This window comes from Bradyrhizobium guangdongense (assembly GCF_004114975.1).
Lineage (GTDB): Bacteria > Pseudomonadota > Alphaproteobacteria > Rhizobiales > Xanthobacteraceae > Bradyrhizobium > Bradyrhizobium guangdongense.
In genome coordinates, this window is the sequence record NZ_CP030052.1 from 920,091 (window position 1) to 977,761 (window position 57,671).

Here is a 57,671-nt window from a genome sequence, read left to right on the forward strand (position 1 = left end):
TCAACCACACCACGAGGCTGCACACGTTGAAGAACATTCTAATTGTTGGTGTTTTCATCTCCTTGAGCGCGGTTAGGGCGCTCGGCGCCACTCTAGAGCTGCCATCCACGCCTTATACTTACACAGTTCTGGATCAGGATCTCGCGGCCGCACTGCAGGAGTTCGGCAACAATTTGAATATTCGAATCAATGTCAGCACCCATGTAAAGGGGCGGATTCGCGGGCGCATGCCGGATCTCGCGCCGCGAGATTTCCTCGAACGCGTGACCACTCTTTATAATCTTCAGTGGTACTATGACGGGCTGGTGCTGTACGTATCCGACGCGCACGAGGCGGAAAGTCGCCTGCTTGTCTTAAACCCGGTCACTTTCGATGCATTCAAGGCGGCACTCGATGCACTCAAAATTTCCGATGAACGCTACGTCGTGAGAGCCGCACCGGAAGATGGACTGGTCTTCGCTTCTGGTCCGCCTCGCTTCATCGCGCTCGTCGACCAAATGCTCAACGGCCTAGTGGCGGAGGCCCAGGCGCGACGAACTCTTACGACAACCGCAAAGCCGGCGCCCGCGTCGGTCTTGATGTTGTTTCGGGGCTCCTCAAGTACGGTTATTCGTGATGGACGACCGGAGGGACCTGTTTTGCCCGAGGCGACGCATCAAGATAACGTGGCTCACGCGCCCGGCCCAAGCCAGAGATGAATTGGACAGCAAAAGTCGCTTACAACGGCGCTCAATGCGGTCGCGGCTTTCTTTGTGAGCATGTTGAAAGCTGATGCTGTCGGCATGAGAGCCCGAGACCTAGACGGTGATGCCTTCAACTGGAAAGGTGGGCAGCATCATTCTTGCGCTGGCTACGGCTTTAGCTCCACTCAACGATCGACGATCTCAACCGTTTGAGTACATTTGCCGGCAAACGGTGACTGATCCCATAATGCTTCATGGCGCTGACGGAGCAGACGCTAACCCTCTCGTAACGGGCCGTAAGCGCGCCCACTCGCCATCGCCAGACGACGCGGCAGTATCATTTAATTTTGTTGCACGAACCCGCGCCGATCTTCCGCGGATTGCAGGCCCGAGTTCCCATTTTTGCCATCTGCCGCGTGAGGACGCGACGGAGTGGCAGACACTTTTGGGGGGATGCGGGTATTGCGCAACACCGCATTCATGTCCGTTCGCGCATTCCGCTGAGCGCCGTCAGCTTCTCGAAAGCTAACTCCCGCTACTATAAAAGGGGGTGAATATCTAGCAGGCAATGAGCCTGTTGATCGGGACCTGAGCACTGGACGCTCACTCAGCCGCCGGGAGCAGCCGCCAGGAGTTGTTGGATCTGCCCATCAACACTTGGTGTTCGTCGCGAACTCGGGCTGCACGGTGTGACAGGACGGTGGCGCAATCTCACAGCACAGGATGTATAATGTCAGTCAACAACCTATCCCTCGCCGCCAACTCGAACGTGGCTTTGTCCGGGCTTGCCCCCGGGCTCACTCCGGCGCAAGAGCTGTCAAGTTTCGAGGCGGTGCTTGCGAGCTACGCCTTAAATGACACGACCGGCGATCATTCCGCACCACAGGATTCGGCCTCGGAGTCGACTAAGAACCTGACGGAGGAGCTCATACAGCTGACGGGGAATATCGTGCCACCCGACGTTAGGGCTGCATTGGACGCAGAAGCGTATAGCCAGCCCCCGCAGTCAACCTCTGCTGCGGCCTCCACTGCGATTGCAGCGGCGCCAGTACCCAGCTCACGGATTACATGGAACAGTGGCACTCTGACTGACACCGAGTTGCAGATTGTGTCGGTGCTGAACCGTCATAAAGATAAATGCCCCCTAGATTGGAAGTCGCTCGTAGATTTGGCGACGGACCCCTCCACACCGCCGGATCTGAAGACGGCGATCGAAGCATTGCAGCAGGATCCGGAGCTCTTCTATGCGATAGGCTCACAAGGCGATGGCCGCTGCGGGGGGACAATCAAGGCAGGAGATCTCTCCGGCTTCTCCGATCATCACTCACAAGTGGCTGCATTCCAGGAGCAGCAGGCGCGGCGCTACGAGCATAACTACGTTCCGTCGGACGGCACCGGAAACGGCCAGCCCTGCGTTATGACCCAGACCGACGCACTGCGTGAGCTCTATCGCTATTCTGATAATTTGCCCAAGAACCTGAGCCTCGCGGATTTCAGGCAGATCGTTGATGGCGAGGCTAAAACGGGTAAATGCCCACCTCAGGTTCTCGCAGCCGCGAGATACTTCCTCAATCATCCAGAGGAATGGAAACAGTTGTATGGCGGCTCGGTAGATAAGGTCCACAAAGAGGACTTCTTGCAGATGGCTTCGTCATCGATGAACCTCACGCATGCCGAGTTGGATACGCTAGGTACGATCAATAAGAACCAAGCGGCTTTTTTCGGGAAGGGTGACCTGACCCGGGAGACGCTCACTAGTATGGTCGATGACAAGAGTCTCGCCCCGGACGTGCGAAAGGCGGCCTCCCAGCTGTTGTCGGATCCTCTCTTGTTCGGATTGCTGAACAACTCGATCACAGGCTACAAGACCCACCACAAGTTCTTCGACTTCGGCGGCGGCCATACGGTCGATTCCGGCAACATCAGCAGTAACGATTTCACCCATTTCTTCAGCAACATGTCCGGCGCGAACCGCACCGCTCACCAATTGAAGCAGCACGCTGTTCAGCCGGCTGCCGACCAGGCGGCCGTCAAGGACATGATGACGGGCGTGGCGGACCAGCCGGACGTCAAGTCACCCAAGAAAAACGGAGGTGCCTTCATGCACGCCTTTGATGAAGTGCTCAAGGTGGGCTCCAACGTGCTTGACTGGGCTGCGACGGCAGTTGGTGTACTCGGCTTCATTCCAGGTTTGGGGGAATTGACCGATCTCGCGTCAATGATACTCGAGAGCGAGGCGCAAGCAGCAAATCTTCTGCACACAGCCATCACAGGCGGCAACATAAAGCAGGCGCTGGAAGAAGCGGGACTCAATCTTGCGGCACAGGCGGTGGGTTGTATCGGCGGCCCGGAGGTCAAACTAGCCATGCGCGAAGGCTTGACGAAGCAGGCAATTCAAGAAGCCGCGACGGCCGGCGTCAACCTTCCGGTCTCGATGGCACAATCTTACGCGGAGGACTATTTGAACTCCCTAAAGGAGCGGATTGAGTCCGCGGACATGCAAGCTGCAGGCGTTTACAGCTAGTCAGAGTGACTTGGGGCTCTCGGCTCACAACTGCGTGGCTAGACGAGCTTGCGCAGCCCTCGTGCGGTTGGGTCTCCACTCCAAACCGGTAGGGGCTCGCAAGCTTTGCCAGCATGTTCGAGCTCCTTACCCACATCCGACGACTTTGCTTCGCCGGTTTTCACCATGGCCCGCTTTATGTTTGGCTGGACTCGACCGGTGCTTCGAGAGCAGCCCCAAATGCGGCACGTCGTCGCAACAGTTCGATAGGCGGCCGTCCGGTTCCAACAGCCGACGCTGAACTTGTCGACTTTCTTAACACCGGGACAGAACGAGATGATGTCGACGAGAAGGCACACGCCGCACTGAGATGCGCAATAGGGCAGAACGAATGAGACCAAGGGCGACCGCTCGAGGCTTGCCCTTTGCCCGCTCAGCGGGAAAGTGCTCGATGACGCTGAGGGCTTAGCAGACTTGGCGGATTTGCCTTGACGCTCTAATCGCTTCAGCACGCTTAACATTCCAGGTCGTGTTTGATCCGATCTAGGCACATCGCCGCCTGCGCTTGGCAGGGAGAAATGTCTTAATGCCTTACCTGATGGAGATGCCGCCGGCGACGGCGAGCGGGACGTTATAGCATCTCGGCCTCAAAGCCTGATGATCAACGAGACCGCCCGATCAACCGGCTTCATAACATGATCGTCTTTCTTGGTGCCAACTGTCTGATCTCCACACGTGGCCGATGCACCAATCACGTCGAATTCGTTAATCCGCCAAAACCGGTTGAATTTCTGAGATCCGTCAGCTTGTCGAAAGCTAATGCTCGCACAGTGAGGAAAGCCACGACGGCATGACCACCTTGACATAGGAGACGCCTTTAATGCGCATTCCGAGTTCAAGCGCCACTGCGCGCGTTGCTCCTGACTTCCATGCTGCTCGTGGTGACAAGAACGGCTCCCGCACACCCGACGACAATGACAATCATGGTCAATCGCCTGGTACAAGCAGCGCTGGAAATGGCACGTCAACTCCGGACAGTAGCTCGCAAGAGGCCGCGTTGCGCCAAGCATTCAACGCCGCTCTCGGAGCCGCGGCTGTCCAAATGGCAAGTAATGCAATGGCTCGTTTCCATGAGGCCATTAGCGAGGAGGATTCCTGACGCCGGATGTTGCGGCGTCGGGAAATAGGAGCCGCCAGGAGCGGCGACACCCGAACACACAGGAGAACAATATGCCTTCTAAAATTGGTGCGACTACTGCCTCGGTCGCAGGGGGGGCCGCTGGCACCGCTACGGCCGCAGTTGGTGCTGCAGCTGCTGAAGTCACCGGAGACGCCGCTTGGCACGCCCAAATCGCCGCTCTGACTGCTGAAACCACCAAAGCGACTGAGAGGGATGTGCAACTTCGCATCGTTTCAACAGAGCTCACGACGATCAAGAAGGTCGCCGACGAGCGGGTGCAGTAACGGAGGAGGTGGGACGACGTCGTCGTTCCACCTTTCTTCGCCTGCGTAAGCTGCAAAGCTCGCAACGAGCCGTACGGCTCTCTCGCTGTTCAGGAGACCGTCGACCGTGAATGAACCACACTCCCTGCATTTCGAGGTGCTGTCGGGGCTTTACTCCGGGCTGACCGGCAAATTGGGCTTTGGATCGAGCCTGATTGGTAGCGACCTGGATGCTGACTTGGTTTTCATCGAACAAGGGCTCGAACGTCATCACTTTCGTATCACCCCCCATCACAATTCGATTGAAATCGAGCCTCTTGCGCCGCAAGTAAGGATAGAGGGACAACGGGCACTTCTCCCGAACGAGCGCGTTGCTGTTTCTCTTCCCGCCGTCATCCATGCGGGCGAGATGTCCATCCGTTGTTCCATAGAGGATTCCAAACAAGCTGGCTCCATCAGCCGCTGGCTCGGATCGACCGCGGTACTCGCCTCTGTCCTGATCAGTTCCGTCGCGGTCGGCGCCGTCTCAACGAGTTTCGTCGAGACGGACAGCGCTGTTGACGTGAACGCCGACTTGCACCGTAACGTCGACGTTGCACCTAAGCTGGCGCCCAACGCTCCTGATGCTCCGACCGCCGAAGCAGCTGCCACACGGCTGCAAGAGGAAGTTGATCGAGCGGGCCTTTTTGATATCAAAGTCCGATCTGAGCCGGGTGTTGTCGCTGCTGACGGTACCGTAACGCGCGCTTCTCTCCCAAAGTGGCGGGAAGTTCAAGAATGGTTCGATCGCGATCGAAAGGACGCATATGTTCTCGTCAATGCAGTCGCCATCAGGGAGGAGAAGACGCCGTCCTCGATTTCCGTCGAAGCCGTTTGGCGAGGAAGTGAGCCATATCTGGTCATCGCTGGTCAAAAGTATTTCGTGGGCGCGCTGTTGAATAACGGATGGACCGTCAATGGGATTGAGGAACGACGTCTGCTGCTGAGCAGGAACGGCCGGCTTGTTGCCCTCCCCTATTAGAGTTTCAGCCCGCGAATAAGGAGGAAAGACTCATGACTAGGCTGTCTGAGCATTCGCTTGAGCCCGGCGCCTCTTTTGAGGAGCTCAAGGTCGACGACAACCCACCTGCTATTACGCCGGCGACTGCTAGAGCCACGGAATCCGCAATCGAGAGAACTCATGCAAATGGTGGCAAGAGCTTCGCGATTTTCCAGGATGATCCCCCGCAAGATCTGCCTGTTGTCTCCGCGATCGTAACCGCACTGGACCTTACCTCTATTGATCCCGTTTCGCGCGTCAATGTCAACGAGGCGCGCGGCGAGATTGGTGAGATCAAGCCAGGCTCAGAACTTGCTTGGCTTAATGGTCCCAGTCTCGCGGACAACCTGCTCTCCTTTGTCACGCCGCGCCTATTTCATTCGCATGTTTTGCGCCCAGAGAAGCAGGGCATTCTTCTCGAGCGTTTGGCCGATACGCTCTCGGCCGCGCCAGAGAGTTCGGTGTCTCGTGAAGACCTCGCGATTGTGCAGTTGGAGCTGCGACGGTTAATTCTGCTCCGGCAGAATGACAACGGTTTAATCAAAGGCTAGCAATGGCCGCGCCTGACGGAGAGCAACACCTCACACCTGCTCCGCCGCCACACTTATCACGTGCCGGTGAGGTTTTGCACATCACAAGAAGGGAGCGTGATTTGCTCTGCGCGCTTTCGTATGTCCATCTTGCCTGCGGTCAGAGCGCACAGAGCCTGGCTCTGTTGCAAATCGTAGCTCACGAACATTCTTACGACGTCGAGCTGCTCCGCATTCTGGTCTACGCTCTGATCTCGGAGGGCCACGGTGACGACGCATTGGCGGCACTGGACAGGTTAGACAAGCTTGACGACGACCCGTCTTCGCGCCTGCCTTTGATGGTCTTGCGCAGTCATGCGCTTCGTCAGGCCGGCCGCATGGCCGAGGCACGCGCACTCTTCAAGAGCTATGTTTCATTGCGGAGCGCTGCTCCAATCAAACAATAACAGGCTTCTCATGGCCAATACCCTGCATAGTCTCATCGTGCGCGCACCAGCTAACCCAGATTTGATGGTCGCGTTGATGCTTCTTCTGGCGATCGGAATGATGATCATGCCGATCCCGATCGTATTGATCGACATGCTGATCGGCTTCAACCTCGGCTTTGCCATACTGCTGCTGATGGTGGCCCTGTATCTCAAGACGCCGCTTGACTTTTCGTCCTTGCCAGGCGTCATCCTGATCTCGACCGTCTTTCGCCTAGCGCTTACCGTCGCGACGACGCGGTTGATTCTTGCGGAGGGGGATGCCGGCAGCATCATACATACATTCGGCGATTTCGTTATATCCGGCAATATCGCTGTTGGCATCGTCATATTCCTCATTGTGACCATGGTGCAATTCATGGTTCTCGCCAAAGGCGCAGAACGGGTCGCAGAAGTGTCGGCGCGTTTCACGCTCGACGCGCTTCCGGGCAAGCAGATGGCAATCGACGCGGAACTGCGCAACGGGCACATCGATCAGAACGAATCTCGCCGTCGGCGAGCGGCGCTGGAGCAAGAGAGCCAACTTCACGGCGCTATGGATGGCGCTATGAAATTTGTGAAGGGCGACGCCATCGCCGGGCTCATAGTTATCTGCATTAACATGCTGGGCGGCATCACAATCGGCTTGCTCTCCAAGGGCATGCCCCTGGAGGAGACGCTGCATCAATATACGATCCTCACCATAGGTGATGCGCTAATTTCGCAGATCCCGGCTCTGCTGCTGTCAATTACGGCTGCAACCATTGTCACTCGTGTCAATGGTCCTTTGCAGCTCAATCTGGGTGGCGATATTGTCAGCCAACTGACGGCCAGCACGCAAGCGCTGCGGTTGGCCGCCGGCGTCCTGATTGTGATGGGGCTCGTACCGGGTTTCCCTTTGCCTCCGTTCATCATGCTGGCCGTACTCTTCGGCGCGGCGAGCTTTGTCAATGTTGGCGTGCAGCGCGCCAAGAACGCCGCCAAGACGGAGGTCAGTAGCGCCGGTACGCCTCAAGCTCCATCGCAGGGTCAGAAACAGACCTTGCCTGCAGAGGCCCTTCCAATCGCGCTGTTCCTCGCACCAAACCTTGCAGGTGCAATCGACAAAGAGGAACTCGAGCAGGCAATCGTGCGAATATCGACACTGGTCTCATCTGATCTTGGTATCACAATTCCGCGCATACCAACCAAGATAGACCAGCTTTTACCTGAATCGCAATTCAGGGTAGACGTTGAGGGAGTGCCCGTTGGGCGAGATTTTGTGGATCCGACGCAACTCATGCTCAACGACGACGTAGCGAATATTGAATTGAGCGGTATCCCCTTTCGGCAAGACGTAGAGACAAATCGGATTTGGATCGAACAACTTCATGCGCCGGCTCTCAAAGCAGCCGGGATAGGGTATCACCGTCCGAGCGAAGTCGTCGCCTTGCGCGTCCAGTCGACATTGATGCGCTATGCACAGCGCCTGGTGGGCATTCAGGAGACCCGACAATTGCTGGGCCGAATGGAGCAGGAATATGCCGATCTGGTGAAGGAGGTGCTGCGCACGATGCCGGTTCCCCGGATCGCCGATGTCCTGCGCCGCTTACTGGACGAGGGCATCCCAATTCGCAACACTCGCTTGGTCCTGGAGGTGTTGGCAGAATGGAGTGAGCGCGAACAAAATGTTGTGTTGCTTACCGAATATGTTCGCTCCGGTCTGAAACGGCAGATCTGTCATCGCTATGCCAACGCCCACCGTGTCGTGGCAGCCTTTATCGTAGAGCGCCACACCGAGGATATCGTGCGCGGTGCGGTGCGCGACACCGCCGTGGGTCCTTATCTCGTTTTGGACGATTGCGATAGCGAGATGCTGCTTTCGCAGTTTCGCAAGATCCATTCGAGCATCGCACGCGGTCAGAGCCAACCCGTCATTCTGGGTTCGATGGATATCCGGCGTTTCGTCCGGGGTTTTCTCACCCGCAACGGGATCGACCTTCCTGTTCTTTCGTATCAGGATCTCGCTGCGGATTTTACGGTTCAGCCGATTGGATCCGTCAAGCTAGAGGCTTCACAACATAAGACTTCCCCAGGAGAGCGTCGTGACCCGATCGCCGCAACCAGCTAACAAAGGCACAGCAGTGGTCGTGAGATAGCAGTTGAATTTATGTAAAATGAATGTCTGGCGGCGGTTGTTCTCACTTGATCCGAAGTTATACTCAGCCATCCTCGCTCCGCTTGCCATTCTGCTACTCGGAGGCTGCGCGAGCTCGCCTAAGCCCAGTCCTTCATCGCAGCAAGAGACCGCTCCAGAACGCTAGGCGACAAGGATATCGATCCTGCTATGCGCGACCGCATTGCCTACGCTCTCCAAGCGGACGCTGACGAGGAGACTTTTCGCGAAACGTTGAAACAACAACCGGGCAAGGTCAATGCGGCGATTCCTCTGGCGCGTGCCCTGCTGGTGCGCAAGCGCCCGGATGAGGCGCTTGATGTCCTCGACAAGGTCTTGCTCGCGGTCCCTGCAGACCTGCGCGCCCTGAATTGCGAAGGGAGTTGTGCTTGACAGTGAAGGACGTCACCGTGAAGCACAAGCGCTATATCGGCAAGCTCTCGCAACGACCCTCGATAATCCGATGCTGCGCAACAACTTAAAGCTGTCGCTCGTACTTAATGAGAAGGCCAAAACAGGAAGCGCGAGCCTACAGCAGTTTTAGCCGCCCATCAGGGGGCGCAATCTCGCTAGCGCCGTTGCTCGCTAACGATACATTTCCTGCAGGGTTTGGTAGGTTGAGCACGGCTCAGCCTGCATCCGCTGGGGTCCTTTTTCGGCTAACGGGTTAGTCGCGAGTCAATGTGCAGATGCTCTCTTATCCCCGAGGCTTGGGATTGCGTGTGCTGGTTCTGACACTCATGTCTGTCTTCCAGCGACCTAGTGTATGCGATGGAGAGAGCATTTGCTGGTTTTTCTCTACAGCAACGCCGAAGAAACATTACGCACGACGCAAGCAATTCGCATTGCTTGTCGCACCGGCCGCCGACGAACAACTTGATGGTATGCTCAGCACGAGGTGGCTCGACATCTCTCCAGATTTGGCGTCTTCGATCGAAACGGCCGAAGACACACCATCAGATTCGCTCCTCAAACGGAAATCACTTTGGACCGTTCTGATGGTGGACATTGGCGCACACCGCGACTGGGCTGGAAACCGGCACGATGACGCGTGGCCCCCATGGCGTCAATCCGCGAATGATTCCTCCTCTCCGGATGCAAATGGAAAGCCCCGGCTCGAAGCCGGGGCTTTTGTTGAGCTATCATCGCCGCGCAACTCTCATAGACCACGGTGCGGTTGTTACCAGGGATCTCATCCGGTCAAAGCGGTCGGCTTCGACCCGCCGAGGACTCAACGTAAGCCGACAATGTCGACTTACGTTGCTCCACCGCCCGCCGCGACACGAACGCTTGCAGATCCGCGCTACATAAAGTCACCGTCCTCGTCGGAATCTGCTGCAGCTTCAGTATCACTGTCCGCTTTGGAGAGATAGCGCCGAGAACTAGTTGCACGTTGCCATTCACCATCGCTGTTTAGCTCCCACTTTCCGGACTGGGTGGGATCGAGCACCATGTCGTCCTCATCCACTTCAACGAACCCCATTGCTTGCGCGCGGGCTTTCGCTTCTGGATTAGCAGGACGCCAATTCACCAACGGTCGTTCGCCGTCTTGCCGAAGTTGGTGCTCGAGCAGAATATCGCCAGCATTCGTGACAAGCGGATGAGCCACCTGAAAGTCGACAACTGAGGTGACTTCACTTCTTCCGGGGAACTGGTCTCGCCACCTACCGCTTTCGAACTCAGTCATGCTGAATCCGCGTTCAGTCCTTTGCAGGCCGACGCTCATATTTCCTAACTGGTAGCTGTAGTATCGGGCGTCCTCGGAATCTCTTCTGACGGCGTACTTCTCGGCAACCTCTACCGTGCGCCTTGCTCTTTCAGATACAAGCTCAGAGTATTCGTGAGGATTGTTGGCGATTCGATTGATAGCTTCCCCATGATAGTTCCGCGCCTCTCTCCTGAATGTCGCTTGATCGATCTCAACCACGGGTGGCCTTGCAAGGAGGGCATATTGCGGATGCGAAGATGAGCTGCCGGCCGAATCTTGCAACTGCATTCTAGCGAACGCGTCCGCGAAGTCTTGGCTTTCGCAATTCGAATGCTCCGCATCTTGCCGATAATAAGTTTCGTTCTCGGAAAAATTGTTGATTCGACCGTACATGATGAGCACTCTCCTATGGTTCACATGTCTTGCATTGTGTCGGGCCGCTGACCAACCCACTCGTAGACCCCTAAGCTGTCCATACTCTGACACCAGCCTATAAATGGAAGGGACCTGCTGCTGCGCGGTGCTGGTCAGCGAGTACAGTTTCGGCGCCATGCCTCGGAACCGGTTGATGAGCGCCGTAACGAACAGGCCTCGCCTCCGCTAGGGCGAGGACCTTCCGAATAGAGTTGCATCATCCAAGCTCGCTCCTCCTCAGCATAGGATTAAATCAGACAATTCCCCTCTGACGATGTCGATTCGGGAGAAACAACAGGCTCTAGATCGAGATCTTACTTGGCCTGTTTGGATCGTGGTCGAGTAGCTCAGCCATTTGGCTTTCGCCCTCACAGATCCGGGCAGGCGGCTTTCCCGCACCCGGCTCTTCCCGAGAGTAACCCGCGTCATATCCGCGCCTGCGCCCAAGTGCGAGTGATGCCCGGACCGGGCAGACGGAAGTGTGTCGTCAGGGTCTCGAACTCCGACCAGCCCATGCGCCGACTTTTCTGGCTACGCCGTCTCAGACAGCGCATCCACGTCCGACGCACTTCGCGGTAGAAGCCGTTGAGCGCTGGATAATTGTGCGGCCTGCCGTAGTAGCCGTAGTGTCCACGCAGAACAGCGGCGAACCACTGGTGCTGCGTGGCCAGTGACTCGTGCATGAGCCGCCAGGCGTCCTGGCGCAACGCCGTCAGCTTGCGCGTCAGGCGTTTCCCGTCCGTCTTGTGCTTCACCATGAACCGGCCGTCCCGGGTCCGCCCGCAGTAGTGGGTGAAGCCGAGGAAGGCGAAGGTCTCGGGCCGCCGCTCGCCGCGCCGCTGACGCGAGAGGGCCTCAAACCGGCCAAACTCGATCAGCCGCGTCTTGCCCTCATGAAGCATCAGGCCAAAGCTGGCCAGCCGCACCTTGAGGGCCAAGAGCATCTCCTGCGCATCCGCCTTACTCTCGAAGCCCATGACGAAGTCGTCGGGCATAGCGCACGGTGCGACCGCGTGCATGGCGACGGCGCCATTGGTGGGCCCAGAGATCGAGGACGTAGTGCAGGAAGACGTTGGCGAGGAGCGGGCTGATGCCCGCCCCTTGCGGAGTACCCCTGTCCGTTTCTTGCTTCTCGCTGCTCTCCAGAACACCGGCCCGCAGCCACAGCCCAATGAGCCGTAGAATGCGAGGATCGGCGATCCTGTGCGCCAGCATCCGCAACAGCCACTCGTGGTCGACCGAGTCGAAGGAAGCGGCCACACACTACCCATCGCCATGATATCCCAGCTTCGGTGACGATCACGCGCAAGCGTCACGCATTCGAAGGTCAGGCGTTGGCCGTGATCGGCACCATTAGGCGGCGCGGCGTCCGCTATCTCCTCACAGTTCTGCCAGATGGCAGTCGGTCGTTGATTCCGGCGAGTTGGACCGATTGGAAGGTTGAGCCGCTTGGAGGCACGCCGCCGACCGATGACGCTGTCCACGATCTCGGCAGGCTCGGTGATTTGCTCCACTTGCGCAAGCTCGTCGACGCTCTTTGCATCGGGGGTGCCGAGTCGGCGCCGTGCAAGGAGAGTCGCCATGCAATTGAACCTGGAGTTTTTCGATCAGCCCGATGTTCCACCAAGCGCGCCAGCAGCGTGGGACCAAATCGACGAAGCCGCCCGCATGGCGGCAATCGAGATTCTGGCGCGCCTCATTGCACGCCTGCTCCCGGACGACCTGGCGATGGAGGCAAGCGATGAGTGAGCGCGTCAAGATTACGTCAAGTCATCTCTCTCGACAGGCTTTCGTCTATCTGCGCCAATCCAGCGCCGCACAGGTCGAGCACAACCGCGAATCAACCGACCGGCAATATGCGCTTGCCGGCAAAGCGCGTGACCTCGGCTGGCCCGATGAACGCATCATCGTTATCGACGAGGATCTTGGCCTCTCCGGTTTGGGCTCGGTGGCGCGTTCGGGCTTTGCCCGCCTCACCGCCGAAGTGGCGCTCGCGCGCGTGGGCCTGGTGCTCGGTCTCGAAGTCTCGCGGCTCGCGCGCAATAACGCCGAATGGTACCGCCTGATTGATCTGGCCGGATTTACCGACACGCTGATCGGCGATGCCGACGGCATCTATCATTCGGCCGTCTTCAACGATCGCCTCTTGTTGAGGCTCAAAGGCACGATGAGCGAAGCCGAACTGCACGTGCTGCGGGCTCGCCTCAACGGCGAATCCGCAACAAGGCGGCGCGGGGTGAACTGCGCCGCGGGCTGCCGGTCGGCTTCGTCTGGGGCGAGGCTGATGGCGAGGTCCGCTTCCATCCTGACGAAGCTGTCGTCATCGCCATTCGCAGTGTTTTTGCACGCTTTGCCGAGATGGGATCGGCGCGTCGCGTTTGGCTCTGGTTTCGTTCCGAGGGGCTCACGTTCCCGCTGCAGCTGCACGCCCGTGCCCAGATCCGTTGGGTCGAGGCAAGCTACACCGCCATCCACCAGGTCTTGACCAATCCCGTCTATGTCGGCGCCTATATCTATGGCAAAACGCGTCAAGAGACGATTCTCTTTAGCACTGGTGCCCGCAAGAGGCGGATTCGATTCTTGCCGCGTTCCCAATGGCAGGTTCTCATCCCCGAGCATCATCCAGGGTTCATCGACTGGCAGACCTATGAAGCAAATCAGCAACGTCTCGCCGCGAACACGCGACCCCAGCCGCACAAGGGCGGCGGCGCCGTGAGAGAGGGCAACGCCCTCCTGCAAGGTCTTGTCAGTTGCGGCCATTGCGGCCGCCGCCTGCACACCCACTATCGCGGACGCAATTCTTCGCCAGGTTATCACTGTGCTGGCAAAGTGCTGGTCGAGAACCGAGGCGTTTACTGCCTCAATATCGGCGGCGTTCAGGTCGATGACGCCATCACCCGGGCGTTCATTGCCGCGTTGGAGCCCGCCAAACTGACCGCGACACTCACCGCCGAGAGGGAGGCGACGGGAAGTCTAGTGTAGTGAACACCTAACTTTCGTGCGCTAGTGTCGGGGGCCGCGTGAGCTGTCGTTGTGTGAGTGAGCAAACTGCTCGTAGATCGAGCTAATCAGCTCAACGGGGATGATATCGAAGCGGTATGGAAATAGCGAATGCTGCCCAGTCTCCGGGTCAATGGCTTCGAGAAAGTCCGCAACCGAACAAAGTGCTTATGGCGCAAGCGGCTCATTGGCATGGAGGCTGGAAACATGTCTCCGTTGAACGTGGCGCGAAGCCATGCAAATAACGCGTGCGAAGACGTCGTATTGCGTAAAGCGTCAGGCAACGTGTCTTCGCCGCAATGTTTTTTGAGCTTGCGCTTATCTACGATACCGCGGTCGACGAGATACTGGGTAAATATTACTCGGCCGATTAGACCTTGAGCGATGCCTCGCTCTAGGTCATCAGCGACGAGGTCCCGCTCGAGAGCGCTTAGATCGGACAGAAGCCTTTGATCGACGGTATTCTTCCGATTGATGGAATCGTTTCGAAGCCAGAATTGGCCGCTCTCCATTGCGAGGCGCCCGGCGAGTTCGTCCAGCGCGGTTAGCTCGCTAGCGATGATCTTGAACGTGTGGAGTCGGTTAGCTTCCGCATCGCCTTGTGCAAGCGGCCGGCCAAAGCCGTTGTAAAGCTCGATTGTGCTCGGGCTGACGATCCACAGGAGGGGCGTGTCGTGCCCATGGCGTCGCCAGCCTCTCAAGCTCGCTCGTCGATCACGCGAAGTCAAAGGAACTTGCCGTTCGCACCAGGGACGTCGCGTTACCAACGGCCCCGAGTAGAGCAGTTGTTCAATCGGTTTCCTCTTAAGCACGCAAGATGCGCTGAAAGCGCCCTGGCGTTCACCACAAGTCGGCAGCCGACATTTATCGGAAATTGAACGGTGATGGGTTGCGCCGGCTCGCCGCGAACAGAAGCCCTGCGTCCATTCCGAAGCCGAGCTTTTGAGTGTCTGCCTTTCGCAAGAACCGTTAGTTGCGGGGATACGCAACACCCGATTGTTGCGTTTGGTAGAACAGGAAATTCCGAGAGCCTCTGCATAACTGATCAGAAATGGCGACTCTGCGCCCCAACGCCTTCTAAGCTGTTGATTTAAAAGGTAGTTCATCGCTGCGCAGGTTGCTCGACCTGCTTCGCGAGCGCTAACCGGATCTCTCGGCCGCTCGAGGGACGGAATGAGTGTCACTTCGCTGGGGACATCGCAAGGCGCGGTCGGTCGCCACAAAGCGCTCGATCATGGGAGGAATCAATTTAGGGGGCTCTGTTGGCGTCGCGCTGCGGTTCCGTGTCAGAATTTCCGCGTTGTCCGGCCTCTAACGGGGCTATTTCATGCCTGTGATGTCTGGTTGCTAAGACGGTCGCCGGACATCCACACGATGACGAGGTTGGCCGAAGCGTTGAAGGAGGTCTTATCCTAGTGTCTTGAACCAGAAGTTCGCAACATCGGGTCTTGTTTTTCCGGGGCGCTGTAACGACAGAAGCGCTCGATGGAAGCAAGGATGTCGTCGGCGGATTTGGTCCATCGGAACGGTTTCGGATCGGCGTTGTGTCGTTCGATGAATGAGGCGATGTCTGCCCTGAGGGCGGCTACGCTGCGATAGACGCCGCGCCTGATCTTCTTATCGGTAAGAAGCGCGAAGAAGCGCTCGACCTGATTGAGCCATGACGAACTGGTCGGGGTCAGGTGCACATGCCAGCGCGGCCGTTTAGCCAGCCATTTCCGGATCAGCGGAGTCTTGTGGGTGGCATAGTTATCCATGACGAGATGGACGTCGAGTTGGCGGGGCACAGCGGCCTCGATCTCGTCCAAGAACTTGCGGAACTCGGCGGCACGGTGCCGTCCGTAGCACTTGCCGATAACCCGTCCGGTCGCAATGTCGAGGGCGGCGAACAGCGATGTGGTGCCGTGTCTTTTGTAATCGTGGCTCCTTCGGGCCGGCTGGCCGGGACGCATTGGCAACATCGGCTGACTGCGGTCCAACGCCTGGATTTGCGACTTTTCGTCTACACACAGAACGATGGCGTGTGCCGGCGGCGAGACGTAAAGGCCTACGACATCGCGCACCTTGGCCACGAAGTTCGGATCGGTCGAGAGCTTGAACGTCTCCATCCGGTGCGGCTGGAGGCCGAAGGCCCGTCAGATGCGTTGTACCGTCGATACGGATAGGCCGCTCGCCTTCGCCATGTCCCGGGAGCTCCAATGAGTGGCGTTCTCAGGGCAACTCTCCAACGTTCTCACGATCACGGCTTCGATGCGGGCGTCGTCAATCGTGCGAGGCGCGCCGGAGCGCGGCTCATCATGCAGCCCGGCCACGCGCTGCTCCACAAAACGTCGTCGCCACTTGCCTACTGTGCCCCGCTCCAGGCCTAGCTTGGCCGCCACGTCCTTGTTCTGACCACCTTCCGCGCAGGTCAGCACGATCCGGGCTCTCAAAGCCAGCGCCTGCGCCGTCTTCCGCCGCTTCGTCAGCGACGTCAGTTCGGCGCGCTCGTCATCGCTCAATATCAGGGGGGCAAGTTGCTGGACCGCCATCGGAGACTCCGTCGCTGTTTGCCGCCATCTTTGGCACAGCGACGCGAATCTAATGCGAATCTACGATTGCGAACTTGTGACTCAGGACACTAGAGTTTTACTTCACCGATCTGGCGAACAGTCGTTGCAACGCGACTGCAAAAAAAGGGAGGCTGCCAACTGCGCGGGTGTGAATTGGCCGGATAGCTCTCGACTTAAGCAATGGTTTCCACGATTTCATAGCGCCGGATCAGCGGTCCGATCCCCTCGTTGAGCAGGGTCAGGACGTTCTGCGTTGTCGGAGCGAGGAGTTCAATCCGCTCGATGCGAACTGGACTCCATGAAGGCTGCTTGTCCTCATCCGAGGCGATTTCCTCGCGGAGTTCGAGAACGATCTGTCGCACCTCTTCCAGCTCTGCAAAAAAGAAACTCTGGATTCCTGTGTCTTTCCAGCGATCTTCGTTCGGCTCAATCTCGCGTGAGTAGGTATATAAGATCATGGTTCCTCGCCTGCATGGGCGGCGGCGATCAAGGTGAGACCTTAGCGACAATCAGGATGAGACTGCGCGGATGGGGACGGACCGAAGGGAGGGCGTAGCCCGACCGGAGGACCGTTCCCATCGGCGTCGCGTTTTTCGGACCGGTCTGGCGGCTGGGTGCGGCTGGTGCAAGCTGTTGATTCGTCTCGACAAGAGGGAATCGATGCCTTGCCTGGCCTTCACATCACCGACCACCAGATGAGATGGGATGGTTGCCGCCCTCCCCAGACGGCATCGTAATGTGCCAAGAACGCAGTGTTTGAACCCCGAAGCGAAGAGGACGGCAAATTGATGGATACGGTGATCGGAGTGGATCTAGCCAAGAATGTGTTTCAGCTCCACGGGGCGTCAATGGCGGGACACTTGAAATTTCGAAAGAAACTGTCGCGGCTTCAGTTTCGGAAGTTCATGGCGGGCCACCCATCGGCAGTGGTGGTGATGGAAGCCTGTGGCAGCGCCCACTATTGGGCACGGGAGATGGTCAAGCTCGGCCATGAAGTGAAACTGATCGCTCCGCAATATGTGAAGCCTTTTGTGAAACGCCAAAAGAACGACGCGGCTGATGCCGAAGCAATCGTGATCGCGGCACAGCGCCCCGAGATGCGCTTCGTCGAGCCGAAATCGGAAGAACAGCAGGCCAGGGCAGTGCTCTTTCGGGCTCGGAAGCGCCTTGTTCATCAGCGCACCGATCTGGTGAATGCGCTGCGTTCTGTTCTCTACGAATTCGGCCATATCATCCCGCAAGGAATCGAACAACTTAAACGCATTGACGCAATCCTCGAAGATCCGAACAGCGATCTACCAGAACTGGTCCGCGAGGAATGTCGGAGTCTCATTGATCAGATCGCCTACAAGACGGAGCGGATCGATGCCAAGGCAGAGCAGCTCAAGAAGTTGGCGACGCGGACGGTCACGGCGCAGCGGCTGCAGACAATGCCGGGGGTCGGCCCGCTGACCGCACTCGCGATCGAGGCTTTCGCGCCCGACATGGCGGCCTTTCGACGTGGCCGAGACTTCGCGGCTTGGCTCGGCTTGGTCCCACGGCAACATTCCTCAGGGGGAAAGGAAAGGCTCGGACGCGTTTCGAAGGAAGGACAGGCGGACATTCGCCAGTTGCTCATCGTTGGGGCGATGTCGCGGCTGAACTGGCTCGGGCGCAAGTCGATCCCTAGCGGATCCTGGCTGGCGCAGATGCTGGCGAGGAAGCCGCGCATGCTTGTGGCGATCGCCTTGGCGAACAAGATGGCTCGGACGATTTGGGCCATGCTCACCCGGAAGGAGGATTATCGGAACCCAGCGCAGGCAGTGACGGCATGACTGCATGCAGCACGAAATAGCCTGACGTTGGCGAAGGGGGTGTGAGAAGGCGACGACCCGAATGGGCGCAACGATCGAACAGATCTGGATCAGGAAACCAGCTAGAGCCAAAGAGCCGACGTGCTCGGAGATGAGAATTGGACCTGGTCCGCGGATCACCATACCGGCCAGCGGCTTCTGAAAATGCCGTAAAGGAAGGCCTGACAGAAGACCGCACTCGATCACACGCCAAAGGGTCAGAAACTTCTTGCATTGCGGGCGGCAACCACAGAAGGCTGTACATGACCTACCGACTGACATTGTCTCCCGAGGCCGCGGCGGCCAAGGCGGGGTTCTCGAAAGCGAGCGCGTATCGGATCGAGGACGATTTGCGCCTGCCATCGCAGAAGAAGGTGCCGAGAGGCCGGCGACGGTCCGATCCGCTCGTGCCCTATTGGGACGCCGAGATCGTTCCGATCCTGAAGGCTGCGCCCGGCATCCGCGTGATCGGCGTGCTGGACGAGCTGCGCCGTCGGCATCCCGACCTCAACCCCAACATCCGACGCACGCTGGAGCGGCGCATCAATGCCTGGCGGGCGCTCAATGGCCCTGAACAGGACGTGATCTTCCGCCAGGAGCACGAGCCCGGTCGTCTGGGTCTGTCCGACTTTACCGATACAAGCCCGCTCGGCATTGCCATTGCTGGTGAGACGCTCGATCACCGGCTCTACCACTTCCGGCTGGCGTTCTCCGGCTTTGAGCATGCCCATGTCGTGCTCGGCGGCGAAAGCTTCGTCGCCCTGGCCGAGGGCTTGCAGAACGCCCTGTGGGCGCTCGGCGGCGTTCCGCGGGAGCATCGCAGCGACAGCCTGTCGGCAGCATTCCGCAATCTGGCGGCCGACGCGCGGGAGGATCTGACACAGCGCTACGCCGCGCTGATGGGCCACTACGGCATGGCGCCAACGCGCAACAATGCGGGCATTGCACACGAGAACGGCTCGATCGAGAGCGCGCACGGTCATCTCAAACGAGCGCTGGAGGATGCGCTGTTGCTGCGGGGCACGCGCGACTTCATCAGTCTCGATGCCTACCGGGCTTTTGTCGACGAGATTGTCGGCCGGCGCAACGCCAACCTCGCTAAGCGGATCGCGCTCGAAAAGGAAGCACTGGCGCCACTGCCGAAAGGCCGCACGACCGACTTCGAGGAGAAGGTGATCCCGGTGACGTCGTCAGGCGGCTTCATCCTGCGGCGCGTGTTCTACACTGTGCCTTCAAGACTGATTGGCCATCGCCTGCGTGTGCGCATCTTCGACGACCGGCTCGAATGCTTCCTCGGCGTCACGCCGGTCGGGACGCTGCGGCGCGGGCGGCCTGTGTCGGAGAACCACGGCGGGCATGTCGTTGATTATCGGCACGTCATCCATGCCCTGCGGCGCAAGCCGATGGCGCTCGTCAATCTCGTCTATCGCGATCAGCTCTTCCCGCGCGCGGCTTACAAGCGCCTCTTCGAGACCTTGCGGGAGCATGGCGACGACCGGCGCGCCTGCAAGGTGACGGTCGAGCTTCTGGCTCTGGCCCATGAGCGAGCCTGCGAAGCCGAGCTCGCCGAGGCGATCGCGACCGCTCTCGATGCCGGACGGTTACCCGATCTTGCGGCATTGCGCGATCGCTTCCGACCCGAGGCGGCCTCGATCCCGAGTGTCGCCGTCAAGCTGGCGTCGCTCGACGTCTACGATGAGCTGGCCTCCGTCAGCGTCGTGTCGGCCCACTCGAACCTGGGAGGAGCAGCATGACCAGCGGAGCTACCTCCATCGATGCCGCCCGCGTCGAGCTGCTGCTCAATGAGTTGCGCCTGCCCGGCGTCAAGGCGATCTGGCCGAAGCTCGCCGCGCAGTCGGACAAGGAAGGCTGGCCCGCCGCCCGCTTCCTTGCGGCCCTTGCCGAGCACGAGGCAGCCGATCGCACCCGCCGCCGCATCGAACGACACATGGTGGAAGCGCGTTTGCCCGCCGGCAAGACGCTCGCCACGTTCGAGTTCGAGAGCGTGCCTATGCTGTCAAAGGCACAGGCGATGGCGCTCGCCGCCGGTGACGTCTGGTTGAAGACCGGCGCCAATCTGCTGCTGTTCGGTCCACCCGGCGGCGGCAAGACCCATCTCGGCGCAGCGATCGGCCTGGCTCTCGTCGAGGACGGTTGGCGCGTTCTCTTTGCACGTACCACTGATCTGGTGCAGCGGCTGCAGGTGGCCCGGCGCGAGCTGGCGCTGGAGTCCGCAATCGCCAAGCTTGACCGCTACGACCTCCTGATCCTCGACGACATCACATATGTGAGCAAGGACCAGGCGGAAACCAGCGTATTGTTCGAGCTGATCGCCTCCCGCTACGAGCGACGCTCGCTGCTGATCACGGCCAATCAGCCATTTGGCGAATGGGGGCGTATCTTCCCCGATCAGGCGATGACACTGGCGGCGATCGATCGCCTGGTGCACCACGCCACGATCCTCGAGATGAACGTCGAGAGCTACCGTCGAAAAGTTGCTCTCGATCGCAGGCGCGGTCCAGGCCGGCCGCCGGTTCACGCCACTCCAAATGAACTCGAGAAGGCGGTGACTGACGCTGGCAATGCCGCTTGATTGTCGCGCAGCGTCAATCAAGCCTTGCCAAGCCCGCAGCCAGCGTCAATTATCTTCTGACTCGGCCGCCTCGTCTCATCTTGATTGACGCGCCGCTCTCATCCTGATTGTCGCGCCATACCTGCATACCTGCGATATCCCCGCCGGTCTTATACTTTCCAATTCTGCCATGGAAGATCAAATCCCTTGTTGAGGACGATGTAGTTGTCACTCTCCGGCTCGTGCGAGTCCGATGAAGTGCGTGCACTCCGGGCGGCAAACGGGCAATGGCGCGACACCTCCAGGCCTTCAGCCATCTCGTGAGGACTTGTCGACAAGATCGGACAGCTTCAGTTGGAACTGTCGCCGTCGGAATCCCTGCAAACCGTCCCTGACGGCGAGTAAATGCGTCCAGCACTATGGCCGTATGGGCGGGGGCGATAGCCAACGACAGCTTCCGTGGCGTCGGGCGCTGCATGGTACCAATCGTTGCCCACGAGTAGTAAATTCAAATTGCAGGCTTGTGTGGCAAATATCCGGTTCAGGAGGCAGCCGCACTTGCGCTCACAGCGCCGGGGCGTCCATTCCTACGCGATTGGGTTCAAGGAACCTATTCTGTGAGTGCGTAGGGTGGACTGCCCCGGCCCAGTGAAGATCGGGCCAGTGACGCTATCAACCATCAAGATCGATAGCGAGCTAGTGCGGAGCCGATACAAAAACCCGACGCTCATCTCATTAGCACTGTGAGCGCTAGCGGTACGAGGAAAGATGTGATTAGTGCGTTTAGGCTCATAGCAATTCCAGAAAACACGCCAGCCACCTCGTCCACCTGAAATGCTCGCGCGGTGCCGATCCCGTGCGCGGCGATTCCTGCCGCAAAGCCACGAGCCCGAAAATCGGTGATGCCGGTACGGTTCATCAATCGCGTGACAACGGTCGCTCCCATGATCCCGGTGAGGATGACCGCGACTGCCGTCAGAGACGGATCCGCCTGCAGCGTTTCGCTGATGCCCATTGCGACCGCGGCCGTTACCGACTTCGGGGCAAGGGACAGGATCACCTCGCGAGGCAGGCCGGCAGCCTCCGCAAGCAGCACAATCGAGAAGACGGCCGTGACCGAGCCCGCAACGAGCGCTGCCAGCATCGGCACGATCGAGGCAAGGACAATCTTGCGATTTTCGTATAGCGGGACCGCGAGCGCGACGGTTGCCGGGCCGAGCAGGAAATGCACGAACTGCGCTCCGCCGAAATAGATCGCATACGGCGTGCCAGTTGCGAATAGAAACGCGCCGATGATCCAGACCGCGTGCAGCACGGGATTGGCAAGGGCATGACGGCGAAGCGCAAGCGACACGGCATCCGCGATTGCATAGACCAGCAAGGTGACCGTCAACCAAAGCAACGGGGATTGCGAGAGATAGACCCAGAGGGAGAACGGATTGTCCTTCACGGTGCCTCGCTGAACAGCCGACTGATAAGGCGGAACGTCAGAACCGTCGCAAGCAAAGTCACCATGACCGAGACAGCAAGGATCAATATTATAGCGAGCCCGTGCGTCGCGAGGAGATCGAGCTTTTCCACGACGCCAATGCCGGCTGGGACGAACAGGAGCGACAGATGCTTGAGCAGCCCCTTGCTTGCTGTTTCCACGCCGCTATTTCGTAGTGGGCCTCGAGCGATGCTTGAAAATCTGTCACGGGCAAGCAGCAGAATCAGCAAGAGCAGGAGCCCGAGCACGGGACCTGGCAGCGGTAGGCCGAGGCCCCGGGTGATGACTTCGCCGGCGAGTTGGCAGAGCAAGATAAGACTGAGACTTGCAAGCATGAAACACCCTGAGCGGCACATTCATATCAGGAGGAGCTACCGAAAAATTGTCCATGGCCGCGTGGTCGAGAACCGACCGCCCCTTCTTCGATTTGCTCAAGTCCGAGACGGCTTCTGACCACATCAGGTGCTCGCCCGGATCACGAACTTAGTACTGAGATATCCCTCGATTGCTTCCACCCCGCCTTACGAACCGTAGCTGGAATCCCTGATGTTTCCGAACGGGACTTCTGAAAGCGCCAAGCTAGGTATTTGATGGACACCATACCGCTTTCAAGCGGTCGGCCCCGAAGGCACAAGCCGTCGATTGGCCTCCTCGGCGACCTCGTCGTAGCTCTTGAATGCAATGATCTGGCGCGAGCGGCCAAACGACTCTTCATTCATGATACACGCCTCGGGCGAGGTCCCCGTCAGGACCGTTGACTCGACGAAGAACCCTTCGTTGCCAATGCGCTTGCCATCGGTCTGCAAGAATGCGCCGCGCTGGACTGACAGCGCCGGCAACGAAGCTCTCCATCGCATCGGCCAGCCGCGAATTGGCGAGTTGTCCCCCATTCGCGTATCCTTCTCGAACACATTTCCGACCTTGATGCGCCAAGCTTCTATCGTAGTTCGCCAAGTCGGCCCTTCTCGCCACATTTCAGACCTTTCTTGATAGGGCATTGAATTCGAGCAGCAGGCAATCCGCTATGCCTTCACCATGGCTGCGACCACCAGGAAGGAATGAACGCGTTCTCTGAGAAGCGTTCGCCGAAGTTTCGGGGTAGCTAGACGAGAAAGAGAGCTGGGGAGTAGTCATCAGAGGCCGTTGGGTCTGCACCGGCTATCGCGGCCGGACACCGGGCTTGCCAACCACAGGGAACGTAAATTCGATTCCCGCTTCAGAAAACGTCTTCCGCAACGTTTCCATCAGCTCATCAGACATCTGGGGAGTGTCATTGTACTCCTCCAGCCGCCGAATGACCGCGGAAGACACGCCCGCTCGCTCCGCTAGCTCCTTTACCGACCAGTTTAACATTCCACGCGCTGCACGCAGTTGCCTCCCCGTGACCTTTGAGGCCCCTCTTCGCTCCCGCGCGAGTATATCATGGTGTGCGTCGCTCCACGTGCCGAGCCATTCTCGAACGCCACCCTCGCTGTTCTTGAGGGGCACCGCCGCGCCCTGGTGCCAGCGATAGATGCCGTCCGGCCGGCGCAAGCGACATTCGACGTTATAAGGCTGCGCTGTCTCGACCGAGACCGCCCACTCTCTTAGAGCTGCCTCGCGGTCATCCTCATGGATGAGACCGATCCAGTCCTTGAAACGTGATCCATGATCTTCGGCAGTCTCTAGCGCATTGGAAACTGCAGTGAGGCGACCATCGCTACTGCTTGTCCATGGGAAACCCCGACAGATCTCAGCCAATGCCCTGTAGCGCTCCGCTTCTACTTTGAGCGCGTCCAAGAGATTGCGCTGTTCAGTGATATCGCGCGCGAGCCCAAGAATGCACTCTGGTTTGCCGGCCTCATCGAGCAGCGGTTCGGCCCGGCCGTGGATCCAGCGCAAAGTTCCGTTCGGACGGATGACACGAAATTCACCCTCGAGCAACGATCGATTGAGCTCCCGTGCGCCGAAACAGCGCATGCTGCTGCGGTCATCGGGATGAATCCTTTTCTCGATTTCCGCGTATGCTGGCGTAGTTCGACGCGGATCCAGCCCAAATAGCTCATAAAGGCCACGGGACCATTGCATCTGGCCGTTGCCGTCGCTGCGCCACAGTCCGACAGAGAGCTTCTCTTCCAAGAATGGAAGGACATTTGCAAGGCTGAGGCCGCTCTCGAAGTCAGGCAATGTGAGCTCCTGGCCGGACCTGGGGCCGAGTTCGGTGCATCTCGCGCGCGATCATCTTTGACGCCTCGCCCTCCTCCCGACCGCAACCAAGACGCCTCGCCCGACGGTTCACGGCAAATGACCTTGTCCTTCTTAGCAGGCAGCCACGCGGAGATTGTTTGTCGCGCCTCTATGTCCGAATGGCAGGCCAAAAACCACCACCGCCAGGTCGCCCGACCGCGCATAACCTTCCCGCTGGGCCGCCACGGCGGCGATCTGGGTTATTTCCTCATAGCCAGAGGGATCGCTGGCCACCACACTGTGTACGCCCCACAACAGGCACATGCGCCGCGCCACGTTTTCATCCTGCGTCAGAGCAAGGATCGGAACCGGCGGCCGCTTGCGCGAGATGCGGGCCGCGGTCGTCCCGCTGGCTGTGAAGCCGACGATGGCTTTGGCCTCGATGGTGGCTGCAAGATCTGCACCCGCGGCAGCGACCGCATGCGGAGGCGTATTCTCCTCGTCAACTCGTGAGGCCTCAATCAGGGACCGGTAGAGACGATGCTGCTCTGTACTCCTGATGATGCGATCCATCATGGCGACGGCCTCGATGGGATAGGCGCCGCTTGCCGATTCGGCTGACAGCATCACGGCATCGGCGCCATCATAGATGGCGGTCGCAACATCTGAGGCTTCCGCGCGCGTTGGCGTCGGCGCCGCCACCATAGAGTCGAGCATTTGGGTTGCGACGATCACGGGCTTTGCGGCCAGCCGGCAGGCGCGGACGAGTTCTTTTTGCCGGCCAGGCACGTCTTCTGGGGGGATTTCGACCCCGAGATCACCGCGCCCGACCATGAGAGCGTCTGACAACTGAATGATATCGTCGATGCGATCAAGCGCCATGGGCGTCTCGATTTTGGCGACGAGGCCCGCTGCTTCACCAATGAGGGCCCGCGCCTCGATCAGGTCTGAAGGCTTCTGAACAAATGACAGCGCAACCCAGTCGACACCGAGCTCCAGGCCGAAGGCGAGATCGGCGCGATCTTTCTTGGTGAGGGGCGAGATATCGAGCGACGCCCCCGGCAGGTTTACGCCCTTATGATCGCGGATCGGGCCGCCGACAATGACGCGCGCGACCATTTCGCGATCGCCCGGTCTTTCGACGCTCAGGCGCACACGGCCGTCGTCGATGAGCAGCTTTTGGCCTGGATGCGCAGCTGCAAATATTTCCGGATGCGGCAGAGGGATTGCCTGCTTTCCACCTCTTGCTCCGTCGAGGACAAAGCGGACGCTCTCTCCAGCATGCAGGCATAGCTTGCCCTCTTCAAGCAAGCCGATCCGGATTTTCGGGCCTTGCAGATCCTGTAGCACTCCGATGGGACGGCCGAACTCTTGCTCGAGCGCGCGGATCGCCGAAAACGCGCGCGCGTGGTCGTCTTGGCTGCCATGGCTGAAGTTCAGGCGAAAGGTATCTGTGCCTGCAAGATAGAGATCACGGATTTTGTTAGCCTCGGTTGTGGCCGGACCGAGGGTTGCGACGATCTTGGCGTGGCGCGAACGACGCATCAAAATTGAATCCTGTGCAATGGGCTACGTTAGGGATCGGCGCTCATAGCTGTTGCCAATACCGGGTTTATCACGCGCCTCGCCCGCGCCATTCCCAAGTCGACATCACGCTCCCGAAGCGGCAGCAGCTTTCTCTTGCTGCGTCGAGGAAACGATACTGTTGACGGCCCGGTACGCGAACACAATGGCTGGCCCAATGGTGATGCCTGCTCCGGGATAGATCCCACGCATCGGGGAGGTCATGTCATTGCCGCAAGCATAGAGTCCTGGAATTGGCCTTTCCTGACCGTCCAATACCTGCCCGCAAGTGTCGGTTGCCAATCCGGTTGCAGTGCCGAGCGTTGCCGGAACGATTGGGAGTGCGACGAACGGGCCGGTTTTGATTGGCCCAAGGTTTGGGTTCTTCTTGCCCACGGCCGAATCGCCGAGCGTGCGATTGAAAGCCGATTCACCGCGATTGAACAGCGGATCGCGCCCCTCAGACGCATGCGCGTTGTGTTCTTCGACAGTCTTTTGAAGCGCGGCGGACTCCAATCCCAGCTGCTTCGCAAGCTCTGGAATCGTCCGGGCGACCTTGATGTAGCCAAGGCGCGCATATTTCCCGATGCTCAAGGTCCATGGCCATGGCAGCAAATGCCCCATCCCTCTCAGCCGTACGAAGTCGTGGTCGCAGATGAAATAGAACCGCTTGTCTGCCGGATACCCACCGTTGAACATCGCCAAGCAGATGTCGTGATAGGAATTGGATTCGTTGACAAAACGCTTTCCATCTGGCCCCACGGCAATGACGCCGGGACGGCCGCGGTCGAGCCAGCCGTAGGGAACGACTTGCGAGGAACTGCCGCTCTTCAGAATCGATACGGGCGTCCAGAAGCCGGCAGAGGCAACATTGTTGTCGATTGCCGCTCCGAGCCTTGTCGCAAGAGAGATGCCGTCGCCTGTCGCATCGGGATGGGCGAGCGTGTCGTCGTGCTGGTGGGGGCCACTGAGCTCGGCTCTCAATTGCGCGTTACGCGCAAACCCGCCCGTTGCGAGGATCACCCCATGGGAAGCGCGCACGCGAATCTCGGAATCGGCCGACTTAACGACCGCGCCGGTGACGCGGCCTTCTTCCTTGATCAACTCTACGAGCGGGGATTCCGGCCATATCTCGACGCCGTACTTGCGCAGGCTCACAAGCAAGCGCGCGATCAGGGCGTTGCCTCCGCTGAGCTCGGTGCCGCGCCTGTGGCCAAGCCGGTCACGCGCGTAGCGGCTGACGCGGCGCAAGACGTGCCTGAGCGAGGCAAAGGATTGAAACGGATTGAGGAAGCTTCTCACCTCGCTCGATGAGATCATCATTCCGCCGAGCACAACGCGGATGGGATTGCCTATCAGATCGAAGTCGCTGCCAAGAAGCCGTCCGTCATAAGGCGCGGGGCTCAGTGCCCGGCCCTTATCGACTCCGCCGACCTGGCTTGAATGGTAGTCGGGGGCCGAGGCCAGCGTGAACTTGACTTCAGTCCCGTTCTCAAGGGCGGCGAGCGCAGCCGGGCCGTCCTCGAGATAGGCATCAACAAAGCCTGACCGGTAATATGTGCCAAGTTCATGTTGCAGGTAGGTCTTCGACTTCGCAAGCGAGTCGTCGATCTTCGCCGAGCGCGCTTGGTTCGAGCAAGGAACCCAGATCATTCCATTGGAGAGAGCTGTCGTGCCGCCAAGCCGCGCCGACTTTTCGCAGACAGTGACGCGCAGTCCTGCCTTTGCTGCATAGAGCGCAGCCGAAAGCCCGGCCGCACCACTACCGACCACGAGAACGTCGGTTGCCCAATTGTGCTCCGGCCTCCCCTCTCGGGCGAGTGCGACGGTCTTTCCCTTGCCTGATTGGCCCATCGGGTTATTCATTCGAGCCTCGCTGCGAGTGTTCTCTTGGAGCTGACGTCAGTGATGCCGCGGAAGCGGGACGGCTTTGAACTCCTCAGCCGCCGCCTTCACTGCCCGTTCGATCGGGATTCTTTCGATGGACGAGGCGCCAACGAAACCCACGCATTGCGTTGATCGGTACACCACGATCGTATCCTCCGGCTCCGCGATTGCACCGCCATGGCAAAGCAGGATCACATCGGAGCGCACGCTCCTTGCGGCGTCGCTGATGTCGTTGATGCGCCTGATCGCCTCTTGGATGGGCTGTCCTTCCTCATGGCCGACGAGCCCGCCTCGGGTGGCTCCTACGTGAGGGACGATGCAGTCCGCACCTGCGCCCGCCATCGCTTTGGCGTCGTCAGGGCTCGCGACATAGGCAAGCGAGAAGATGTCCTTCTTGCGCGCAGCCGCGATCATCTCGACTTCGCGTTCGAAGCCTAGTCCGACGCGCCCGCGGCGATAGCGCCATTTGTCGCCCATCGTGGAGATGGTCGGATAGTTGATTACGCCGGAGAAACCGGCCGACCAGAATTTGTCGAGCAGGGCATCAAGATCGAGCCGGAGGGGATCCCATGCCTCAATGCCGCCGATCACGGGCACCGAAGAAACGACGTTGCGGACTTCCGAGGCAAGTTCGAGCGTGCGCGCATTGGAATCGCCGATCCGGCTGGTCGGAAGTCCCATTAGGCGCGACAGCCCGGTGCTGTAGACGACCAGCATGTCCGCGCCCCCGAGCACTGCACATTTCGCAACCAGACCACAGCTGCTGCCCGCGGCAAGAATGGCTTTTCGCTCCGCCACCTGGTTTGCGATCTTGGCCAGGATTTCGGTTCGCTCAAACATTCGCATCGCCATCAGCCTTCTTGCCCAATTGCTTGAGGATCCATCTCGCAGCCGCCTCCGCAAATTCGGGATCGTTGATGTGACAGTTCAATTCGCGGACCGTAACCTTGGGCGGCAGATTGTCCTTAAGCGCATCGAGCCACGCGCGGTCCGCATCAGGATCTCGAAAGATGCCGCCGTCGCGGTCATAGTCGGAGACGCCTTTTGCCGGCCAAAGGACCATGACAGGCCCTTCTGCCAACGACAGCCGCTGGGCCGTAAGCCGGCCGATGCTCGTATTCTCGGCGAGGGTTGTGCGCATCAGCGTCGTGTACGGTGTATGGGAGTAGAATAGCCGGCCGCGAAATTGATCAGGAACGCTGGATGGCGCACCAAAATTGACCATGTCCACCGCGCCAGGCGCGATAACATGCGGTATTGATTGCTCTGCCGCTCCCTTGAGCCGATCCGGCCCGGCGCTCGCGGTGCCACCCACGATTTCGTCGGCGAGTTCGGTTGTGGTCAGATCAATCACAGCATCGAATTCGCCGGCCGCGATCAGCTGCTCCATCTTGCGGCCGCCCGCCCCGTTTGCAGGAAAGACGATCGCGTCGACCCCGGCCTTGCCGAGGCGCCCAACGCACTGAGTTGCCGCCGGCGTCGTCACTCCGAAGGCCGTGATCGCAACGATCTTCGTCTTTCGCGCAGCTTTGGCGGGCGCATAGCGCATGGCGGCGATGGCCTGTCCTGCATTCTGCAAGACCCGCTCGGTAAACGCATTGATCCCGAAGAGATCGACCAATGTCGGATAGAGCATGATGTCGTTGTGGACCGCCAATTCGGCGAGAAGTGCTGGCCTTGCGCTGCTCACGAGCAGCTTGGGAAAGCCATAAGGCAAATCAGATACGACTTCGCCGAACACCGCACTCCCCTTCCCACCGGCGACCCCGACGATCGCGCCGATGGCCCCTGATGCCAGCAGATCGCGAACTTTCCCGCGTGTTGTTGCGGCGATTTCTTTCAAGAGCTCGGCGGGCGAGGCGACGCGAACGCTATGACCGCCTGCTTGATTCGTCCGGGGCGCAATCTTCGAGGTGCCGACGTCAATCAGGACGGTCTTGCGGCCACACTTACAGATGATATCGGCCAAGTAGGAGACTTCGCGGCCCTTGGTATCGAGCGTAGCCACAATCGCGACTGCGTTCGAAAGCTCGGACAGGCTACCATCCCGGACCGCCCCCTGGCCGTCCGTGCAATGGTGAGACACGATTTTTCTCCTAGATCATTCTGACCAACGCGAGGTCTAGACCGAGCGGGATCGGCGTATAAGACCGCAAAGCGTCTAAGTGGGTAAGATTGGGTAGCCTCCTCCCGAAGTTCGAGCTACGTGCGCGCGGGCTTTTCAAGTGTACGCATACGACGAAGGCCGCCTGATTGACGCATGCGCGCGAGCACGGCGAGTTCTACGATGGCGTTGCGTGAAGGTCAGGCGGCTTGCTGATCGGCGGACTTGCCGGCTTGGTGCAGGAGCTTCCATTCCCAGGGCAGCAGTTCGCGCAGACGCGAGGTGGGAAGATCGGCGATCCGGGCGAGGACGTCGGCGAGCCAAGCCTTGGGATCGACGTCGTTGAGGCGACAGGTCGTGATCATCGTCAGCATGATAGCGGCACGGTCGGCGCCACGTTGGCTGCCAGCGAAGGTCCAGTTGCGCCTTCCCAAGGCAATGCCTCTCAATGCACGCTCAGCGCAATTGTTGGTCAAGCAGATCCTGCCATCGTCGAGGAAGCGGACGAAGTCGTCCCAGCGCTTGAGCATGTAGTTCATGGGCTTCAGGACCTCGGCGGAGCGGGAGAGGCTTTCTCGCTCGCGGAGCAGCCAGGCGTGCATGTCGTCGAGCAGCGGCTTGCTCCGCTCCTGGCGCACAGCACGCCGCTCGTCGGCACCACGGCCGTTGATGGCGCGCTCGATCTCGAACAGGGCGTCAAGACGCCTGACCGCCTCCAGCGCGATCGGGGAGACCGGTTTGCCCTTGCCTTCCCGGGCGGCTTTCTCGATGTCAGCCAGCTCGAAGAATCCCCGCCGCGCATGGGCCAGGCAAAATGCCGGCGTGATCGGCATTGCTTTCCTTTTTGGATCGAACAACGGCTCGAAGCCGCCATAGCAATCCGCCTGCAGAATGCCGGCGAAGGCGGCCAGATGCCTCTGAGGATGTTCGCCCCGTCGGTTGCCCGAGGCATAATAGACCGCCGCCGGCGGCGCAGGCCCGGCGAACGGCCGGTCATCCCGCACATACGTCCAGATCCGGCCGGTCGTGCATTTGCCCTTCGCCAGGATCCGGATGGTGGGGTGAGTAGGCCGGAGGGATTTCACCTCCAGCCTCTCGCAGAACCGGGCGTGAGACTCTCGCCTCACCCGGCTCCCATCAGGCAATCTTGCCGCCATCGCCGAGTTGCCAATGCACAAAGAGCCTGCGGTTCTCACGCGCGATCTTCTCCAGGAAGAGACGCGCGCGTCCTAAACGGTGATGGAAGCGCTTGTACTTTCGCTTCAACCAAATACCTAACGTCTGGTTGATGTAGCGCGCCAGCGGATAAAGCGCTGAGCGGGTGTATTGCCCATAATAAGCGATCCACCCCCTAACCATCGGGTTTAGCTCGCGAGCAATATCGTCCAGCGTCACCTCGGCTCGCCTGCGAAGTTTCAAGCCTCGGACCTTCGCCCGCATGGCGTTCAGCGCTGGTTTGCTGACCGCCGGGGTGAACCCACAGAACATCTTCTGCGAATGCGGCCCCAGGACCGATCGTGGCCGGAAGCAATAACCGAGAAAGTCAAACATGACCGTCTCGCTTTTACCTCGGCGTCGATCATCCTTGCAGTAGACGATCCTCGTCTTCGTAGGATGCAATTCCAGATGGCACTCCGCCAGCCGAGCCTGGAGCGCTTCGCGAACGCTTTGCGCCTCCATCTCATTCCGATAATGTACCAACCCGTCATCCGCATACCGACACCACCTGAGATCGGGGAACGTCCGCGCCATCCAGAGATCAAATGCATAGTGCATGAAGAGGTTGGCGAGGATCGGGCTCACCACGCCCCCTTGTGGGGTGCCGCGGCTTCGCTCGATTATCGTTCCATCCTCTTGCACCATCGGCGCTGTCAGCCATCGTTCGATGTAGAGCAGCGCCCATGCGCACGTCACATGTTTCCGGACGGCCCGTAGCAACAACTCGTGGTCGATATTGTCGAACAATCCTTTGATGTCGAACTCTAGAAACCAATCATACTTCCAGCACCGCTGTCGCGTGACGCCTACGGCATCGAGAGCCGATTTTCCGGGTCTGTAGCCATAGGAATCCGCCAGAAAGATTGCGTCAAGAGCCGGCTCAATCAGTTGTTTAACAACTGTCTGTGCCACGCGGTCCGCCACGGTGGGCACCCCGAGGATCCTCTGGCCTCCACTCTTCTTTGGAATGGAGACAGCCCGAACAGGCGGCGGGAAGTAAGCGCCTGAACTCATTCGATTCCAAATCTTGTAGAGATTTCCCTTCAAGTCGGACTCGAACTGCTCAATCGTCACTCCGTCGACACCGGCTGCGCCACCATTGGATCGCACCTGCAGATATGCTTCGTACACCTCTCTCTTGTCGATGTTGAACGGCTTGCTCGGCTGGTTCATCGACGTCCTCCTGTTGCCAGTTGCGACGATGGCCAGCCCACCTGATCCGATCCCTTCGCTCCGGCCCCATTACGAGCCTTCGTCGCTAATACGGATCGGTCCGTCCCAGTGCTCCGCGTCGGTAATCTCGCCTCGCGGTCTTCTCCGCTTGTGCTTCTCCCTTTCCATCGGAGCGACTGGTTCCTGCAGTTCCGCGGCAGCGCCTGCATCCGATTCACGCCCCCTCAACGCCGGTCGCCGCCCGCCCGGTCATCAGGCTCCCGGCGGGCTCATCCCAGAGGGACGACACACCTCTGGTTTTGACGACGATTTCCACGTTACGACGGTTCATCGGCGGGTTCATTTTCATTCGTCTCTCGGACGCGTATCCGTTCGGGTCTCCCCCGACCGTTAGCTTCAACGCTCACGACCGCGCCTCTTAAGCGAAGCCGCTTGAAGTGATTTGAGACCTACTCCTGAAAGTCGATCCCGAGGGGCCTACCCTCATCGCTGCCACAGCTTGCGCGCACAGATTTTCAGATCATTTTGATCATCCTTTCTGTGTGCTTCTGCAGAACACTGTCATCGCCGTGCAGCCGCTCGGCGGCGAGGACATGGCGCTCAATCAGCTGGAACAACGGCATGACGGCGAAGGTTCCGTGGCCGACCTGGTCGGCCAGCGTCGACAGCGGCAGGTCGATCCGCTCAGCCTTGAAGCGCACGCTCTGGCGATTGAGCGGGATATGCATGCCGAACTTGTCGAACAGCATTGTCGCCAGCAATTGCGGACCGATGAAGCCGCGCGGCGTGGCATGGAACGGTGCCGGCGGCTGGCTTATCTTCTCGCAATCACGGCAGGTGAACTTCTCGCGTACCGTCTCGATGACCTTAAAGCGACGCGGAATCTCCTCCAGCGTCTTGGTCACATCCTCGCCTAGCTTCGCAAGGCGCGATCCACCGCAGCAGGCGCAGGTCGTTGGAGCCTCGATAACGACGCGCTCACGTTCGATGTCGTCCGGCCACGGCTTGCGCACCGGCCGCTTACGCGTGAAGGCGCTTACGCTCTGGGTTTTTGCGGCGGCAGCCTGCGCAGCCAGCTCATTCTCGGTCGCCGTGGTGGCGAGTTCTTCGAGCTCCAATTCCAACTGCTCGAGTAGCCGCGCCGTGCGCTCGGAGCGCAGCCCGTGCAGTTCGCGTTTGAGCTTCTCGATCCGTAGCTCAAGATGAGCGATCAGCACCTCGCTGTCCGACAGCTCCGCCCGCGCGTTGGCGGCATCCGCGACTGCCACATCGCGTTCAGCCTGCAACGCCTCGCGCTCGGCCAGCAGCGCAAGGTAGGCGCTCGCGAGATCCGACGGAAGATCGTCCGGCTTCGATGTCATGAAGCCATTGAATCAGATCAAGCCGCAGATTCAAACCAAAAACGGCTATCCGACACGCGTCGGACGATGAGTTTCTTGAGGGTTGCGCCAATCGATTCCGGACAACAGGTAGCTCATCTGAGCCGATGAGATCGTCACCGCTTCGCCCGCAACCGATGGCCAGACGAACCTTCCTCTCTCAAGTCTCTTAGTGAACAGGCATGCTCCCTGGCCATGGTGAGTCGGCCCCGGGAGTTGCACCCGGAGCCGCTCTCCGAACCGTACGTGACGCTCTCACGTCATACGGCTCTCAACAAGTAACGAAGCAGAACCTAACATCGTCCAATGAGCGAACAGCTTCGGCCTACGGCAGCGGATCAGCCTGAGCCTGGTGGAGGCCCTGACTTTTCCATTCTTCAGCCCTTTGTATTTGCGTCGCGCCCAGCGGTTTAGAGATTCGTCGACGTATCGATACAGGTTATGCATTTCTGACCGCCCATATCTGCCGTAGTACTGCATCCATCCACGAAGGACGGGGTTCAGTTCCAAGGCGATTGCGTCGATTTCCGTCTGCGAGCGAAGCCTGAGCCGGAGCTGCCGGATCGTCATCCGCATAGACTTCATTGCCGCCCTGCTGACCGCTGGCGAGAACGTACAGAAGTTTTCTTTCTTCTGATGGTTTCTTGCCCTGCGCGGTCGAAAGGTAAATCCCAGAAAGTCAAATGACTGACTGGCATGGCTACCCGGGCGATTGCTATCTTTGCAGTAGACGATCTTGGTCTTGTCGGGATGCATTTCGAGTTCGCATTCCCTGAACCTCGCCTGCAGCGCCGCCTTGATGGCTTCCGCTTCAGCCTTGGTTCGGCAATGTACGAGCCCGTCGTCCGCGTATCGACACCACGGTGACTGCGGGAAGTTTCGCGCCATCCATATATCGAACGCATAATGCAAGAACAAATTGGCAAGGACGGGACTGATCACGCCGCCTTGGGGTGTACCCCGGTCGCGAGCGGTGATCGCTCCGTCTTTGCCTTGCATCGGCGCTGTTAGCCAGCGTTCGATGTAGAGCAGAGCCCATTCGTCTTGCACATGCTTCCTGACGGCTTTCATAAGCAACTGGTGGCTGATATTGTCGAACAGGCCTTTGATGTCGAACTCCAGCACCCAGTCCATCTTCCAGCACCGTTGCCGGGTGATGCCGACGGCGTCCAGCGCGGCTTTTCCGGGCCGGTAGCCGTAGGAATCGGGAAGGAAGATTTTCTCGAGTACTTGTTCAATCTGAAGCTTGACGACCGTCTGCGCCACGCGATCTGCTACTGTCGGCACGCCTAGAATGCGTTGTCCGCCGTTCTTCTTGGGAATGGGGACAGCCCGAACGGCAGGTGGAAAGTAGCTGCCAGAAGACATTCGATTCCAGACCTTGTAAAGGTTGCCCTTGAAGTCCTTCTCAAAAGCTTCGAGCGATACCTTATCCACGCCGGCCGCGCCCGCATTGGCTTTGACCAGTTTGTAGGCCTTCATCACTGTCTGCTTGTCGATATCGTACTGCTTACGTCCGGTTACACTCACATGTCCTCCTGCTCATCACAGTTGCATATGGGCGCAACCCACTTGTTTCGGCCCCTTCGCTCCAGTTCCATTACAGCACCTTCATCACTACTACGAGCCGATCCGCCCCAGTGTTGTGCTTCGGTACTCTCGTCTCGCGGTGTGTGCCGCTTGAACTTCTCCCTTGGCATCACAACGACTGGTTCCTGCAGTTCTCTACAAGAGCCTGTATCCAGATCGCGTCCCCTAAACGCCGGTCGCCATCCGCGCAGTAATCCAGGCGTCTCACGGATTGATCTCAGGGATGGCACGCGCCCCTGATTTTGGCGACGCCTTAGTAATTTTCGACGCGTCATCGGAAGATTTGCTTTCGCTCGCCTTCTGGATACTTACCTGCCCCGTAAACCCGGGACTTTTGCAACACTTGCTGATGACCGCGCCTTTTAAACGAAGCCACAGTGTCGTGGTTTTGCACCTGCGCCTGGAACGCCGATGCAGGAGGGCCGTCCTCCATCTCTCATAAAGCTGTACGCATCAAATTCGGTTATTCACCTCCTTCATGCTCTGCAGCACACCGTGCCAGATCACCTTCACAAGATCGCTGCGGCGACCGCGGAAGACGAACAAATGACCGCTGAGCGGTTCTTTGCGCAGCACCTCCTGAACTTGGAGGGCCAGCGACAGGAAGCCTCTGCGCATATCCGTGTAGCCTGTCGCCAGCCACACTCGCACATTCCCTGGTACAGCAATCATCGGCGTCCAAGCACATCGAGGACCCGCGCCAGCGCCTCCGGATCGACGTGCGCATCCACCCGGATGCACCGTCGGTTGCCGAGATCGATCTCTATCAATCCAGTACGTGCGGCTGCCGCCGAGCGAACTCGGCCATCAACCGTAGGCAAAAGCTTCGCAGTTTCTTCAGCCGAGGCCGCTACGGCGGCGATCTGCACCGGCGTAAAAGATGGTGCAACTTGTTCCGATGTCCGTGCTTGTCGACGCCAGGTAAACACCAGGCTGGCCGCTACTCCGTTGCGCCGCGCGACTTCAGTTACCTTCGCGCCCGGTACTAGCGTCTCCTCGACAATCCGTGCCTTGTCGTCCTGCGACCAACGCCGCCGCCGCTCAAGCCCGCCCAAAACTTCGACCCGCATCGCCTGATGACCTTAAAGCTAGACTTAAGGTCACACGCTTCGCGAATTACCACCCGTCACGCAAGACGGTCCTCGTCGGAGGCGTACTTTCAAGTGGACGAGAATGTCGGCTCGCTTCGAACGCAGAATGGGGCCCAGCGCGCCTGTGAGCCCGTAGCGGGCGCGTCAAGTTGCTGAGGTCAAGTCAGCAAACTCCGCTGCTGGAGTTTTCCAAACAGCCGCTCAAATCTAGGGAGAAGTCAGCCGAACCGGTCTACGATTAGCGTCGGCCGTCAAAGCAATCTGGAACGCGCCACTTAAGGCGCGAGGTAGCGCAGAAGTTCCGGATTCGTGCGGATATCGGCTGCAGCGCCTTGTAGTGCGATACGGCCGCGATCAAGGACATAGGCCTTGCTCGCCACGCGCAACGCGAGATCGAGGTGCTGTTCGACGATGATGACCGCGATTTCCTTGGCGAGTTCAATGAGACGTTCGGTAATCTCTTCGATGACGCCGATCCAGACGCCCTCGGTCGGCTCATCCAGCAGCAGCAGCTTTGGGTTCCCCAGGAGGGCGCGCCCGATCGCTAACATCTTACGCTCGCCACCAGAAAGCGTACCAGCCGCCTGGTCCAGGCGGTGGCCGAGCTTGGGAAAGATCGCCAGGACCCGATCGATCGCCGAAGCGTCGGTGTTGAAGAGGGAGCCCATTGCAAGATTATCCCGCACTGAAAGGCGTGAGAACACTGAGTGCTCTTGCGGCACATAGCCGATGCCGGCGCGCACGCGTTGCTCGGTCTGGAGCCGATTGAAATCGTGGCCATCGAAGACTACCTCGCCTCTCCAGCTTGGTAGCTCGCCAACGATAGCTTTCATAAGCGTGGTCTTGCCTGCACCGTTGCGCCCAAGCACGGCGGTACCACCACGCCACGGAATGTCGAGGCTCAGGTCAAACAGCACCTGGCTGCGACCATAACCGGCGTCGAGATGTCTTATGTCGAGAAAGCGTTGTTCAAGCACGGCGCAAATAGATCTCCTGGACACTTTTGTCAGCCTGGATCTCAGCGACGCTTCCTGTCGCCAGCACACGGCCCTGGTCGAGGACGGTGAGGCGGTCGCAAATGTCGCGGATGAAATCGAGATCGTGCTCGACGATAACGAGGGAGCAGTGCTCCTTTATTGGTCGCAACAGTTCGCCAGTGACGCGACGCTCCTCCAGGCTCATGCCTCCGGTAGGCTCGTCCAGCAGCAGGAGCCGGGGTTTTCCCGCGAGCGCCATCGCAATCTCCAGCCATTGCTGCTGGCCATGGGATAGCGCTGCTGCTGCATCGAACGCACGATCGGCAAGACGAAACTGGGTGAGCATCATCATGACCTGGTCGTGCAGCTGTCTGCGGCTGCGCGAGAACACAAGATCAAAAAGAGAGCAGTGCCCCTGCAGGGCAAGGAGGATGTTGTCGTAGAGGGTGAGGGATGGCAGAACCGATGTGATTTGGAACTTCAGGCTCATGCCAGCGCGCGCGCGCTCGGTGGGGGTGAATGTGGTAATATCAGTGTTGATGAATCGGACTTTGCCTTGCGTCGGTACCTCCGCCCCCGCGATGCACTTCATCAGCGTGCTTTTCCCCGAGCCGTTCGGCCCGATCAACCCGTGGAACTCGTTCTCGCGGACGGTGAGCGCCGCACCGTCGACTGCCGTGAGCTTGCCGAAGATCTTTCGAATGCCTGCAGCTTCAAGAAGCGGCATGATGCTGCGCCCTCTTCTTGTCTTGCGCTTTGGCGGCGAAACTGCCTACCCGCTCGCGCTCCGTCAACACCAGGCTGATAAGCCCAAGCGGCCGAAAAAGGATTACCAGGAGCAGGAGCACGCCCAGGATGATCGGCCAGATATCGCGGTAATTGTCCGACAGCCAGAAGGAGAGACCTTCGACAATCGCCGTACCGATCACCGCACCGATCAGCGTGCCGGAACCGCCGAACAGAACGTAGAGCACGACTTGCGTGGAGACGACAACGCCAATCATATTGGGCCACACAAAACCCTCGTGGAAGGCATAGAGGCTGCCGCTCAGGCCTGCGATGGCGCCACCGATCGCGAACACTATGGCTTTTAGATGCTGTGTCCGGTAGCCGAAAAAGGCAATGCGTTGCTCGTTCTCGCGGAGGCCTGCGAGTGCAAGACCGAACTGCGAGCGCACCAGGAAACGGCATGCAACGTAGACGATGACAAGAAGCCCTAGTGCCAGATAGTAAAAGTTCGACCCTTCCGATAATTCGTAGGAGCCGAGCGTCATCGGCGGAATCGAGGGAATGCCGTTCTGGCCGCCGAGATAGTACCAGCCACGCGCGAGGCGATCCGCCGCATAGGCACCGGTGAGCGTACCGAGCGAAACGAAGATCATGCTGGCCGGATGCCGTCCGAGTAGGAGGAACCCACCAAGTAGCAGCGCGAATACGAGGCCAATCAGCGTGCCCGCCGGCAGTACCAAAAGGATTGAGGTGATATCGAGGTCGCGCGCAAGCAGCGCAACGCCGTAGCCTGCGGAGCCGAAGAAGAGGGCCTGCCCAAAGCTCATGATTCCGGCATAGCCCCAGACCAGATCGAACGAGAGAGCGAAGAGCGCCAGGATCACAACGCGAGTGGCAAACACCGTAAGATAGTCGTGAAGCATCACCGGAAGGACTAGTGCTCCAATCAGCACTAGTCCTTCGATGATGAGCAGGACACGTCGTGCACGACTGACCTGTCCTGCAAAGGCGATTTCAGCCATGTCAGCCGTCGCACAATTCACTTCTAGCGTGGGCACCGATGGCCTCTCTACCGCGCTTGTCGCTTTCACAGTGATTCGTCAACATTGCCCGGGATCGACAAGCCCATTGCTGCGTTGCACGACTTGAAAAACCCCGCTCTTGCACACGGCCGTGTACATGTTCATCTTACAGTGCCGCTTGCCCGGCACCATCTCGGCGGGGCCGCCCGGACCCTCCGCGATCTTTGCGTGATCGAGCGTCGCAGCAACCGACTCGCGATCGACCTTTCCGGCCTCTTTGACGGCAGCTTCCCAAAGTTTCAGCCCGCGATATGTACTGGGAGCGGCACTGCTCGCGGCAAATAGAGAATCGCCTGGATAGTCCTTATCATAGGCAGCCTGAATTCTGGCGGAGACCGGGTCATCTTTGGCGACGGCTTTGTAATAATCGAGACAACTCGCAAGCCCTTCCATCTCATTGACCGGATGGAGGCTGAGATAATTCTCGTCCTCGTTGACGGCAGCAAGCCGTCCGCCGTTCTTCAGATAGCCCGCTTCATAGAGCTGTTTGAACAAAGGACCGACGCCGGGTGGAATAACGGTGTTAAAGACGGTGTCGGCCTTGTTGGACATGATCGCGTGGACAGTGGCGGAGAAATCCACTTGGTCTAAAGGATAATACTCCTCGAACACGACCTCGCCGCCATTGGCTTCGATTAACTTGCGAGCATATGCATTCAGGTTACGCGGCCAAATGTAGTTGGAACCTGGAAGGGCAAATCTCTTGCCGCCGTTCTTGATCAGCCACGGGATAAATGTGTCGCATTGCTGCGCCGGTGTGGCGCCGCTGCAGAACAGGTATGGCGTGCATTCCCCCCCTTCATAAAATTGCGGATAGATATAGAGCGTCTTGCCCCGAGAAACGATCACATCCTTGATCGCATTGCGCATTGAGCTCGCGAGGCCGCCTAGGACCATGTCCACCTTGTCCCGCTGGATCAGCTTGCGCACGTTGCCTACAGCGACCGATTCATTGGAGGCGGTGTCTTCGATGTACAGCTCGATCGGCCGGCCCAAAAGACCACCTGAATTGTTGATCTCCTTGATGACCATTTTGGCGACGTTGGCATCCGCCTTTCCGGCAAAGCCGATCGGGCCGGTCAGATCGATCGCGATGCCGACCTTGATGGGACCTTCGGCCGCATTGGCCCAGTCGGGACGGATCACCCAGCTACTCGCTCCTGTGGCGATTGCACCGGCCGTGAAGGCAAAGTTCGAAAGGAAACGACGGCGTGTGAAATTGAGTCGATCAACAGCCATATGACTACACTCCCCCTTGCGCGATGAGGCCTTGCGGCCGACACTTGATGAAAACAATGGCAAGCAAGAAGACGAGCACATCGGCGAGGACCGGAGGGATAACCCAGGGCAGCGCCGCGCTGAGAGCGCCGATGATACCGGCTCCTGCCACTGGGCCCATAAAGGAGCCGACACCGCCAAGCATGACGGCGACAAATCCCTGGATCAGAAAGCGAATTCCGAGATCTGCAAACAGATCGAACACCGGCACGATAAGCGCCCCGGCGAGCCCGGCCAAAGCTGCGCCGAAGGCAAAGGTGGTGCCATAGATGAAATTCGTCGAAACCCCGGAGGCGCGCGCTAGCGCCGGATTTTCCAGGGTCGCCCGAACGCGCAAGCCGAAGCTTGTGCGGGACAGGAGCAGAAAGCAGCCCCCCATCACCAAAGCCGTGATCACGAGAATCGTAAAGCGCCAAGCTGAGATGTGTATCGTGGCGATATCTATGGATCCACCGATAGGCTCCGGAACCGTCAGATAAAACCCGCCAATTAGGCCCCGCACAGACTCCCGGATGATAAGACCGAGCGCATAGGTGCCGAGCATTGCAACGATCGGTGCGGCATAGAAGCGGCGGATGATGAGCGCTTCGAGTACGAAACCCAGCAATCCGACTAAGATCGGTGCCGCCGCCATACCGAGCCAAACCGGGAGACCATGACTATAGGCGAGATAAGTAATATAAGCGCCGAGCAGGACGAACTCACCCTGGGCAAAGTTGAAGATGCCCATCATGCTCGCGATGATTCCTAGCCCAAGCACGATCAACACGATAATCGCACCGAAGCTCAGGATCTCGAATGCCGCCATGAATGCACTAGTCATATGCCGCGATCCAGTCGCACTATCGTCTCGGCCTCACATCTTCTTCCAGTCGCCTATCTGTTCGAAGGCATGGGCGGCGCGGTAGATGGTGGATTCCTCGAAGTGGCGACCGACCAGCATTAGGCCCACTGGCAGGCCGTCGACCATTCCGCAGGGCAGCGACATAGCTGGATGATGCGTAATGTCGAATGGCGCGGTGTTGGTGAACATCTCAATCGCGCGCGTGAAGTAGTCCTCGCGACTGGCATTGGATGGCGGCAGCGGGGTTGCCTTCATCGGCGTCGTCGGCATGAGGAGGAGATCATAGCTCTCGAGAGCTTTGTCATATGCCGTAGCGAGGCGGCGGGAGATGTTGAGCGCCTTGCCGTAAAACCTGGACCCGAAGGTGTTGTTGATATAGGTCCCCCACAACATAAACAGCTTGTTAGTCTCGGACAATGAGTCCGCCTTCTGCCGCCACCCGCGATGGAAATCCATCAGGGAGGTTGGATAAAGATCGCCTCGGCTGAGACCATAGCCGTCACCGAACATCATGGTCTGGACAGCCCCCTCAGTTCCGATGGGGGTCCAGATCGCCGCGCCTAGAAGGTGCATCGGAATCGAGACGATCTCTACGGTCGCGCCGAGATCTTTGAAGCGCTTTGCGGCCTCACGCACGCTTTCGTTCACGGCAGCTTCTGCGGACGGCTGCTCGAAGCCCTCCTTGAGGATACCAATCTTCATCCCTTTGATGCCCGCACCCAAGGCCTTGGTGTATTCATCCACCTTCGGAGCCTTGATGCGCGAATCGTAGCCGTCGTCGCCGGCGATCACCTCGAGTAGCAGGGCGTTGTCGGCCACCGTTGCCGTAATCGGCCCGGTGTGGTCGATAAAGATCTCAATCGGCATTATTCCTGTATAGGGAACGAGACCCCAAGTCGGCTTCATACCGTACGTGCCGCAGAATGAGGATGGCATTCGGATCGAACCGCCCTGATCGCCGCCGATCGCAATGTCGACCTCGCGTAGTGCGACCACAACCCCGCTTCCGGAGGAAGAACCGCCGGCCGAATAGCCCATCTTGTGTGGATTGTGGACCGGGCCAGTCGCGTTGGTGTGGCTGCCGCCAGAGAGACAGAAGGCTTCGCAGTGAACCTTGCCCACAATTTCGGCGCCAGCATCAAGCATGCGTGTAACGATGGTGGCGTCAAAATCGGGTACGTAGCCTTCGAGGGTGGCCGAGCCATTCATCATAGGCACTCCGGCCAACATAATGTTGTCCTTCAAGGCAACGGTCTTGCCTTTCAGTTTTCCGCTGCCGGCGCCTTTGATGTTGGTTTTGCGGTACCAAGCATTGCGAGTGTTTTCGTCTGGCGATGGCCGATAGCCGGGCGTCCGCGGATATTTGACCACGGGCAACTCGTCGGGCATCGCGGCAACGAGATTGTATGCGTCCAGCGAGCCCCGCATCAAACCGCGGAACGAGGCGACATCTTCGTCGGTCAACGAAAGACCACACTGCTTGGCAACTTCGAGAAGCTGGGTGGGAGTCGGAAGGGAAACTGACACGCGGCTCTCCTGAAAGGTTGATCCCGTCATTGGGACACGCGGCGTTCTTCTGTCGTGGCCGCTTATCAGATTAGCCGTAGGTAAAGCGCAGCAGGGCGCTCGGCCCCAGAAGGTGCGCAACGCAAGTTGGGTAATATTGGGTAAAACGACGCTGAATGCGTCTGCCAGTGCAGGCGTTTCGCCGATCTGTCCTGCCTCGCCGGCTTGTCTTTGAGCCCTTAGGTCTTTTTGACGGGCTGGTAAGGCGACAAGTGAACCGGTCTCGTCACCTTAGAGTTGAAATATGGCACGGATCTGACAATGCAGCGGATTACATCAGAGGCCTAAGCATTTCAAAGTAACAACCAGCCAATTTCGGCGATCACGCGCTTCCCCTAACTGGCGCGAACTGCCGCGCGCCAAGCTCACGATCGTACGCGCATTCGCCACCACCTTAATCCACCTAAAGGGGGGTGGTAGATGAATGATGGTGTAAAATCTTCCAGGAGGCATCATGACGGCGCAGCACAAACGTAAATCGGGCGGGTGTCGCCACTTGCAGATCATGCCGCGTTTCAGAAAAGACATAATTTCCGACGGCCATAACAATGTCAGCCGCCAAGCTGACGCAATGACATACGTCAAATTTTACCCTTGCGGTGCCATGGAAGTAGGTGCGTATTTCTGCGACACCGATGTAGAGCGTGGAACTAGACGTACCGTGAAGCAAGGCATCATCTGCGTATAACGCAACAAGATACTCCGGCTTGCCAGAGTTGAACGCTCGCGCCCAAGCTTCCAAGAAGGCACGCACATCCAGCACAACTTTGTCGTTGTTCACGATGAACGCCTCTTCAGCGGAGAAATGGCGACCGGAAGCGATAAGAGTGGGTTGGCCTTACCATCTGATATAAGGAAACCTCTTGCATATGCACTGCATTTTTGATCCGTTCGTTCATGCTTCCGACTGCGCGCTCATCCACGATCTTGTTGAGGTCGCTGCTTGTCAGCGGAGCGCAACGTTTTTTGCAAGCTCGCCTCCTCTATGCAGCTTGTCGGTCATTATGTTCTCATTGCGAGCCAGCAGTACCTTCGCCACCCCGTCCGGGTCCACACCAAATTGGTGATGGGGCCGCAAAAGAATTGGCGCGAACTCAACAAGTACGGACCGAGTTCAGAAGTGTTCGCAGAGGATCAGGGGCAGCGACGTGAAGTCGCTGCTTCGAGCCCTTGATCGCCGCGTATACGACGCAGCCCTGATACACCGGCTTATCTTCCCTCAGCTCGCCGCCAGGTGCTGGGACTGGTGCCAGTGCTGCGCTTAAATTCACGGCTGAAGTGATAGACGTCACAAAAACCGCAGCGTTCGGCGATTGCGCCGAGCCCAGCGTCACTTTCCAAGAGCAGCTTTTGCGCCATCATGATCCGCTCTCGAATCAACAAGCGCCTTGGGCTGATCTGCAGATGCCCTTGAAATAGCCGCCGCGTCTGTGCGGCGCTGAGGCCAGTGACCGAGGCGAGTTCATCGGCGTGCCAGGATCGCTCCGGGGACTGCCGCATCTTTAAAATGATGGCTCGCAATGGGGCCGGGAGACGGGATTCACCGTGCTTCGAGGAAGGTGCTGCGATGAGGTGAAGCAGTTCCGCCACGAGGCAGTTAAGTGCCAAATCGACGTTATCATCCCTGGCGCGCAAGACATCAAATAGTCTTGCGAACCACCGTTCGATCTCGTTCGGCACTGATATCGTTGCTAGCGTTGCTCCGGTGCCGAACACCTTTCGCCGAATGGCCGCACAGTCGGGCCCGTCGATCCGCACCCACAGAACAGTCCAGGGATCATTTTCATCCGGCCAGTGCGCATGCGACGTTTCGTTGGCAATCCAGATCAACTGACCGCGCTCAACAGTCGATGTCCTGCCTTCGCTGACTACAAAGCCGCGCCCAGCGGAGCAGTATAGAATGTCCTGGCCCGGATAATTGTCTCGAGCGATGTGATGATCACGTGCGGTGATGGCCTTGCCCGCCCTAAGTACCGTAAAGGCGCATCGGGTCCAGGCAGCATCAGGGAGGACGTACTGATGGCTCTCAGGAAAAAGTGTGCGCTGCGGCAAGCCGGCCATGCGCGTTTTATATAAATTGAAGCGTGCTTTGTCCATTCCCGCTGGGGCTTTCTGCATCTAGGCTCGATGTCAATGACTAACAAATGAGCTCGTGATCAGGCTCCCGGATGCACGTTTTGTATCCATAGAGATCGCTGAGGGAGCTCAGGGAGGACCGGTGCCGATGCTCACGGCCCACGAAACTGCGCCACCGCGCGCAGGGCCCTTGTGGCGACGTGGTGGAGGCATTCCACGCCACGCCTTGATCTCAGGCACTTTCAGGGGAGGAATTGATGAGTAAACCGAGAATTACCGTCGTCGGCAGCTTCGCCGTAGGACTGACCATTCGCGCTCCGAACATCCCGGTCTTCGGGGTCACGATGTTAGGCAGCAGTTTCGATATGGGCCCGGGCGGAAAAGGTTCGAATCAGGCTGTTGCCACTGCGCGGCTCGGGGCGGACTCGTCGCTGGTTGCGATCATCGGCAAAGACCAATTCGCAGATATTGGCATTGATCTGTACAAGGCCGAGGGCGTCGATACGGCGCATGTCAAGCAGATCACCGAGAAGCCGACGGCGGTTGGCTTCATCATCCTCAATGAGCGAGGCGAGAACTTCATTATCATGGATTATGGCGCCACAAACGCCATGGATCCGGCTTTTGTCGATCGCGCCGAGAGCCGCATTCGCGAGAGCGACCTCGTCATGGCGGTCCTGGAGCCGCCGGTCGAGGTGGCTATGCGGGCGATGGAGCTCGGTCGCAAATACGGTAAGAAAACCATTCTCAATCCGGCGCCGGCCGCACCGCTGCCGGATGAAATCTTCCCGTTGGTCGATTTCCTGACGCCGAATGAAAGCGAACTTCGCATCCTGCTCGGTCTGCGCCCGGATGATCCGCGGCCCTCGCGCGAGCTGGTCGATCTGTTGCGCAAGCGCGGGGCCGCCAACGTGATCGTGACGCTTGGCGACCGTGGTGTACTGATCGTCACCGACAAGGTCGATACCACCATTCCGGCTGCAGTGGTCGACGTAGTGGACACGACGGGTGCTGGCGACGCGTTCAATTCCGGCTTCGCCGTGGCTCTGGCGGAAGGGCGGGATGTGATCGAGGCCGCGCGCTTCGGGGTGTGCTGCGGTGCCCTGGTCTGCACAAAGCTAGGGGTCATTCCCGGCATGGCGAGGCGCGCCGCAGCAGACGAGATGTATCGCACAATGCGCGCCTCGGCTGCAGAATGAGAGAGCAACAAGAAATCAATGCGCCTTGGGCGCGAACAGTGAGAACTGGAACGATATGCCGCGGATTTACGATTGGGCGGCGCGCGAGGCCGAGCGCACGGTGACGGTGGCCGACCTGCGCGCTTCCCGAAAGTCGGGCAAGCGCTACACTCAGGTCACTGCCGAGACCGCCGAGGAGGCAGCGGCCGCGGAGCAGGCCGGCATTGAAATGCTGGTGACCCGCGCCCGCAACGTGGAAGCCGTACGGAGGGGCTCAAAGCACCTCTTCGTCACCGCCGCGTTGGGCTTTGCCGATGCTGTAACACAGGACGACATCCTTCGTACCGCCTTGAAGGCGCTAAGCGACGGGGCCGATGCGGTGATCACCGCACGCGGCATGGCGACCGTCTCAATGCTCGCGGCCGAGGATATTCCGGTTGTCGGTCACTTGGGCCTCGTTCCCAGAAAATCGACCTGGCTCGGAAGGCTTCGCGCCTTCGGCAAATATGCGGAGGAAGCCTTGGCACTCTTCCAGCGCTTCCGACGTCTAGAAGAAGCCGGCGCTTTTGCGGTGGAATGCGAGGTCATCCCAGCCCGGGTCATGTCGGAAATTCGCCGGCGGATCGGACTGGTGACCGTCTCGCTCGGCTCCGGACCGGATGCTGACGTGATCTTTCTATTCACCGAGGACATATGCGGTGGCGAAGGCCGGCGGCCCCGGCACGCTCGGGTCTATGGAGATCTTCAGGCCCTGCAGGAGCGCATCAAACAGGAGCGCGTGAAAGCTCTCAGCGCATTCCGTGCTGACGTCACCGCAAATGGCTTTCCAGGCCCGCAGGAAATATCGGACATCGCCGACGATGAATATGCGGCCTTCGTGTCGAGACTAAAAGACTCGGGCTTTGGCGATTGATCTAAAGCTCTTGCGACGGCGACGAGAGCTGATCTCAATCAGCCGGCGAAGGATCTAACACACGAGCTGTCTGCCTTGAAGCGGCAATGGAGTGCAATATGGACGAAGCATTGTACGGCACGCGCGATAAGCGGGGCAATTGGGTACCAAAGAAGAAGCCCGAACGTGCGCCGATTTTTGTCTGGCCGGTGCAACCGCTGAAAATACTGCGCTGGTTACCGGGCTATCTCCTGCCCTGGAATACGGTCTATTTCCTGATCTCTCTTGTATCGTGGACTTATCTCACTCCATCGCTCGATACGATGCGAGAACTCCACGCCGACTGGATACTGCTCATTCTGCTTCGTAACACCGCTTTGACTCTCCTCCTCTACGGCACCTTCCATTTCATTCTTTATATCGAGCGGCGTCAGCAGACGGCGTTTAAATACAATGCAAAGTGGCCGGATGCGCACAACCCGACCTTCATGTTCGGAAGTCAGACGGCCGAGAACATATTCTGGACCATGTGCAGCGCCGTGCCTGTATGGAGTGCATATGAGGCGCTCACCTGGTGGATGTACGCGAACGACCGCTTGCCTTACGTCGATTTCGCAGCGCATCCGCTATATTGTGCTGCACTCGTGCTGGTGATGCCGGCGTGGCGCGAACTGCACTTTTACCTCATTCACCGCCTCATCCATATTGGGCCGCTGTACCATCTCATCCACAAGGTCCACCACAAGAACGTCAATCCGGGGCCGTGGTCCGGCCTCTCGGCGTCGACACTGGAACACATCGCTTACTTCTCAGGGGTATTGATTCATTTCGTTCTTCCGTCCCATCCGCTGCACGCAATGTTTCAGCTGATGCACGCGGGACTGTCCCCCGCAAAGTCACATACCGGTTTCGACCGCGTGGTCGTGGATGATGCGAAGGCGATCAGCACCGACAACTTCTACCATTACCTGCACCACAAGTATTTCGAGGTGAACTACGGTGAACGCCGCATCCCGCTCGACGAGTGGTTCGGCACGGCTCACGACGGCTCTCCAGAGGCCGACGAGAGAATGTATAAGCGCATAAAGGCCAAGAAGTGGGTGCGCGGCGGTTAGCGCCGAAGCGGGGAGGCTCCGAAGGCCTGTCACGTTGAGGCAGCCCTTGCGCCGCAACGGTACTGGCGCACGCTGCGCGACTGAGCCACAGCCGATTGATCGCCGCCAGTTGAAGATTGAGGACTAGATATGACTAAACAAGCTGAATGGGTGGCGGCCTGCGCTGCGGACGCTTTGAGGCCTGAAGAGGTTCGCCGCCTCGATCACGGCGGCCGCACGTTTGTGATTGTTCGCTCGCCCGAGGGCGATTACTTCGCGATGGACGGCCACTGCTCACACGAGAAGGTCCATCTTGCGGATGGCATTGTCGATGGCGGAATTATCGAATGCCCGAAACACTTCGGCACCTTCGACTATCGAACGGGCGAGTCGCGTGCGCTGCCCGCATGCGTCGACTTGCAGAGTTACGAGGTAAAAATCGAGAATGGCATTGTTATGGTCAAGGTCTGAGCGGGTGAGAGCTGCGGATGACCTCACAGCGTTTACTTGTCTTGCAGTCCCTCTGGGCCATGGAGCGGCGGCAGCCTGACGGTTTCGAACGTTCTCTCGATGAAAACCTGGCGATGATACAGCAAGCGGGGTTCGACGGGATCTCTACGTCCTGCAATGATCCAGGACGCGTCAACCTGATCGCACGCGCTTTGAACGGTTCCGGGCTTGCAGTCGAGGGCATGTGCTTCCCGCAGACGATCGATCACTTGAAGTCTGCCATCGACCTCGCCAAGCAGATCAACGTTCTGCATCTCAACGTCCAGCCAGACATCCGTCCGCGCAGGGTCAGCGATTGTATCCCGCTGCTGGATGGCTGGATCAGGGTGGCGGAAGAGGCAGGCATGCCGATCTACTTCGAAACGCATCGCAACAGGATGACCACGGATCTCCTCTTTACTCTCGATCTGATGGACGAGGTGCCCGGGATGCGGATCCTTGCCGATTTGTCGCACATCCTGCTGGGTCGGGAGTTCTGGTATCCCATCTCGGACGAGGATGAAGCGCTGGTGCGGCAGGTGCTCGATCGCGCTTGGGCGTTTCATGGACGGGTTGCATCTCGCGAGCAAATTCAGGTTGAGATCACGTTTCCTCAGCACAGGATATGGCTGGATCTGTTCCTGGGGTGGTGGAAATACGGGTTCCGAAGCTGGCGAAAGCGCGCAGGCACGGGTGCCTGCCTTAGTTTTACCTGCGAACTTGGCCCGCAGCCCTATGCGATCACCGATCGGCAAGGCAAGGACACGACGGATCGTTGGGAGGAAGCTCTTCTTCTTAGGTCCCTAGTCCGTGACCTCTTCGATAGCGTGGCCAGTGAGGAGCAGGCTCTGCCTGCAAGAGGGGTGGCCATTTGAGTACTCATTCGACGATTGCCATTGTTGGCGCCGGCGAAGCTGGCACGGCAGCCGCCCTGGCGCTGCGCGAGCGCGGCTGGGAAGAGAGCGTGGTGTTGATCGGCAACGAAAGCAGTCTCCCGTATGAGCGCCCTCCTCTCTCCAAAGCAGTTCTGGTCGATGAGACGAGGCCTGGGCCGAAGACGATTGTGACGTCAGAGCGGCTTTCCGAATTGAAGATCGATTATCGCCACGGCTGTGAGGTGGTCTCGATTGATCGCACGGCCAGCATGGTGATTCTCTCGAATGGGGCCAAGATAGGCTATCATCGCCTCCTCTTGGCCACTGGCGCTCGTCCGCGTGACCTGAACGTGCCAATTGCTGAGGGATCAAGGGTCGCAACGCTTAGGTCGTATGAGGATGCCACACGCCTTCGCGAGTTAATCGGCCAAGGCTGCGAGATGGCTGTGATCGGCGGCGGCTTTATCGGGCTCGAGGTTGCTGCGAGCTCGATCTTGCGAGGCGCTTCGGTCATCGTCTTCGAAGCAGGATCGCGCATACTTTCCCGGGCAGTGCCAGTTGGCATAGCTGAACTGATCAGGGCCAAGCACGAGCGTTCTGGGGTACGGATCGAGACAACGGCAGTCGTTGAACGTATCGAGCTTTGTGAAGGACGCTCCTGCGTGGTACTGGCCGGGGGCCAAAGACATCTTGCCGATCTCGTGATCGTGGGGGTCGGTGCAACCCCCAACGTCGAACTGGCGCAAGCGGCGGGGCTCGCTGTCGACAACGGCATCGCGCTTGACGAAATGCTGGCCACATCGGATCCGCGCGTATTCGCAGCGGGGGACTGCTGTTCCTTTCCACATCGCCTTTACGGAAAGCGGATCAGGCTGGAAGCTTGGCGCAACGCGCAGCGGCAAGGGGTGATTGCGGCGGCGAATATGGTGGGCGAGGATCGTCCGTATGACGATCTCCCCTGGTTCTGGTCGGACCAATACGATGAGACTTTGCAAATGGTCGGCCTCTGCTGCGGCGGAGAAATCCCGGTCGTCAGAAGCCTAGGCCCGAGGGGCCAACTTCTATTCTCCCTTGTCGACGGCGGGCGCCTCGTGGCTGCTTGTGGGTTTGGAAGCCTCGGCGCCGTTGCGAAGGAAATCCGAGTTGCAGAGACGATCATTAGGCGGGAACTGAAGGTCGAGGCAGAGGCGCTCGCTAATCCGGCGCTGAACTTGAAGCAGCTTCTTTAGTGACTACTGCCGCGGCGCAGGTCACCCGGCAAGCAAGTCACCTGGCAAAAGGACATGCGCCACGCGGGCTACCGAATGCTCGCCCATTGGGCGTAGCGGCAATCCCTCGTCAGAGGCTGGATGCGGCGTTTGTCGAGCCAGGACGACCGTTGAGAAGGCTCGATCGATAGATCAACTTCGGGCCGGCGCGCCAGCGCTCCACTGTGCGCCAATATCCCTGCAAGCAAACGCAGACTACTTTGATACCGCGCTGAACATCATGCGCTGCTTTTCGGGACCTGGCGGCATCACGCTGGGAGCCCGATTGAATGTAGCAAGACCTACCTCGTTGAGCAAATACACTATCCCAATTTCAGATTGATATAATGCAATAATCATGAGAAGCTCTCAAGTGAAGCAATGGTGAGAACCCGCTTTCAGGTGGAACCATCCTGCATTTTCACGAGGAGCTTTGATGAGCATAGACTGGGAAGAAGCGATCGCACGTATGATGCGGCGGATCGAGAATACAGCTCAACAAGTTGGCGACGCCTATCCACATTGGGCAGATCCGGAGAGCGGCACCTGGACGACAACTTCAAACGGAGACTGGACCGGCGGCTATTGGCTGGGGATGCTTTGGCTTGCCTCGCGGAGTAACGGCGGCGAGCGCTTCAGAGATCTTGCAGAACGAGGTTGCGAGCGTCTTGAACCGCGCGTCTCGGCCGATACCGCGTTCAAGGCTGCGACCTTCTATTACGGGGCCGGACTGGGTTCGCTGCTCACCGGAAGTCACCGCGCGCGGACGCTCGGCCTTGCGGCGGCACGAGATCTGAAGCAACGCTACAACCATCACCTTGGTCTTGTGCCCCTTGGCGCGAATGCCGAGGAGGGCGCTGACGTGGGAGCCACTGCAAGCAGCGTCGACAGTTTGGTCGTCTCATTGCTGCTGTTTTGGGCCGCTCGAACTCTAGACGACCGCGCGATGCGCGAAGTGGCTGCCAATCATACGGATAAAGTTCTGACCGTCCATCAGCGTGAGGACGGATCCTTCATCCAGTCCTCCTCCCTCGATCCCGAGACCGGCAAGGTTCTCCGACGCTACACACACAAGGGCTTCAGCGAGAACAGCGTTTGGGCAAGAGCACAGGCGTGGGGCGTGGTGTGCTCGACGATCAGCTACTTTTCCGGCGGCGGAGAGGAGCGATGGCGTCAAGCCGCCATGAACGGGGCCGACTGGTGGCTCGCCCATGTGCCAGATGATTGCGTGTCGTACTGGGATTTTGACGCTCCTAAAGCGCCCAACGTCGAGCGGGACACTGCGGCGACCGCTTTTATGGCATCGGCTCTTCTAAAATTGAGCTCGATTGCGCCGACTGACAGTAAGCGGCGGCAATACCGTAGCGCCGGAGAACGCACCGCTTTGGCGCTGGTCGAACGATATCTCACTCCGGTTCATAAGAACGATAGCCGTCCAGCCGGCATGCTGGTGGAAGGATGCTTCAACAAGCGCGGGGATTCGAGAGCCGAGGACTACGTCAGTAATGCCGAATTGATCTTTGGTAGCTACTACTTGTTCGAGGCGCTTCATTTGCTAACCGGCAGGTTGCGGCCTGAAGAAATCTAAAATGGCACTCGCTGCTGGCGAAGGCCAGCGGCGAGCGCTCTCTGTGTCACTCTCGCGTTACCCCGGCCGAAATCCTTAAAGCGGCTTGGAACGGACCTAGGGGCGCATTTGACGGCTGGAGAGATCAAGGGTTTCTTGTTCAGCCGCTGTTCCACTGAGACCATTGCCTTTCCAGAGGGGAGCCGCCGATCGGCCGGACCTCTCTGGAGTGCCCTAACAAGACTGTTATCACTCGCCTACATAGATGCAGCCGCGCTTTTTAGCGATCTGATATACGACCACGCTGAGCAAAGCGACGAGCGACCCGTAGATTGGGAACATCCATGCCATGTCCTCGCGTTGCAACCATACCAGCAGGTAGGGCGTGGTACCGCCGAAAATTGTCACACCGATTGCGTAACCAAGGGCGACGCCTGTCGTTCTCACTGTGCGCGGCATCAAGGTTGTGGCTATGAAGTTGTAGAGAGCCATATTGCAGCCCACCATGGCCCCGCCAACCAGCATCACCATGGCGTAGGTCAGAAGGCTTTGGTGTGAATAGAGCAGCGTCAGGAAGAATGCTGGGATGAGCAGAAGGCGCATCAAGATGAACGCGCGCGAGGGCTTTATCTTGTCTGCAAACGCACCGATGGCAGGTGAAAAGACCATCCAGCAAAATCCCATGAGGGTCAGGATGCCGTACACCCACGTGCTGTTTTCCTTGAAAACACCATTGGCGATGTTGGGCAGGCCCACGTTGTACGTGTAGTTGGCGAGCTGCACCGAGCCGATCACCAAAATCACGGCCAGAAGCGACAGTCGCACATTCCAGAGCGCCTTCCAAACGCCGCCGGTGGTTTTCTGAACGCGCGACATCTCGTCATGATGCATAGCGCGGGCGATCAATGTTTCCGGGATTGCTTGGCGCAGGAAGAAGATGAGGACGCCAAGCAGGCCTCCGACCGCAAACGGCACTCGCCAAGCCCACTCGCGCATGACCTCGGGGGCGACGGCCGCGCTCACCAGAAAAGCGACGAGGCTTGCTCCGATCGAACCCAACATGATGAATGTACCGTTGATCAAGCCGAGATACCGCCCCTCCTCACCTGGTGGTGCCAACTCGATGGCGATTGCATTGGCGACGCCCGCCTCTGCGCCAGTGGCAAGCCCTTGCATCAGTCGAAGAATGACCAGCGCTGCAGTGGCAAGGGTCCCGATGTCCTTATGAGCCGGCAAGATCGCAATCAGGAACGAAGATAGCGCCATGACCGTAACAGCGATCATCATGACGCGTTTATGGCTGATGCGATCTGCGATAGGACCAAGCAAAGCCGCTCCCAGAGGCCGCGCAATGAATCCGGCTCCAAATACGGCAAATGCTCCCAGCAGCGAAACGACCGGGTCATTTGAAGGGAAGAAGTGGGGAGATAGAAAAGCCGCCATGAAGCCGTAGACTTGCCAGTCATACCACTCCAGCGCGACGCCTCCGCCCAGACCAATAGTCATTGATCTCGTTGCAACTTGCTTCTCGGGCTGAATGAAATCGATAGAAGGTTGGGCCATTGTTTGCATGGGTCTGCTTCCGCTCATTGGGTAAGACTGCTTAAGCCTTGCGCGGCAAGCGCGAATGCGCGCCGGCCTGTCGCTTGTTGGCCTGCTCAAGGCGCTGAGATTTCTGGCGGCACGCCCGTAAATGGACGCTGGCGCGATCGAAGGCAGCTGATCGGGCTTCCTTCATTCCAATCGTCTGTGTAACAGCCCGCGGGCGGGCTTATGTCCCAACTCCATGGTCCCTCCTGTAGCAATGCGCCCTTCTGCGGGACGCTTAAGTTTTTCGATTCAAGGCAGGCGGACAAACTCCTCCGCGCTGAGACGTCCGCTCGGCTTGGCGAGGCGAACGTTTCCTACTTTTCCGCGCAAACGATGCGAGCTGATCGAGTATCTGCTTACGTAAGCCGAACTGACCTGGAAAAGGTGAATGATGAGATCGTCTCGGGGCCGCCGCTTGGATCACAAGGACTTGCGCGGAAAGACAAAGGGGCTCGCGCGAGCGCGAGAGGGATGGTTGTAAAGGGCGCGGGCTGGCGAGAAGCTTGGCATGGACTGCAATATCGCCAGCCCAGCCGCTCCTCCCATGAAACCAGTAAATCGCCTCCACCGCTTCGTCTCCCATGACGGCCGGCATCTCTGTGCACTAGCCCAATATCGAGCGAGACCATCACAATGACGGGCCAATGTCAAGCAATAGACTATCTCAAATACAATTAGGATATATCAATCTGGTAGCCATCATTCTAGCTGAAGGATTGATACATCTATACGACTGAAATCGCTCATGAAATATTGGCACCCCCGATTAGCCAAGCACATTGACCTATCTCAATTTGAATGTCAGTCTGGCTTTGCCGCAATCAGCGCGGCTGGCTCTCACCTGGAATGGATCTCGTGCGCCTCATCCAATTTGTATCTCTGAACGGTTCTCGTCATGTCGCTGCGCTCCAGGCGGGCGACGGGGTCCCTGTGCTCGTGAACAATCGGACAAGTGTACGCGAATTAGCCTTGGAGGCAGCCCGCTCCCGGCTATCGCTTGCCGAATGCGTCCAAAGGTGCGGCTTCGGAGAGAAGGTCGATTACGATGCGATCATCCGCGAGAAGCGGCTGTTGCCGCCTCTCGACCACGCTGATCCTTCGCGTTGCATGATCGCGGTGACTGGACTTACGCACCTCGGTAGCGCCGAGTCGCGCGACGCCATGCACGCGAAATTGGCCGCAGGCGAACTTTCCGATTCAATGCGGATGTTCAAGCTTGGCCTGGACGGTGGAAAGCCTCCGCCGGGATCCATCGGGGTCCAGCCAGAGTGGGCCTATAAGGGTGATGGCTCCTGGGCAGTCGCACCTGAGCAACCCCTCACGTTGCCGTCCTATGCTGAAGACGGGGGCGAGGAGGCCGAAATTGTAGGGCTTTACGTCATTGGCGAGGGAGGCGACGTACTGCGTGTCGGCTTCTGCCTCGGCAACGAATACTCCGATCATGTGATGGAGCAGCGAAACTACCTCTACCTTGCTCATTCAAAGCTGCGCCAGTGCTCCTATGGTCCCGAACTCCTCGTGGGCGATCTTCCGGACGAGGTATCCGGAACGGTCCGCGTCTTGCGAGCTGGCGAAGCGATCTGGTCCGGAAGCTTTATCTCGGGCGAGAACAACATGTCTCATTCCATTGAGAATCTTGAGCACCATCACTTCAAATACCGCGCGTTTCGTCGGCCCGGCGACGTCCACGTCTATTTCTTCGGCGCGAGCGCCTTAAGCTTTTCGGCCGGCGTCAAGCTGCGCGGCGGTGACGCTTTCGAGATCGAATCTCCGGCTTTCGGGCGGCCATTGCGCAACTCGCTCATCGAGGAAAAGCAAACAGAGATCGTGAGGGTGCGGCCGCTATGAGCTTGATCTGGTGGACCAAAAATTGGGATAGCGAAAGCGCGGTATTCTGAGATAAGCAATCAAAATGCAGAAATGGCACCCTCACCTGCGGGCTGGCACCGCTCCCCTGTTCGTCCGGCTCGTCGAGGCCATCGAACACGACATCGCGGCAGGAACTCTTGCGGCAGGAACAAGGCTGCCTACCCAGCGTGATTTGGCAGAGGAGATCGGCCTCAGCGTCGGAACGGTCATCAAGGCCTATGCAGAAGGTCAACGGCGCGGCCTGCTTCTGGGGCACGTCGGCCGCGGGACGTTTGTCGCGTCACAGAGGCCGACCCCTGCGTCCGGTGGCAAGGTTGTCGATCTCAGCCTCAACATCCCAGGGCCGGCGTTACTGCCCAAGGTGCTAGCTGAGAGCCCATCTACGTTTCCAACGGCTGACATCTCCGACTACGTGGGATACCTCTCCCACTCTGGTGTTGCCGAACACCGGGCCCAGCTCGCCGGCCTATTTCGTCAATCGGGCTTCGAAGCCAATCCGGACAACCTCGTTATTACGAATGGAGCACAGCACGGGATAGCGCTGACCTTCAGCTCGATCTGCCAGCCTGGTGACAAAGTCTTCGTCGAGGCCGGCACTTATCACGGCATGAAGTCCTATGCTCATTTCGCAAAGCTCGACCTTATCGGGCTGCCGATGGATGGCGAAGGATTGCTGCCGGGCGCTTTCGACAAAGCGGCGGCAAGCGGGGCAGCGCGGGTGCTTTTTGCTATTCCCACCATCCAGAGCCCAACCGCGAGAATCATGAGCGCGGCACGCCGGCGAGAGATCGTGCGGATCGCGCGTAAGCGGGACATCCTGATCATCGAAGATGACGCATACGGCTTCCTGGACGAGACCAGCGAGCCGCTCGCCTCATTGGCGCCGGAGCGGACCTTCTATGTCAATACGCTGTCGAAGTGCCTGGCGCCGGGTCTGCGCATCGGAATGCTCGTCGCGCCCGAGCCTTATCTTTCGCAGATTCATCAATCTATGCGCGCGACCTGCTGGATGGCCTCGCCGATTTCAACCTTCATCGTATCCGAATGGATCCGCACGGGAACAGCCGCGCGCGTGAAGCAGTCTCTGGTCCAGGAGGCGAAGAAGCGCGTGAAGCTTGCCTCCCAAATCCTCCGGCCGCATATACGTGCAGATCATCCGGCCAGCTTTCACATCTGGATGGACCTGCCAAGCGACATTGCTCAACAGGTGGCAGCCCGTTCATTGCAACGGGGCGTCATCACAACGCCGCCCTCGGCGCTCGTGGTTGATCCCTCCTTGATCTCGGGGCTGAGGATATCGATCGGCGTTCCCGAAAACATCGAAGATCTCGAATGGGCGCTCCGCCAGGTCGCAGCTTCGCTCGAAGTCGGCAACGAAGCCAGCATGTCAATCATCTGAACGTGCAGAACTGTTCAACTCGGGCGCTTTCAGGCGGCCGCCATCACGCTCATGGTGGACCTCCATCAAACGCATAGGCTGTCTTCACAGTCGCATAGAACTCTGCAGCGTAGCGCCCTTGCTCACGTGATCCATAGGACGAACCTTTGCGGCCGCCGAAGGGCACGTGATAGTCGACGCCCGCCGTCGGCAGGTTGACCATCACCATGCCAGCCTCCGCGTTGCGCTTGAAATGGCTGGCATAGTTCAGACTTGTGGTGCAGATTCCGGAAGATAGTCCGAATGGGGTGTCGTTGGCGATCTCAAGGGCCTCGTCATAATTTCGCGCCCGGATCAGTGCTGCCACGGGCCGAAAATTTCTTCG

The 57,671-nt window shown here is 58.9% G+C and carries 49 protein-coding genes and 7 pseudogenes (1 of these 56 only partly in view); 24 read left to right on the forward strand and 32 right to left on the reverse strand.

All coding sequences use genetic code 11. From position 1 onward, the window contains the following. The first annotated feature begins 26 nt into the window (after window positions 1-26). From X265_RS39990 to X265_RS41870, 8 genes are all read left to right on the forward strand, one after another. The gene (locus X265_RS39990; protein ID WP_128929720.1) at window positions 27-698 is read left to right on the forward strand and encodes a nodulation protein NolW; all 672 of its coding nucleotides are present in this window, start codon (window positions 27-29) and stop codon (window positions 696-698) included. Between the two features lie 715 nt (window positions 699-1,413). Further along, window positions 1,414-3,207: an HrpF/NolX family T3SS translocon protein gene (locus X265_RS39995; RefSeq protein ID WP_128929721.1), complete on the forward strand. Its 1,794-nt coding sequence runs from the start codon at window positions 1,414-1,416 to the stop codon at window positions 3,205-3,207. A 1,209-nt stretch (window positions 3,208-4,416) separates the two neighbouring features. Then, complete coding sequence (locus tag X265_RS40000; RefSeq protein WP_128929722.1) at window positions 4,417-4,650, forward strand: hypothetical protein; 234 nt, start codon at window positions 4,417-4,419, stop codon at window positions 4,648-4,650. Between the two features lie 106 nt (window positions 4,651-4,756). Then, window positions 4,757-5,650, forward strand: coding sequence for a SctD/MshK family protein (locus X265_RS40005; RefSeq protein ID WP_128955094.1), 894 nt, complete (start codon window positions 4,757-4,759; stop codon window positions 5,648-5,650). Window positions 5,651-5,682: 32 nt separating this feature from the next. Continuing rightward, window positions 5,683-6,219: a hypothetical protein gene (locus X265_RS40010; protein ID WP_128929724.1), complete on the forward strand. Its 537-nt coding sequence runs from the start codon at window positions 5,683-5,685 to the stop codon at window positions 6,217-6,219. Between the two features lie 2 nt (window positions 6,220-6,221). Then, window positions 6,222-6,644 (forward strand): histidine kinase, encoded by a 423-nt coding sequence (locus X265_RS40015; RefSeq protein WP_128929725.1) that lies wholly within the window; start codon window positions 6,222-6,224, stop codon window positions 6,642-6,644. 10 nt (window positions 6,645-6,654) lie between these two features. After that, window positions 6,655-8,772 (forward strand): type III secretion system export apparatus subunit SctV, encoded by a 2,118-nt coding sequence (sctV, locus tag X265_RS40020; RefSeq protein ID WP_128929726.1) that lies wholly within the window; start codon window positions 6,655-6,657, stop codon window positions 8,770-8,772. Between the two features lie 216 nt (window positions 8,773-8,988). After that, on the forward strand, window positions 8,989-9,210 hold the full coding sequence (locus tag X265_RS41870) for a tetratricopeptide repeat protein (RefSeq protein WP_232995594.1): 222 nt from the start codon (window positions 8,989-8,991) through the stop codon (window positions 9,208-9,210). A gap of 910 nt (window positions 9,211-10,120) precedes the next feature. Here X265_RS41870 and X265_RS40030 read toward each other — a convergent pair. The 3 genes from X265_RS40030 to X265_RS41875 all read right to left on the reverse strand — a co-directional run bounded on the left by X265_RS40030 (window position 10,121) and on the right by X265_RS41875 (window position 12,154). After that, the gene (locus tag X265_RS40030) at window positions 10,121-10,918 is read right to left on the reverse strand and encodes an effector protein NopP (RefSeq protein ID WP_276575808.1); all 798 of its coding nucleotides are present in this window, start codon (window positions 10,916-10,918) and stop codon (window positions 10,121-10,123) included. Window positions 10,919-11,364: 446 nt separating this feature from the next. Further along, window positions 11,365-11,934, reverse strand: a complete 570-nt coding sequence (locus X265_RS40035; RefSeq protein ID WP_232995595.1) for an RNA-dependent RNA polymerase family protein — start codon at window positions 11,932-11,934, stop codon at window positions 11,365-11,367. Then, window positions 11,900-12,154 carry a hypothetical protein gene (locus X265_RS41875; RefSeq protein ID WP_232995652.1) on the reverse strand — a complete coding sequence of 85 codons (255 nt, stop codon included), beginning with the start codon at window positions 12,152-12,154 and terminating at the stop codon, window positions 11,900-11,902. The genes X265_RS40035 and X265_RS41875 overlap by 35 nt, the downstream gene beginning before the upstream one ends. 77 nt (window positions 12,155-12,231) lie before the next feature. Between X265_RS41875 and X265_RS42550 the strand changes: the two are divergent. From X265_RS42550 to X265_RS41885, 4 genes and pseudogenes are all read left to right on the forward strand, one after another. After that, window positions 12,232-12,465: pseudogene (locus tag X265_RS42550) on the forward strand (hypothetical protein); the annotation flags it as partial. Between the two features lie 55 nt (window positions 12,466-12,520). Beyond that, a complete protein-coding gene (locus X265_RS40955) occupies window positions 12,521-12,688 on the forward strand; it encodes a DUF2309 domain-containing protein (RefSeq protein WP_164933827.1) in 168 nt (55 codons plus the stop codon). Beyond that, window positions 12,681-13,115 (forward strand): annotated as a pseudogene (locus X265_RS41880) (recombinase family protein); the annotation flags it as partial. The gene X265_RS40955 and the pseudogene X265_RS41880, both read left to right, overlap by 8 nt. Window positions 13,116-13,297: 182 nt before the next feature. Next, window positions 13,298-13,921 (forward strand): recombinase family protein, encoded by a 624-nt coding sequence (locus X265_RS41885; protein ID WP_206733160.1) that lies wholly within the window; start codon window positions 13,298-13,300, stop codon window positions 13,919-13,921. Between the two features lie 86 nt (window positions 13,922-14,007). On the opposite strand, the gene X265_RS40045 is transcribed toward X265_RS41885, so the two are convergent. From X265_RS40045 to X265_RS40060, 4 genes and pseudogenes are all read right to left on the reverse strand, one after another. Then, window positions 14,008-14,640, reverse strand: coding sequence for a hypothetical protein (locus X265_RS40045; RefSeq protein WP_128929727.1), 633 nt, complete (start codon window positions 14,638-14,640; stop codon window positions 14,008-14,010). Between the two features lie 439 nt (window positions 14,641-15,079). Beyond that, window positions 15,080-15,232: a DUF2274 domain-containing protein gene (locus X265_RS40050; RefSeq protein ID WP_128930165.1), complete on the reverse strand. Its 153-nt coding sequence runs from the start codon at window positions 15,230-15,232 to the stop codon at window positions 15,080-15,082. Between the two features lie 119 nt (window positions 15,233-15,351). Next, window positions 15,352-16,470: pseudogene (locus X265_RS40055) on the reverse strand (IS630 family transposase). 194 nt (window positions 16,471-16,664) lie between these two features. Further along, entirely contained in the window at window positions 16,665-16,949 is a 285-nt protein-coding gene (locus tag X265_RS40060) for a hypothetical protein (RefSeq protein ID WP_128929728.1), read from the reverse strand. Between the two features lie 330 nt (window positions 16,950-17,279). Between X265_RS40060 and X265_RS40065 the strand changes: the two genes are divergently transcribed. The 3 genes from X265_RS40065 (at window position 17,280) to istB (ending at window position 20,916) form a co-directional block, all read left to right on the forward strand. After that, window positions 17,280-18,305 carry an IS110 family RNA-guided transposase gene (locus X265_RS40065; RefSeq protein ID WP_164934317.1) on the forward strand — a complete coding sequence of 342 codons (1,026 nt, stop codon included), beginning with the start codon at window positions 17,280-17,282 and terminating at the stop codon, window positions 18,303-18,305. Window positions 18,306-18,586: 281 nt separating this feature from the next. Continuing rightward, complete coding sequence (istA, locus tag X265_RS40070; protein WP_128929730.1) at window positions 18,587-20,077, forward strand: IS21 family transposase; 1,491 nt, start codon at window positions 18,587-18,589, stop codon at window positions 20,075-20,077. Next, window positions 20,074-20,916, forward strand: coding sequence for an IS21-like element helper ATPase IstB (gene istB, locus X265_RS40075; RefSeq protein ID WP_128955095.1), 843 nt, complete (start codon window positions 20,074-20,076; stop codon window positions 20,914-20,916). The genes istA and istB overlap by 4 nt, the downstream gene beginning before the upstream one ends. 706 nt (window positions 20,917-21,622) lie before the next feature. On the opposite strand, the gene X265_RS40080 is transcribed toward istB, so the two are convergent. From X265_RS40080 to X265_RS40190, 23 genes and pseudogenes are all read right to left on the reverse strand, one after another. Beyond that, window positions 21,623-22,345: an LrgB family protein gene (locus X265_RS40080; protein WP_128929732.1), complete on the reverse strand. Its 723-nt coding sequence runs from the start codon at window positions 22,343-22,345 to the stop codon at window positions 21,623-21,625. After that, complete coding sequence (locus X265_RS40085; protein WP_128929733.1) at window positions 22,342-22,719, reverse strand: CidA/LrgA family protein; 378 nt, start codon at window positions 22,717-22,719, stop codon at window positions 22,342-22,344. The genes X265_RS40080 and X265_RS40085 overlap by 4 nt, the downstream gene beginning before the upstream one ends. Window positions 22,720-22,992: 273 nt before the next feature. After that, window positions 22,993-23,382 carry an aldehyde dehydrogenase family protein gene (locus X265_RS40090; protein WP_128929734.1) on the reverse strand — a complete coding sequence of 130 codons (390 nt, stop codon included), beginning with the start codon at window positions 23,380-23,382 and terminating at the stop codon, window positions 22,993-22,995. Window positions 23,383-23,542: 160 nt separating this feature from the next. Next, window positions 23,543-24,550 carry a PAS domain-containing protein gene (locus X265_RS40095; protein ID WP_128929735.1) on the reverse strand — a complete coding sequence of 336 codons (1,008 nt, stop codon included), beginning with the start codon at window positions 24,548-24,550 and terminating at the stop codon, window positions 23,543-23,545. A gap of 132 nt (window positions 24,551-24,682) precedes the next feature. Then, window positions 24,683-26,095, reverse strand: coding sequence for a pyruvate kinase (pyk, locus tag X265_RS40100; RefSeq protein ID WP_128929736.1), 1,413 nt, complete (start codon window positions 26,093-26,095; stop codon window positions 24,683-24,685). Window positions 26,096-26,200: 105 nt separating this feature from the next. Next, window positions 26,201-27,979 carry an FAD-dependent oxidoreductase gene (locus X265_RS40105; protein WP_128929737.1) on the reverse strand — a complete coding sequence of 593 codons (1,779 nt, stop codon included), beginning with the start codon at window positions 27,977-27,979 and terminating at the stop codon, window positions 26,201-26,203. 36 nt (window positions 27,980-28,015) lie between these two features. Then, a complete protein-coding gene (locus tag X265_RS40110) occupies window positions 28,016-28,840 on the reverse strand; it encodes a phosphoenolpyruvate hydrolase family protein (RefSeq protein WP_237867295.1) in 825 nt (274 codons plus the stop codon). Then, window positions 28,833-30,086 carry a Tm-1-like ATP-binding domain-containing protein gene (locus X265_RS40115; RefSeq protein ID WP_232995598.1) on the reverse strand — a complete coding sequence of 418 codons (1,254 nt, stop codon included), beginning with the start codon at window positions 30,084-30,086 and terminating at the stop codon, window positions 28,833-28,835. The genes X265_RS40110 and X265_RS40115 overlap by 8 nt, the downstream gene beginning before the upstream one ends. Window positions 30,087-30,304: 218 nt before the next feature. Next, a pseudogene (gene tnpC / locus X265_RS40120) lies at window positions 30,305-31,162 on the reverse strand (IS66 family transposase); the annotation flags it as partial. A 79-nt stretch (window positions 31,163-31,241) separates the two neighbouring features. After that, window positions 31,242-32,495 carry a group II intron reverse transcriptase/maturase gene (gene ltrA / locus X265_RS40125; protein WP_128955096.1) on the reverse strand — a complete coding sequence of 418 codons (1,254 nt, stop codon included), beginning with the start codon at window positions 32,493-32,495 and terminating at the stop codon, window positions 31,242-31,244. Between the two features lie 551 nt (window positions 32,496-33,046). Further along, window positions 33,047-33,856 (reverse strand): annotated as a pseudogene (locus X265_RS40130) (IS66 family transposase); the annotation flags it as partial. Window positions 33,857-33,901: 45 nt separating this feature from the next. Further along, window positions 33,902-34,096 (reverse strand): IS66 family insertion sequence element accessory protein TnpB, encoded by a 195-nt coding sequence (gene tnpB, locus X265_RS40135; protein WP_128929738.1) that lies wholly within the window; start codon window positions 34,094-34,096, stop codon window positions 33,902-33,904. A 33-nt stretch (window positions 34,097-34,129) separates the two neighbouring features. After that, window positions 34,130-35,356, reverse strand: a complete 1,227-nt coding sequence (gene ltrA / locus X265_RS40140) for a group II intron reverse transcriptase/maturase (RefSeq protein ID WP_128929739.1) — start codon at window positions 35,354-35,356, stop codon at window positions 34,130-34,132. A 606-nt stretch (window positions 35,357-35,962) separates the two neighbouring features. Continuing rightward, window positions 35,963-36,136 (reverse strand): annotated as a pseudogene (gene tnpB / locus X265_RS40145) (IS66 family insertion sequence element accessory protein TnpB); the annotation flags it as partial. Beyond that, window positions 36,133-36,534, reverse strand: a complete 402-nt coding sequence (gene tnpA, locus X265_RS40150; protein ID WP_128929741.1) for an IS66-like element accessory protein TnpA — start codon at window positions 36,532-36,534, stop codon at window positions 36,133-36,135. The pseudogene tnpB (X265_RS40145) and the gene tnpA, both read right to left, overlap by 4 nt. A gap of 296 nt (window positions 36,535-36,830) precedes the next feature. Further along, window positions 36,831-37,532 (reverse strand): branched-chain amino acid ABC transporter ATP-binding protein, encoded by a 702-nt coding sequence (locus tag X265_RS40155; RefSeq protein ID WP_128929742.1) that lies wholly within the window; start codon window positions 37,530-37,532, stop codon window positions 36,831-36,833. Continuing rightward, the gene (locus X265_RS40160; protein WP_128929743.1) at window positions 37,525-38,259 is read right to left on the reverse strand and encodes an ABC transporter ATP-binding protein; all 735 of its coding nucleotides are present in this window, start codon (window positions 38,257-38,259) and stop codon (window positions 37,525-37,527) included. The genes X265_RS40155 and X265_RS40160 overlap by 8 nt, the downstream gene beginning before the upstream one ends. Beyond that, the gene (locus X265_RS40165) at window positions 38,246-39,283 is read right to left on the reverse strand and encodes a branched-chain amino acid ABC transporter permease (protein WP_128929744.1); all 1,038 of its coding nucleotides are present in this window, start codon (window positions 39,281-39,283) and stop codon (window positions 38,246-38,248) included. The genes X265_RS40160 and X265_RS40165 overlap by 14 nt, the downstream gene beginning before the upstream one ends. 78 nt (window positions 39,284-39,361) lie before the next feature. Then, on the reverse strand, window positions 39,362-40,582 hold the full coding sequence (locus tag X265_RS40170; protein WP_128929745.1) for a substrate-binding protein: 1,221 nt from the start codon (window positions 40,580-40,582) through the stop codon (window positions 39,362-39,364). A 4-nt stretch (window positions 40,583-40,586) separates the two neighbouring features. Then, window positions 40,587-41,444: a branched-chain amino acid ABC transporter permease gene (locus X265_RS40175; protein ID WP_128929746.1), complete on the reverse strand. Its 858-nt coding sequence runs from the start codon at window positions 41,442-41,444 to the stop codon at window positions 40,587-40,589. 33 nt (window positions 41,445-41,477) lie between these two features. Then, complete coding sequence (locus X265_RS40180) at window positions 41,478-42,992, reverse strand: amidase (RefSeq protein ID WP_128929747.1); 1,515 nt, start codon at window positions 42,990-42,992, stop codon at window positions 41,478-41,480. Between the two features lie 442 nt (window positions 42,993-43,434). Then, window positions 43,435-43,812 (reverse strand): nuclear transport factor 2 family protein, encoded by a 378-nt coding sequence (locus X265_RS40185; protein ID WP_128929748.1) that lies wholly within the window; start codon window positions 43,810-43,812, stop codon window positions 43,435-43,437. 428 nt (window positions 43,813-44,240) lie between these two features. Further along, on the reverse strand, window positions 44,241-45,149 hold the full coding sequence (locus X265_RS40190) for an AraC family transcriptional regulator (protein WP_232995599.1): 909 nt from the start codon (window positions 45,147-45,149) through the stop codon (window positions 44,241-44,243). Window positions 45,150-45,364: 215 nt separating this feature from the next. Between X265_RS40190 and X265_RS40195 the strand changes: the two genes are divergently transcribed. From X265_RS40195 to X265_RS40225, 7 genes are all read left to right on the forward strand, one after another. Continuing rightward, window positions 45,365-46,306: a ribokinase gene (locus X265_RS40195; protein ID WP_128929749.1), complete on the forward strand. Its 942-nt coding sequence runs from the start codon at window positions 45,365-45,367 to the stop codon at window positions 46,304-46,306. A gap of 25 nt (window positions 46,307-46,331) precedes the next feature. Continuing rightward, window positions 46,332-47,198, forward strand: a complete 867-nt coding sequence (locus tag X265_RS40200) for a 3-methyl-2-oxobutanoate hydroxymethyltransferase (RefSeq protein ID WP_232995600.1) — start codon at window positions 46,332-46,334, stop codon at window positions 47,196-47,198. Window positions 47,199-47,296: 98 nt separating this feature from the next. Beyond that, on the forward strand, window positions 47,297-48,292 hold the full coding sequence (locus X265_RS40205) for a sterol desaturase family protein (protein WP_128929750.1): 996 nt from the start codon (window positions 47,297-47,299) through the stop codon (window positions 48,290-48,292). A gap of 129 nt (window positions 48,293-48,421) precedes the next feature. Continuing rightward, entirely contained in the window at window positions 48,422-48,742 is a 321-nt protein-coding gene (locus X265_RS40210) for a Rieske 2Fe-2S domain-containing protein (protein WP_128929751.1), read from the forward strand. Between the two features lie 17 nt (window positions 48,743-48,759). After that, window positions 48,760-49,635, forward strand: coding sequence for a sugar phosphate isomerase/epimerase family protein (locus X265_RS40215; protein ID WP_128955097.1), 876 nt, complete (start codon window positions 48,760-48,762; stop codon window positions 49,633-49,635). Then, window positions 49,632-50,864 (forward strand): NAD(P)/FAD-dependent oxidoreductase, encoded by a 1,233-nt coding sequence (locus tag X265_RS40220; RefSeq protein WP_128929753.1) that lies wholly within the window; start codon window positions 49,632-49,634, stop codon window positions 50,862-50,864. Before X265_RS40215 ends, X265_RS40220 begins: the two co-directional genes overlap by 4 nt. A gap of 454 nt (window positions 50,865-51,318) precedes the next feature. Beyond that, complete coding sequence (locus X265_RS40225; RefSeq protein WP_128929754.1) at window positions 51,319-52,470, forward strand: glycoside hydrolase family 88 protein; 1,152 nt, start codon at window positions 51,319-51,321, stop codon at window positions 52,468-52,470. 228 nt (window positions 52,471-52,698) lie between these two features. On the opposite strand, the gene X265_RS40230 is transcribed toward X265_RS40225, so the two are convergent. Then, window positions 52,699-54,021: an MFS transporter gene (locus X265_RS40230; protein WP_164934143.1), complete on the reverse strand. Its 1,323-nt coding sequence runs from the start codon at window positions 54,019-54,021 to the stop codon at window positions 52,699-52,701. Window positions 54,022-54,894: 873 nt separating this feature from the next. On the opposite strand from X265_RS40230, the gene araD1 reads away from it, so the two are divergent. Together araD1 and X265_RS40240 are read left to right on the forward strand one after the other, a co-directional pair. Next, complete coding sequence (araD1, locus tag X265_RS40235) at window positions 54,895-55,887, forward strand: AraD1 family protein (RefSeq protein WP_128930170.1); 993 nt, start codon at window positions 54,895-54,897, stop codon at window positions 55,885-55,887. A 64-nt stretch (window positions 55,888-55,951) separates the two neighbouring features. Beyond that, entirely contained in the window at window positions 55,952-57,307 is a 1,356-nt protein-coding gene (locus X265_RS40240) for an aminotransferase-like domain-containing protein (protein WP_128929756.1), read from the forward strand. 49 nt (window positions 57,308-57,356) lie between these two features. Here the strand turns inward: X265_RS40240 and X265_RS40245 are convergent. Continuing rightward, window positions 57,357-57,671: pseudogene (locus X265_RS40245) on the reverse strand (aldehyde dehydrogenase family protein); it runs 1,122 nt beyond the window's last position.

Bases quoted from the DNA above. Each gene is read 5' to 3' on its own strand.
- X265_RS40065 (WP_164934317.1), top strand. From the start codon at position 17,280: ATGGATACGGTGATCGGAGTGGATCTAGCCAAGAATGTGTTTCAGCTC.
- X265_RS41870 (WP_232995594.1), top strand. From the start codon at position 8,989: ATGCGCGACCGCATTGCCTACGCTCTCCAAGCGGACGCTGACGAGGAG.
- X265_RS40225 (WP_128929754.1), top strand. From the start codon at position 51,319: ATGAGCATAGACTGGGAAGAAGCGATCGCACGTATGATGCGGCGGATC.
- X265_RS40170 (WP_128929745.1), bottom strand. From the start codon at position 40,582: ATGGCTGTTGATCGACTCAATTTCACACGCCGTCGTTTCCTTTCGAAC.
- sctV (WP_128929726.1), top strand. From the start codon at position 6,655: ATGGCCAATACCCTGCATAGTCTCATCGTGCGCGCACCAGCTAACCCA.
- ltrA (WP_128955096.1), bottom strand. From the start codon at position 32,495: ATGAACCAGCCGAGCAAGCCGTTCAACATCGACAAGAGAGAGGTGTAC.
- X265_RS40160 (WP_128929743.1), bottom strand. From the start codon at position 38,259: ATGCCGCTTCTTGAAGCTGCAGGCATTCGAAAGATCTTCGGCAAGCTC.
- X265_RS40215 (WP_128955097.1), top strand. From the start codon at position 48,760: ATGACCTCACAGCGTTTACTTGTCTTGCAGTCCCTCTGGGCCATGGAG.
- X265_RS40060 (WP_128929728.1), bottom strand. From the start codon at position 16,949: ATGATCTTATATACCTACTCACGCGAGATTGAGCCGAACGAAGATCGC.
- X265_RS40190 (WP_232995599.1), bottom strand. From the start codon at position 45,149: ATGCAGAAAGCCCCAGCGGGAATGGACAAAGCACGCTTCAATTTATAT.
- X265_RS40210 (WP_128929751.1), top strand. From the start codon at position 48,422: ATGACTAAACAAGCTGAATGGGTGGCGGCCTGCGCTGCGGACGCTTTG.
- X265_RS40175 (WP_128929746.1), bottom strand. From the start codon at position 41,444: ATGACTAGTGCATTCATGGCGGCATTCGAGATCCTGAGCTTCGGTGCG.
- X265_RS40195 (WP_128929749.1), top strand. From the start codon at position 45,365: ATGAGTAAACCGAGAATTACCGTCGTCGGCAGCTTCGCCGTAGGACTG.
- X265_RS40030 (WP_276575808.1), bottom strand. From the start codon at position 10,918: ATGTACGGTCGAATCAACAATTTTTCCGAGAACGAAACTTATTATCGG.
- ltrA (WP_128929739.1), bottom strand. From the start codon at position 35,356: ATGAAGGCCTACAAACTGGTCAAAGCCAATGCGGGCGCGGCCGGCGTG.
- istB (WP_128955095.1), top strand. From the start codon at position 20,074: ATGACCAGCGGAGCTACCTCCATCGATGCCGCCCGCGTCGAGCTGCTG.
- X265_RS40230 (WP_164934143.1), bottom strand. From the start codon at position 54,021: ATGCAAACAATGGCCCAACCTTCTATCGATTTCATTCAGCCCGAGAAG.
- X265_RS40010 (WP_128929724.1), top strand. From the start codon at position 5,683: ATGACTAGGCTGTCTGAGCATTCGCTTGAGCCCGGCGCCTCTTTTGAG.
- istA (WP_128929730.1), top strand. From the start codon at position 18,587: ATGACCTACCGACTGACATTGTCTCCCGAGGCCGCGGCGGCCAAGGCG.
- X265_RS41875 (WP_232995652.1), bottom strand. From the start codon at position 12,154: ATGCTGGCGCACAGGATCGCCGATCCTCGCATTCTACGGCTCATTGGG.
- X265_RS40240 (WP_128929756.1), top strand. From the start codon at position 55,952: ATGCAGAAATGGCACCCTCACCTGCGGGCTGGCACCGCTCCCCTGTTC.
- X265_RS41885 (WP_206733160.1), top strand. From the start codon at position 13,298: ATGGGATCGGCGCGTCGCGTTTGGCTCTGGTTTCGTTCCGAGGGGCTC.
- X265_RS40035 (WP_232995595.1), bottom strand. From the start codon at position 11,934: ATGCCCGACGACTTCGTCATGGGCTTCGAGAGTAAGGCGGATGCGCAG.
- X265_RS39995 (WP_128929721.1), top strand. From the start codon at position 1,414: ATGTCAGTCAACAACCTATCCCTCGCCGCCAACTCGAACGTGGCTTTG.
- X265_RS40955 (WP_164933827.1), top strand. From the start codon at position 12,521: ATGCAATTGAACCTGGAGTTTTTCGATCAGCCCGATGTTCCACCAAGC.
- pyk (WP_128929736.1), bottom strand. From the start codon at position 26,095: ATGCGTCGTTCGCGCCACGCCAAGATCGTCGCAACCCTCGGTCCGGCC.
- X265_RS40105 (WP_128929737.1), bottom strand. From the start codon at position 27,979: ATGAATAACCCGATGGGCCAATCAGGCAAGGGAAAGACCGTCGCACTC.
- X265_RS40205 (WP_128929750.1), top strand. From the start codon at position 47,297: ATGGACGAAGCATTGTACGGCACGCGCGATAAGCGGGGCAATTGGGTA.
- X265_RS40015 (WP_128929725.1), top strand. From the start codon at position 6,222: ATGGCCGCGCCTGACGGAGAGCAACACCTCACACCTGCTCCGCCGCCA.
- tnpA (WP_128929741.1), bottom strand. From the start codon at position 36,534: ATGCGGGTCGAAGTTTTGGGCGGGCTTGAGCGGCGGCGGCGTTGGTCG.
- X265_RS40090 (WP_128929734.1), bottom strand. From the start codon at position 23,382: ATGCCCTATCAAGAAAGGTCTGAAATGTGGCGAGAAGGGCCGACTTGG.
- X265_RS40165 (WP_128929744.1), bottom strand. From the start codon at position 39,283: ATGGCTGAAATCGCCTTTGCAGGACAGGTCAGTCGTGCACGACGTGTC.
- X265_RS40085 (WP_128929733.1), bottom strand. From the start codon at position 22,719: ATGCTTGCAAGTCTCAGTCTTATCTTGCTCTGCCAACTCGCCGGCGAA.
- X265_RS40000 (WP_128929722.1), top strand. From the start codon at position 4,417: ATGCCTTCTAAAATTGGTGCGACTACTGCCTCGGTCGCAGGGGGGGCC.
- X265_RS40110 (WP_237867295.1), bottom strand. From the start codon at position 28,840: ATGTTTGAGCGAACCGAAATCCTGGCCAAGATCGCAAACCAGGTGGCG.